A 55,869-nucleotide genomic window follows, 5' to 3' on the forward strand; every position below is an offset into this window, starting at 1 on the left:
TCCGACTCGAAGGCTGCGATGTGGGGCCAGCCAAAGCCGGCCGCCAATCCAGCGACGAACTGGAAGGCAAGCGTCAGCACCACGGCAAGCGGGGCCGGGGCGCTTGTTGGCGCGCAGTTTCCGGAGGGCGACGGGATCCACTGTGCTCATGGGGTCATTAAACAGGTCTTGTGGAAAACAGCCAGAGCGCTCGCCGGAATACGGCGGGCGAATGTTGCCCGGAGGACGCCGATCGGGGAACGCTGAAGATTATTGCAAAACCTCGCGTCACGTTTCCGCAGGCCAAAGCACATATCCAGTGCCCAAGTCGTTGTACCGCGTAATGTGCCGTTGCCCTTTTCGGCGCATGTCCGCGGACAACGCTGAGTTGGCAGTGATGGATGTGGTGGGTTCTGGGGCCCACCCGGGGCGCCGTCACTGCGATACCGGGCTAGTGCGGTCGGTCGTCTGAGTCGCGACCGGCCGCATGTCCGGGGGAGGATTCCTTTGCGCCGTTTGTGTCTTAGATCGTTCTATAGACTGGCTGCGGGCGAAGGAGGGCCACGATGGGAAAGCGTCCCACACTGATGGACGTCGCTGAAGCGGCAGGGGTTTCCCGTGCGCTCGTTTCCATCGTGATGCGGGACGCTCCTGGAGCCTCTGAAGCCACGCGGCTTAAAGTCCAGCAAGCGGCCAAGGAACTCGGCTACCGTCCCGATAGCCGTGCGCGTCTTCTCCGCAGCAGCAGGACGAGGCTGCTCGGTGTCAGCTTTTCCACGTCGCACCCGTTCCACGCCGAAATCGTCGATGCCGCTTACGCCGGAGCAACTGAGCGCGGCTACGATATCGCGCTAAGCGCAGTGGCCAACGGCCGGCCGGAATCGCGTGCCGTCGAGTCTCTCCTGGACCTGGGTTGTGAAGCCCTGATCATGATTTCTCCAGCGCTGGGGGAGGACGAGCTGGCCGGTTATGCCGCAAGGCTCCCTGTGGTCAGCCTGCTCCGCGACGACGTCGGCGAATCCCTGGACTCGGTCAGCAGCGATGACGACGCCGGTATCCGCATCGCAGTGGAATATCTCACCTCGCTGGGGCATCAGAGAATTGCCCACGTAGACGGTGGGGACGCTGTTTCGAGTCCGCAACGCCGCGACGCATTCCGGGCAGAGATGGCTGGCCGGGGGCTGGAATCCCGGGTGATTCCCGGTGGCGCCACCGAAGAAGACGGCCTCCGGGCTGGTCGGGAGCTTCTGGAGGACCTGCCCACCGCCGTCCTTGCCTTCAACGATCGCTGCGCTCTGGGCATCTGGGAAAGCTTCCGGGCAGCTGGCCTCAGGGTTCCTGAGGATGTGTCCGTCCTCGGTTACGACGACAGCCAGTTCGCCCGCCTTAGCTACGTCCAGTTGTCCTCCGTGAGCCAGGACGCCCCGCTCCTTGCGCGGGCCGCCGTCGACCGTGCCATCGATCGGCTGGAAGGCTCGACGCCGCCTGCCCACCTTGTGCGGACACCGCACCTCGTTATCCGCAACACCACCGGGCCCGCCCCAAAATAGCCCGCGGCCGGCTCGGTGGGTTCATGACTAGCGCACGCCAAGGGCTGGCCGCCCCTGAAGGCGACCAGCGGTAAGTGCGGGAGGAGCCGGAGTTATGAAGCGCCCGCCGGCGGGGCGTCGTCGTCGAAATCGGGCCCCTCGGCAGCATCCTGGCTGTGGATGCCGGTATCGTGCGAAACCCAGCCTTCCGTCTCTCCCTCTGCAGGAGCATCGGTGTGGTGCCGGATGATGTGCTGTGTCTTGTCGTTTGCGTTCATTACGGATACTCCCTGTCCGTGCTTGGACTGCTTCCGTGAGTGCACTCAAGTCTACGCCGGCCCGGCTCTCTTGAGAGGTCCGCTCTGCGCTGAATCCTCGCCCGGAAACGCGCAGAACAGGCCTCTCAACGGGCCATACGAAGCTACGGGTGGCATAGGCTGAACGCAGTAGTTCTCCGCGAAACGACTAACTGCCATGCAGAGGTGAAGATGCCCAAGCGCCCCAACCCGGCGGTGAAAATCGCCCAAGAGACAGCCCATAACGCAGTATTCGACGCCCAAGGCAACACCAAGCCGGGTGTGCACAATGTCTTGCTGCGCGCCGTCGAAATCCAGCGGCCACTAGTCCTGGCTAACCTGCGCAGGATGCAGCGCAGGCATCCAAAGGCGTCGCCCGCGCAGCTTGCCGCGAAACTGGAGCGCGACTACTTGGCCGCGATCACCGGCGGGGGAGCTGCCGTGGGGGCCACCGCCGTCGTTCCCGGTATCGGAACCGCAGCTTCGCTGGGACTCTCTGCCCTTGCCACCGTCGGGTTTCTGGAGACGACGGCGCTCTATGCATCAACACTGGCGGAGCTCCACGGCATCCGGCTGACGGACCCCGAACGGGCAAGAACGATGGTCATGGCCATCATGCTCGGCGAGGAAGGCACGTCTCTGCTGGGTGCCCTCAGCGGCCAGTCCCTTGGACGAGGCAAGGGCGTGACCAATGCCTGGGGCACGACACTCACCAAGAAGATTCCCGGCAGTGGCTTCGGCGTCATTCGCGATGCCATCCAGCGCGCGTTCCTGAAGAACCTCCTGAAGCGGCAAGGCTCCGCGTTCCTGGGACGAGCCCTGCCGTTTGGCGTTGGTGCCGTGGTGGGTGGTGCCGGAAACCTGATGATGGGCCGGGCCGTCGTCGCAACTGCCAAGGAAGCCTTTGGTCCGCTGCCCGATACGATCCCCGGCGAACTGCTGGCAGGCGCACCCACCAACGAGACCAACAACAATCTGACGCTGGAAGGCGGTAACAGTGGACCTCAACGCTGATCTGGGGGAGTCGTTCGGCTCCTGGACCATGGGCGACGACGCCTCGATGTTCCGCATCGTGAGCAGCGCCAACGTGGCCTGCGGCTTCCACGCAGGGGACCCCCTGACCATGCTGGATAGCTGCCGTGCTGCCTTCGAACTGGACGTTCGCGTTGGAGCCCACGTCGGCTACCGTGACCTGGCCGGCTTCGGCCGGCGCTCATTGGACATGACGTTCGACGAACTGTTCGGCGATGTCCTGTACCAACTCGGCGCCCTCGACGGCATGGCCCACGCGGTGGGGGCTTCCGTGGATTACGTCAAACCGCACGGCGCGCTGTACAACAGGATCGTCCACGATCCCGACCAAGCTGAGGCCGTGGTGGCCGCAGTCCACGCCTACGATCCCGGGCTGCCGGTGCTGGGATTGCCCGGCTCGGCCTGGCTGAAGCTGGCCGAGGAATCCGGACACCCGGTCTTCCGGGAAGCATTCGTGGACAGGGCGTACCTTCCTGACGGCACACTGGTCCCGCGATCCGAGGAAGGCGCAGTGCTGCACGACCCCGCCGCGGTGGTCGCCCAGGCCGTTCGGCTGGCAACGCGTAAAGAAGTGGTGGCCGTGGACGGAACCATTGTCCCGGTCAGCGCCGATTCCCTCTGCATCCATGGCGATACTCCTGGAGCTGTGAACATGGCCGCGGCAGTTCGGGCAGGCTTGGAGGAAGCCGGCGTGGAAATTGATGCGTTCGCCTAGTTTGTCCTGGAACTCACCTTGAAGACGAGGTACTTGAGGAGGTTTTGATGGGTGCCGTTGCTGTTGATCCGGGCCCCTTGACCTTGGCACTTGCACCTGACCAGGCCCTGGACCGCGCCTCCCTGCACCTTGCCAACGCAATGCTGGGCAACCCTGACTCTGCGGGCGGGCTGGAGATACTTTTGGGTGGTCTCCGGCTCCGGTTCGTCACGGCCTCGGCCTTGGCCATCACGGGCGCGGAAGGCGTGGTCAAGCTCAACGGCTCCGAGCTGCCGTTCAACAAGGCTGTCCGCGTCAGCCCGGGGGCGGTATTGGAGTTTGGGCCGGCGCTGTTCGGGATCCGGTACTACCTGGCCGTTCAGGGTGGCATCGAACCCCAGGCGGAACCCCTTCGCGCCGGCGGCACGCTGACTTTCGGACGCGCCCACGGCCACAATATTTCGACGGAACACCACGCCCCGCGTCGGGCCCTGGATCCCGAACGTCCGGTGGTGGCCCGAGTGGAGCGGGGTCCACAAGCCGAAAATTACGACGCCGGTACCTGGCTTCGGTTGACCAGCGAACCATGGATCCTCTCGCCGGAATCGGACCGGGTAGGTGCCCGGTTGGTGGGGCGCCCACTCGAGCCCGCCGGTGCGACGGCGGTGGCGGGCGCCACTGGGCCGGCCACGACTCCAGTACCCCAGTCACAACCGTTGCTTTCAGGCTCGGTCCTGTTGCCGCCGTCGGGCTTTCCCGTCATTGCGCTTGCCGGCCACCCGCCGACGAGCAAGTCCCCCGTGATCGCAGTTGTTCGCGACGAAGACCTGGATCTGCTGGGCCAAGCACGGCCGGGACAGATGGTTCATTTGCTGGGGTGACGTGAGAAGGTCGCCGATCGTTTTTCTCAGTGGCGTTCGATTGTGAGAATCAGATGGCTCGATTTTCTCATAAACAGCGAATCGTGAGAAAATGGGCTGGTCGATCTTCTCAAGGAGAGCCATGCGCAGTGAACGCGACGAAGAGTTTGGCGGCCTTGCTTGGCCGTCAATCAGCCACGAAGAGCATCCCTGGGCAGCGGACGCTGAGCCGGGAACGTCCAGGCGTCAACGGCTCTTGGCACGCGGCCCCTACGAAGCTGCCATCCCGGCAGAAATTGCCAGCCTCGACCCTCAGGTTGATTCCCGCACCCAGTCGCTTGTTGAGGCAGCCACTGTGGAAATGGTCCGGTTCGACGCCGAGCTGGGACAGGAATCTGCGCCGTTCGCAGCGTTGCTGCTCCGAAGTGAGTCCGCATCGAGTTCCCAGATCGAGAACCTTACGGCTGGTGCGCGGAAGATCCTGCTGGCGCAATTAGGCGACCGCTCGAGTCCTAACGCTGCACTGATTGCGTCCAATGTGGATGCCATGGAGGCTGCAATTGCCTTGTCTGAAGACCTCAGCGTCCAGAATATCGGAGCCATGCATCACACCCTGCTGGCTTCATCCGACCAAGTCATAGCTGGGGAATACCGGGCCAGCCAAGTCTGGATCCGGGGCAACTCACCCCACTCAGCGGAGTTCGTGCCGCCCCATCACGGTCGTGTTATGGCAGCCATGGAGGACCTGGTCGAGTTCATGCGCCGAGACGACATCCCCGCTCTGACTCAAGCTGCCTTGGCACACGCACAGTTCGAAACCATCCACCCTTTTGCGGACGGCAACGGCCGCACGGGCAGAGCGATCGTCAGCGCCTTGCTCCGCGCCAAAGGGGTAACGGAAAAGGTAACCATCCCCGTTTCTTCAGGGCTGCTGACCAATACCCGGCTCTACTTCGACTCCTTGGGTGACTACCGTCAGGGAAACATCCTGCCCATCATTGTGCGTTTTGCCGAGTCTTCCATGCTCGCCGTGGAAAATGGCCGGTTGCTGGCGGAGGACATCCGGACTGCACAGAAGGAGTTCGTCGCAAAGATCGGATCTGCTCAGAAATCCGTGCTTAAAGTCCTTGAGCTGTTGCCTCGCGAGCCCGCAATCACCGCTGAGATGGCAGCCGATTACGCCAAGGTCTCGCAGGCAACGGCGTACAGGGCAGTGCAACGGCTGGAAGCGGCTGGGGTGCTGACTCCCGCCGGGAAAGTGCGTGGGGTCAGCGTATGGCTGGCACGTGACATCATCGCAGCGCTGGACGACTTCGCTGCACGGTCCGGCCGCCGCATCCGCCACTGACGGCCTTAGCCGAACAGCAGGTGCGCCACCGTGAAGATCGCGAGGCCGGCCAAGGCACCCACAACGGTTCCGTTGATCCGGATGTACTGGAGGTCCTTGCCAACTTGCAGCTCAATCTTCTGGGACGTTTCCTCGGCATCCCATCGGGCAACGGTGTCCGAGATGACGCCTGCGATGTCCGATCGGTAGGTGTTCACGAGGTAGCCCGCAGCGTCGCCAATCCAGGCGTTGATCTTGCCGGCGAGCTCGGCGTCGTTGACCAGCCGCGAACCGAAGTCCCGGACGGCGCTCTTGAACCGCTGGCTGAGTTCGCTGTCGGGATCGTCGACGGCGGTGAGCAGCGCATTCTTGACTGTTCCCCAGGTGCGCGAGGCCAATTCCCGGACTTCAGGATCGCCAAGGATCTGGGCCTTGATGGTCTCGGCGCGCTCGATCATGGCAGGATCATGCTGCAGGTCCTGCGCCAGGTCCGTCAGGTATGCGTCGATCGATTTGCGCACTTGATGGTTCTGGTCATTTTGCACCGCGCGTACGAACTTCAGGAGTTCGACGTATACCTTGTCGCTCACCAGCCCATCCACGAACGTCGGCACCCACACCGGCGAGCGGTCCGAAACCAGCCTGTTGACCGTTGCATGGTTGGCATCCATCCAATCGGCGGCACGATCAACCAGCAGGTCCACCAGCTTGTGGTGATGCCCGTCAGCGAAGATCCGTTCCGCCATCCGGCCCACGGGCGGTCCCCACGGCGGGGTGAGCAGGTGCTTGCGGACCATGCCCTCAATAACTGCTTGCACGTCGTCGTCGTTCAGCACGGTGAACGCGCCGCGGATCATCGCGCCGCCTTCCTTGGCCACACGTTCGGCGCCTCCCGGTCCGGATAGCCAACGGCCCGCCTTGCGGGCAATGTCAATGCTCGCCAACTTGTCCTGCACAACTTCCTGTGACAGGAAGTTGCTCTCCACGAACTCACTCAGCGATTCGCCGATCTGGTCTTTTCGGCGGGGAATGATGGCTGTATGCGGGATCTTCAAGCCCATGGGGTACTTGAACAGCGCCGTGACCGCGAACCAGTCAGCCAAAGCACCGACCATGCCCCCCTCGGCCGCAGCCCTGACATACTCGAGCCACAGGTACTGCTTCTGGAAAGCGAACGCCAGCATGAACACAATGGCCATGCCTATCAACAGCGCCAGGGCCAGCCGTTTCATGCGGCGCAGAGCCGCTGCCTTTTCCTCGTCTCCCGCGGAGCGGCCGACGACGGCGGACCCCCGTTGAGTGGCTCCGGAAGCTGTCGCTTGGGCTGGCTGGGCTTGGTTGGTGAGGTCTTCGGCCGGGATTTGTTCAGAGTTCACCTGCATTAGCCCAGCGTAGCCCCGTGCGTGCAGCCGCGTGGGCTACCGTGGCTGCATGACTAGCGACGATTTGGCCCCTCGCCGGCCCAAGGTCTACGCACACCGCGGCGCCAGTGCTGCGTTCGCGGAACACACCCGTGCGGCCTACCTCAAGGCGATTGCTGACGGAGCTGATGGCGTTGAGTGCGATGTCCACTTGACCCGGGACCAGCACGTCGTCCTTCTGCATGATGCCAACCTGGACCGTACTTCCACCGGCACCGGCCCGGTCTCGGAGAAGACCCTTGAGGAACTCCGGGCCTTGGACTTCTCCTCCTGGAAGGGCGCCCGGATACCGGATGCCTACGGCGGGATCGCTGATCAATTCCTTACCTTGCCGGAACTGCTGGACATTCTGCGTGGCGCGGGGCGCGAGATCGGTTTGGCGATCGAGCTCAAGCACCCCAGCCCCTACCAGCTCAACCTTGAGGACAGGGTTCTGGACGTGCTGCTCAGTGAGGGATGGATACCCGGGGAGTCGCGGCTTGAGAACATCCAGGTCTCTTTCATGAGCTTCGATTCCGATTCGATCCAACACCTGCTGAAGAAGGTTCCAGCCCAGTACATTTGCCAGTTGGTGGACAACTTTTCGGTGCAGGAGCTTCGGCAAGAGCTGGGCCTGGGTCCGATCACGGCAGGTGCGGTGGCCAACGTCATGAAGGCAACCCAGTTGGAGGCTGAACGCATTCTTGATCACGGCGAGGTAGGAATTGCCGGACCAGGCATCGACTACGTGCGGGAACACGCCCGCAACGTCCAACGCTGGCTGGAATCCGGCAGGGTATTCAGGGTCTGGACCGTGGACTCGGAGAAGGACGTAGCTCTGTGCCAGGGGCTGGGCATCCATGAGATCACCACGAACAAACCCGCGCAGGTCCTGGCCCAGCTTCAGGTCCCAAGCAGATAACACCGAACTTTGGGCCCCACCGCGCTTGTGATTGAGTGGTCTCATGTCATTCCGCTGGTCAGCCCGTGCCACCCAAACCACTTCCGCAATCGGTCTGAGCGCACTTCTCCTGGCCAGTGCCATGAAGCATTTCCGCACCCCTGGGTTCTACTACCCGGTTGTGCCTGATTACCTGTGCCGCAGCGACGAGCCGGGGAGCCAGCCAAATGGTCCACTGGCTCTTATGTCCCGTGAGGAATGGGTCGCTTCCAGCGGCCTGCTCGAGGCGACTGCCGCCGTCGGGCTCCTCATCCCAGCCACCCGCAAAGTGGCTGCGGACGCCACGACAGCCATGTTTACCGTATTCCTTGCAGGGCATATTGATGCCCTCCGCCGTGCATATGGTCCCAACGGCACGCCCAGCCAGCGACGCATCCACACGCTGAGATTGCCGCTTCAGGTTCCGCTCATCCTGTGGTCCTGGAGCCTGCGGAAGTGAGTGGAGGTCCAGCAGTTCCCTTGAAACTCAGGGATTCGCCAGCTTTCAAGATTGCCCTGTCGCTGAGCATTGCCACGGGCCTTTATGGGGTGTCCTTCGGCGCCCTTTCTGTGGCGTCAGGCTTCGATTTCTGGCAAACCATGATGCTGAGTCTTTTGCTGTTCAGTGGAGGTTCGCAGTTCGCGTTCATCGGCGTAGTGGCGGGTGGGGGATCCGGGGCAGCAGCGATGACGGCCAGCGCTTTGCTGGGGCTGCGCAACGGAATATATGGCATGCAGATCAATGCCATGCTGCGTCCACATGGATGGCGGCGATACATCTCAGCCCACCTGACGATTGACGAGTCAACAGCGACGGCGTCCGGCCAGTCGGATCTCGACGAGCAACGCCGCGGTTTTTGGACAGCCGGCATCGGAATATTCATTCTCTGGAATATCTTTACTGCCATTGGTGCGCTGGCCGGCGACGCCATGGGCGATCCCAAACAGTGGGGCTTGGACGGTGCTGCGGTTGCTGCGTTCCTGGCATTGCTGTGGCCGCGGCTTAAGGGACGCGAACCGTGGGCCATCGCTGCGGCGTGTGCACTTGCGACGATTCTCGCCGTGCCGTTTGTTCCCTCGGGAGTTCCCATTTTGGTGGCTGCGCTGGTGGCCGGCGTGATCGGTTGGTTCAGCCACGCGCGGATGGACGAGGGCCTTGAGCCGGACGTAGATCCATACGCGCGCAAGCAGGGACACGGAGATAACCACACTGCCGGCAGGGGGAACGAATGAACCTCTGGCTCTGGATCCTCATCGCCTGTGCGCTTGCGTACCTGACCAAGCTGGTGGGCTATTTTGTCCCGGCCAAGCTGCTGCAGAGCCCGAGGATTATGCATATCGCAGGCACCATGACCATTGGGCTGCTGGCGTCCCTGACAGTGGTCAACGCCCTCGCTTCAGGACAGGGGCTCGTTTTGGACGCACGCATTGGCGCATTGGCGGCAGCCGCCGTCGCTCTTTGGCTTCGCGCGCCGTTCCTGGAGGTGGTTATCTCGGGTGCTGCCGCAGCAGCACTCCTGAGGTTGCTCGGTTGGGGCTAGCTGCTAGACGTCGTCCGTGAGCGTGACGCCCGGGATGGGTGATTGTTCCGGGAGCGGGCGGGACGGACGTTCTGTCCGGATAGCGTCTTCAATGAGCGCCACGGGACGCTTCCAGGCTTCGGACCCGGGTTCCATGGTGTCTACGGCACCGATCAGCATGGCAAGGAGCCGGACCATGTCCTCGATGGTGATATCGCGGCGCAGCGAACCCTGACCCTGACCGCGCTCCAGGAGCGTGGCCATGGAGCCGATAAGGCCGCCGGTAATGCCCATGAGGAGTCCGCGCCGGCCCGCGACGGCGTCGAGCAGGTTGGCGTCTTCGCTCGCCACTCCCATGACGGCATCGATGACGTTGATGAGACCCTCGGCGGCGTCCATGCCTTCGAGGGACGCGTCCGCGACGGGATCTACATGCTGGCGAAGTTGGCGGGACAGGGCCGCAAGTACCAATTGTTCTTTATCGGAGAAGTTGCGGAACAGCGTAGCCGGACCAACTCCTGCCGTGGCCGCGATGGTCTGCAGGGGAACTTCGGGGCCGTGTTCCCGGAAGCACTGCCGCGCTGCGGTGATGATTTTGTCCACATTTCGTGCAGCGTCGGCCCTGAGGGGCTTGCGTTCAGAGGGCTGTTCCATGCTTGTCAGGGTAGCAACGGACAGGGGTTGAGCCTTTGTTACGCGGGAGTAGGCCGTTATGTGACAAACCAGTACGTGAAACACTGGATTTCATGTTGCTTGCATTCTCAGTCGCCCCTTCAGGCCAGCCCGCTTCCGCCACCAACGGCGGACCCACCCCCGACGCCTCCGTGCACGATGCCGTGGCCGCCGCGGTCAAGATCGTCCGGGAGTCCGGATTGCCGAACCAGACGGACTCCATGTTCACCACCATCGAAGGCGAATGGGATGAGGTCTTTGACGTCGTTAAGCGGGCGACGGAGGCCGTCGGCCGCTTTGGCAGTCGCGTCTCCTTGGTGATCAAAGCGGACATCCGGCCCGGTTATAGCGGTGAACTGACCGGCAAGGTAGAGCGTCTGGAAGAGGCTATTTCCACCACGGATTAGCTCTTTCCCCGGTCAGTGACCAGTGCAAGACTGGGGGCCATGATTGAACACGTGGCTGAACCCGGTTGGATTGACGTCGAGCATTACCTGACTGACGTCGTCGTGCGTCCTGATCCTGCCCACAAGCGCGCCCTGGCATCTGCAGTCGAGGCGGGCATGCCACAGATAGAAGTGGCGCCGAATGCCGGCAAGCTGCTCAAGATGCTCGTGCAGTTGTCCGGAGCCAGGCACGTCCTGGAGATTGGTACGTTGGCCGGTTTCAGCAGTATCTGGATGGCCCAGGGACTTCCCGACGACGGCCGGCTGGTGACGTGCGAGTACCTCCAAAAGCATGCTGACGTTGCACGGGCGAACGTGGACGCGGCCGGGGTGGGGCACAAGGTGGACATCAGGGTAGGTGCCGCGTTGGACACGCTGCCCACATTGGTGGGCGAGGAATCGTTCGATTTTGTGTTCATCGACGCGGACAAGGAGAACGACCCCAATTATCTTGACTGGGCAATCCGTCTTGGCCATACCGGCACGGTAATCGTGATCGACAACGTCATCTGGGACGGCTCCATCCTGGAGCCCGCGCGGGACGAGGTGAACGCGCCGGGAATCGTCAAGGCCTTGGAAATGCTTGGCCAGGACCCACGTCTTGACTCCACGGCAATCCAGACTGTGGGCAGCAAGGGCTGGGACGGTTTCGCTATCGCCAGAGTGAGGTAGCCGATGGATTTCACGCTGCGCCCGGCAACTGTTGAGGACGCCGAAGCCATGACCATCATGCATGTCCAGTCTTGGCGGGAGAGCTATGGGCATTTGCTGCCGCCGGAATTCTTCGCGAAGCAGGAAGCTGCCCTGCCAGAGAGGATCGAGCGGTACAGGGCCTTGATCGCGGCAGGCCATCCGCGAATGCTGGCCCATGATCCCGATGGTGAATTGGTAGGAATCGCGGCTTCAGGACCGGGCAGGGATGAGGATAGCCCCTGTGACGTGGAGCTGTTCATGCTGTACACACTGCAGCGGGTCCATGGCCGCGGCGTAGGCCAGGCGCTGGTGGACGAGCTCTTGGGTGATGGTCCGGCCTATCTGTGGGTCCTCGATGATAATCCGCGGGCCCAGGCCTTCTACCGTCGCAACGGCTTCGCGCCCGATGGCAAGCGGCAGCTGTGCGATCCCTCGTGGTACTTACTGCCGGAACATCGGATGGTACGTCCCGCCGTCGGGCTTTAAGGTTGGGACTCCTTGCCTTCAGGCGTGTTCATGATGGCGCGGCCTGGGGCGCCTGGCTGCCCGCGGCCTGGGCAGGAGATGCCGTAGCCGTCCTTGGCGTGCGCCGGGTGCGGGTTGCGCGGTGCCGGGGTGGTCGTCCTCGGGCGGTTCCTCCAGGAGGCTGGGCGGTTTGGGCACCCGCGCAATCAGTAGGCAGACCACGGTCAGCCAGGCGAACGCGACCGTAAACACCTCCACCCAAACCGATCCCAAAGCTTCCATGAAGAGATCTTATGGCCCAATGACGCTAAGTGGTAAGCATCCTTATTAAATGCTTCGATGGAACGCGATGATGCGCGACTCCACTAGGCTGGAGCCATGACTCAGGCAGGGCGGTTTTAGTGGCGAAATCCGGTAAATCCAGCAAGGCAAGCAAGTCCGGCCGGGCGGGAAGGTCGACGGCGGGAGTCATTGAGCTGCCTGGCGGCACCCGTCCTGACGGTCCGGTAGCAGGCGTCTATTACATTGACACCGGCGACTGCGAACTGCTTCCCGATCCTGACAACAACAACGGCTGGCTCCTGAAGATCAACGGCGTGCTGAGCTCTCACATTGACCTCGCCGATCCATTGTTCCTTGACTTCGAATACATGCGCTGGATTGCTGCGCTGGTGGAATCGAGATGGCCGCGGGAGGCAAAGCCAAAGCTGCGGGCCCTGCACCTGGGTGGGGGAGCCTGTTCCATGGCGCGATACTTCAACGCCGCATACCCGGATGCGCGGCAGGTGGTGGTGGAGCTCGATCGAAAGCTCGCCGACTACGTCCGTGGCTGGTTCGAACTCCCCAAGGCGCCCTTGCTCCGGATCCGCGTCGGTGAAGCGCGTGCAGTGACCGAGTCCCTGACCCCTGGTACGCGGGACCTCATCATCAGGGACGTCTTCGCCGGAGCTTTCACGCCACGCGCCCTCACCACCCGCGAATTCAACGCCCACGCCGACGCCGTCCTGGCCCCCGATGGCTTGTACGTGGTCAATTCGGGCGACGCCCCGGATCTGAAGAATGCACGCGCTGATGCTGCCACCATCGCCGACACTTTTGAGCACACCATGATCATCGCCGACCCCGCCATGCTCAAGGGCCGCCGCTACGGGAACATGATCATGGCCGGCAGCCACGTGCCATTCGGCGACGACCCAACCCTTGCCCGCAAGCTCTTGGGCGGGGCCGTCCCTGCACACATCTGGAACGACGCCCAAGTGCGGGCCTTCGCCGCCGGGACGCCGGTTCGCCACGATCCGCCGGCAGCTTCACCCGAGTAGCTCCTCCCGGCGGCGCTCCGTCTCCTCGCGCAGGGCCTGGACGACGGCGGCCACTGCGGGGCGGCGCATGGAGTCCGGGCGGAGGACCATCCAGTAGGGGAGCAGCTCCGCGAAGTCAGACGGCAGGAGCCGCACCAAATCTGCGTGACGATCGGCCATGAAGCAAGGCAGGAAGCCCACGCCCGCGCCGGCTCTCGTCGCCTCCACATGCACGAACACGTTGGTGGAGCTCAGTCCATCGCGCATGGACGGGACCAGCCTCCTTGGTGCGTCCAGATCGTCCACTTGGAGCATGGAGTCCACAAAGTAGACCAACTGATGCTGTGTCAGTTCCTCGATGCTCCGGGGCGTGCCGTTATCGGCCAAGTATGTGCGGGAGGCGTACATCCCCAGCCGGTACTCGCCGAGCCTTATTGCTTCTGCCCGGTGGACCTGCGGCGTCCCCACCACCACCTCGATGTCCAGGCCGGAGCGTTGCTGAAGCGCCCTGCGGGTGACGGTGACAATCTCAACGCTGAGCCCTGGGTGGTCGCGCCGAAGGCGGGCTACTGCCGGGGCGGCTATGTAGGCGCTGAAACCATCGGTTGCGGTCATGCGTACGACGCCGGCAATGGGGTCGGGTGCGCCGTCGCTGGGTCCCAGCGCGCCCACCGCAGTTTCAATGCGTTCGGCGACCAGTACCGCCTCTGCCCCCAACTCCGTCACTTCCCAGCCACCAGCGGCGCGGGCGAGGACGCGGCCGCCCAGTGCCTTCTCGAGGGCCGCTATCCTGCGCGAAACGGTGGTGTGGTTCAAGCCCAGGGCCTGTGCCGCCGTCGTGAATTTTCCTGAGCGTGATACGGCGAGGAGGATGAGGAGATCATCCGGATTGGGGTTCATATCTGCAATTCTGCACACACTTGGTGCCGGTTTGGTCATTGAGGCCTGATGAATCTGCAGTAATACTCAGTGGAGCATTTCGTGTTGTGGATCACAGCATGCATCAGGGCACTGTCAAAAGGGTCAACGAGGACACTGAGGAGATGGATATGAGCGTAGAGCAGCGCTCCACATCAAAGGCCGGGAACGAATCCGGCAAGGGCTCCGGCCTTAAGAAGATCGTCGCTGCGTCCATGGTGGGCACAGTGGTGGAGTGGTACGAGTTCTTTCTCTACGCCACCGCCGCGACACTGGTTTTCGGCAAGTACTTCTTCCCGAGCACCGGCAACGAACTGGACGGCATCATCCAGGCGTTTCTGACCTACGCGGTTGGCTTCGTGGCCCGCCCGCTGGGCGGAATCGTCTTCGGCCAGATCGGTGACAAGCTCGGCCGCAAGCCCACGCTCCAGCTGACCATTGTGATCGTGGGCGTCTCGACGTTCCTCATGGGCTGCCTCCCCGGCTTCGCCGAGCTGGGCTACTGGGCACCGGCCATGCTGGTGGCGCTCCGCTTCATTCAGGGCTTCGCGCTCGGTGGCGAGTGGGGAGGTGCCGTGCTCCTGGTAGCTGAACACAGCCCCAACAAGTCGCGCGGCTTCTGGTCATCCTGGCCGCAGGCAGCAGTTCCCGTGGGCAACCTCCTGGCTACGCTGGTCCTGTTCATCATGTCCACCACCCTCAGCAGCGAGGCATTCCTCGGTTGGGGCTGGCGGGTCGCATTCTGGCTGTCCGCAGTGATCGTCTTCGTCGGCTACTACATCCGCACCCACGTCACCGAAGCACCCATCTTCCTCGAGGCCAAGGCACAGGTGGAGGAATCGAAGGCCATCAGCTACGGCGTCGGCGAGGTCATCCGCAAATACCCCAAGGGCATCCTGCAGGCCATGGGACTTCGCTTCGCAGAGAACATCATGTATTACCTCGTGGTCAGCTTCGCGATCGTGTACCTCAAGAGCGTCCACAAGTACGACACCTCATCGCTCCTGCTGGCATTGCTCATTGCGCACGTGATCCACTTCCTGGTCATCCCGCAGGTCGGGCGGCTCGTGGACGCCTGGGGTCGCAAGCCCGTGTACCTGGCGGGAGCGATCGCCGGCGCAACATGGCCGTTCTTCGCGTTCCCCATGTTCGATACCAAAAACGCCGTCGTCATCGTGTTGGCCGTGACCATCGGCCTGTGCCTGCACGCCTTCATGTACGCAGGGCAGCCCGCCATCATGTCCGAGCTCTTCCCCACCCGCATGCGCTACTCCGGTGTGTCCCTCGGCTCGCAGGTTACATCGATCTTCGCTGGCTCGCTCGCCCCGCTCCTGGCTACTCAGTGGCTCAAGGACACCGGCTCCTGGCTCCCCACCGCGATCTACCTCGTCGTCGCCTGCGCTATCACCGTCGTCGCAGTCGTGTCGCTGAAGGAAACCAAGGGCATCGCGCTCCAGGACGTGGACGAAGCCGACGCCGTCCGGCACGGACTGGCTACTTCAGCTGCCGGCACCGCAGCGAAAGGCTGATTCCATGGACAACTCCTTGAACGGACGCAAAGCACTGGTCACCGGCGGTGCCAGCGGAATCGGGGCGGCCTGCGCCCGGGCGCTCGCCGCACGCGGCGCGAAAGTCGTAGTGGCCGACGTCGATGCCTCCGGAGCTGCGGCCCTCGCCGACGAGCTGGGCGGTACGGCGTGGACCGTGGACCTGCTGGACGTCGACGCCCTGGCTGCCCTCAGCCTCGACTGCGACATCCTGGTCAACAACGCCGGAATCCAGAAAGTAGCACCGATCGAGGAGTTCGAACCTGCTGAATTCAGGCGGATACTCGCGCTGATGCTGGAGGCCCCGTTCCTCCTCATCCGTGCCGCGCTCCCGCATATGTACGCCAACGGGTTCGGCCGGATCATCAACATCTCCTCGGTTCACGGGCTCCGGGCTTCGGCCTACAAGAGCGCCTACGTCTCCGCAAAGCATGGGCTGGAGGGCCTCAGCAAGGTCACTGCTTTGGAGGGCGGCGAGCACGGAGTGACGTCCAACTGCATCAACCCCGGATACGTCCGCACGCCCTTGGTGGAACGCCAGATCGCCGATCAAGCCCGGCTCCACGGCATCCCAGAGGCCGAGGTCTTGGCCAAAGTGATGCTGACGGAGTCGGCGGTAAAGCGGCTGGTGGAGGTTGAGGAAGTGGCGTCGTTGGCAGCCTGGATGGCATCCGACGACGCCGGCATGGTCACCGGCGCGAGCTACACCATGGACGGTGGTTGGTCGGCGAGGTAGTTGGTCCGCGAGGTGACAGTTAATGCCAATGTTCTGCGCGAACATTGGCATTAACTGTCACTTGGGCGTGGGGTTCCTAGACGGTTTCGTCCACGAGCTCCGCACGTCGCAGGCCGCCACCGCGGACCCATAGCTTGTAAGCGACGAACAGCAGCACAAGCCATGTGCCCCCAACATAGAGTGCAACCCGGGTGTCCTCGAAGACCCCGAGGATCACGATCACCATGGCCATGAACGCCATGGTCAGGATGGACGCGGCCGGCCACAGGGGCGAACCGAATTCCGACGCCGGAAGCCCCTTGCGCTTGATCTCCCGCTTCATGGCAACGTGCGAAGCAAGGATCATCACCCAAACCCACACCGTGGCAAACGTGGCTATCGAGGCGATCAGCACGAACACGTCTTCCGGGATCACAGCGTTCAACACGACGCCCACAAGGAGGATGCCGCCCATCATCACCACGGTCATCCAGGGGACGCCGTGCCGGGAGATCTTGCCGAAGCTCTTCGGAGCATGACCTTGCTGGGCAAGGCCGAACAGGATGCGCCCGGCTCCGAAGATGTCGCTGTTGATCGCGGACAACGCGGCAGTGATGACCACTGCATTGAGGATGTGCGGAGCAGCAGGGATGCCCAGGCCGTCGAAGATCTGCACGAACGGGCTACCGCTGCTGCCGATTTCGTTCCACGGGAAGATGCTCATCAACACGCCCAGGGTCAGGACGTAGAACAACAGGACGCGGACCGGCACAGTGTTGACTGCCTGCGGAATGACCTTCTTGGGGTCGGCTGCTTCGCCAGCGGTAATGCCGATTGTCTCGATCCCACCGAAGGCGAACATCACGACGGCGAACGCGGCCAGGAGCCCTTCGAAACCGTTCGGGAACAAACCGCCGTGATGAACCAGGTTCCCCAACCCCGGTGCCACACCGTCGCCGTCGCCCGTCTGGAAGCCGAAGACGACGATTGCCGCGCCTCCGACGATCATGGCGATGATGGCCACCACCTTGATCAGCGAGAACCAGAACTCCAGTTCACCGAAGACCTTCACGCTCAACAGGTTCATGGCACCCAGGAAGAGAATGATCGCGAGAACCCAGATCCAGCGGTCCACCTGCGGGAACCAGAAGCCCATGTAGATGCTGAAGGCAGTGACATCGGCGATTGCGACAATGGCCATCTCGAACACATACGTCCAGCCGGTCACGAAGCCGGCGAACGGTCCAAGGTACTTGCTCGCGTATTGGCCGAACGAGCCGGACACGGGGTGCCGGACGGCCATTTCGCCGAGCGCACGCATCACCATGAAGACAGCTGCGCCGCCAATGATGTAGGCCAGAAGGACGGCCGGGCCGGCTTTCTGTATGGCGGACGCGGAACCGTAAAACAGTCCTGTGCCGATTGCGGATCCGAGTGCCATGAAGCGGATGTGGCGGACGTTGAGGCCACGGCTCAGTGCCGTACCGGCGGCTTGGAGGACTGTGTCCTTCGAAGCCAGCGTGGTTTGTTGCATGGTAAAACCTTCTCGTCTTTGGGAGGGGATCGCTAACCAGCACATCACTTTTGGCAGCCTTGTGATTGGCCTCACGGGGGTTTGGTGTCTTTGATCGCAGACAGTGCGACAGGAGTCACAGCCGCGCTCCGGGCCGGACCAGCTCCCTTCCTTCACAGGGACGCTGATCCTGCGTAACGTCGGCTCCATGGACCCTGTCATCCAGACCGTCGATCTCCATAAGAACTTCGGCCGGGTCAAGGCATTGGACGGCCTCGACCTCGAAGTCCCTGCGGGGCAAGTCCATGGCTTCCTCGGCCCCAACGGTGCAGGGAAGTCCACCACGCTGCGTATCCTGCTGGGCCTGGCCCGGGCCTCGTCCGGCAGTGCAAGCGTCCTCGGAATGCACCCATGGGCAGACGCCGTCGAACTGCATCGGCGTGTTGCCAGCGTCCCGGGCGACGTCAGCATCTGGCCGAATCTCTCTGGGGGAGAGACCATCGATTTCCTTTCCCGGCTTCGTGACGGCGGGACGGATCGGGCGGAGTATCGACGCCGAAAGGAGCGTTTGTGCCAGCTCTTCGACTTTGACCCCACCAAGAAGGGCCGTGCCTACTCCAAGGGAAACCGCCAGAAAGTTGCGCTCATCGCAGCCCTGGTTGCCGACGCCGAGGTCTACCTTCTGGACGAGCCGACAAGCGGTCTGGATCCCCTGATGGAGGCCGTCTTTACCCGCGAGATTCGCCGGCTCGTCGGTGAGAAAGGAGCTACTGTCCTCCTCTCCAGCCACATCCTCTCCGAGGTGGAACAGCTGGCCGACAGTGTGAGCATCATCCGTGCAGGCCGAATAGTGGACGGCGGGACGCTTGACTCCCTGCGTCACCTGACGCGTACCGGGATCTCTTTCGCGCAGGACCAGGTGGATCTCGGGGCCTTCCAAAGCCTTTCCCAGGTCCACGACCTCACGGTGGCCGCAGGGCGGGTCAAGTTCAGCGCCGATTCGGATCGTGTCCACGAGGTCCTGCCGATTCTTGGCCGTCTGGGTGTGCAGGGCCTCCTGGTCGCTCCACCGTCGCTTGAAGAGTTGTTCCTCCGGCACTATGGCGTTGCCCTTCCATCCCAAACAGAAGAAGTGAAGGCCGACGGCGGCACTCACCATCGGCGGCGTCGGCCGCCCGCCAAGACGGGCCTCTAAGATGAACCGCTTCGTGGATCTGTATTGGCAACGACTCCGCCGCGATCGTTGGCAGCTCCTGAGCTGGGTTGCTTCCATCGGTGCACTCGCCTACTTCGCCACAACAGCGGTGGCCTTGGCATATGGTGACGATGCTTCCCGCGCCGAGATCCTGCATATTGCCACGGCCACCCCGGCTATCTTGATACTCCGCGGCTTGGTCCGCGGTCCTGCCCTGGACGCGTTTACGTTTTTCCAGATCTTCGCCTTCCTGGGTGTCCTTGCCGGTTTGATGAATACCTTCCTGGCGGTGCGGCATACGCGCGCCGAAGAGGAAGCGGGCCGGGCCGAGCTCGTCGCCTCCACGGCTGCGGGACGTTGGATGCCGCTTGCGGCGACCATGACTCATGGGCTCGCTGCAAACGTACTGGTGGCCGCGGCGGTCTCGTTCGGCTTTGTGGCCGGCGGGCTCGATGCTGCGGGCTCGCTGGTTGCCGGATTTGCGGCCGGAGCCATTGGATTGGCGTTTCTCACGGTCGGATTGCTCGCGTCCGAGTTCATGAGCACCTCGCGTGGGGCAAACGGAGCGGCGGCGGGGCTGGTGGTGGCTGCCTATCTTTTGCGTGGTTTCGGGGACGCGACCGGCGAGGTCAGCCAGGACGGCCTCACTGTCACGGCAGCTTGGCCGAGCTGGGTTTCGCCCATCGGTTGGGGACAACAGACTTTTGCCTACACCGGAAACCGATTGTGGCCCCTGCTGTTGCCGCTGGGCCTCGGCGTCGTATGCGCCTCGCTTACCGCCGTCGTCATGTCCAGGCGCGATGTTGGCGCAAGCGTGCTGGCTGGACGACGTGGCCGGACGGACGCCCGCCGCTCACTCCGCGGACCCTTCGCCCTGGCACTGCGACTCCAGCAGGGCGCTATCGTCAGCTGGTGCATTGGCGGGTTCATCGCAGGCCTGCTCACCGGCGCCCTCGGCGCTGCCATCCAGCAGGTCAGCATCACGAATTCCTCCGTCACAGCGATCCTTAGGGCCATGATCGAGGCGCAAGGCACATCCATGACGCAGCTGGTCATCGCTGTCCTTTTTGAAATTGGTGGCATCCTGGCGGCGGCCTGCGGACTCCAGGCCGTTCTGCGATTGCGGCAGGAAGAAGTGGCGGGCACAGCCGGGTTGGTGCTTTCGGAACCGCTGGGGCGCATTCGTTGGTTTGGCAGCTTCCTCGGCCTCGGTGCGGCCTCGGTGGTGCTCGTTATGGTGTTCGCGGCGTTCGGTGCCTGGTATTCCTTGCTGGTCTCCGGTGAATCAGTTGTTGAAGTGGGCAACGTATGGGAAACCGCCGGGGCTCAAATCCCGGCTGCCCTGCTCTACCTGGCGTTGCCCGCGGCGGTTTTTGTTACCTTTCCCCGGGCTACTGTTCCGGTGGGCTGGGCGTTGCTGGCGTTGGGCGTGGTGCTGGGGATCTACGGCGGAATGCTTGGCTTCGACAAGTCGCTCAGGGACCTGTCTCCGTTCACGCACTCGCCTGTGGTTACCACCAGCGGAACCGATTGGAGCGGCGGCTTTTGGATGCTCGGGATTGGCGCGGCGCTTGTGGTGTTCGCGTTCGTTGCCGTGCGGCGTCGAGAGGTTGGCACTGCCTGAACCGCCCCCAAACTGAGGACCATAGTTAAGTCTGGTATTTCAGACACCGTAGTGGAAGTGCGGGCTGGCGCAGCGCCGATTAAGAGGGCACGCTTGAGTACGGGATACCGGACACGTCGGGCCGGGAGAGGCTGGACTGTGTCCCCTTCAGCAGTCTTGAGCAGTGAGGAACCATGACAACCACGCCACTGGCACCAGGCAAGGCCACGTCCAAGGTCCCTGCCGCCGAAAATACGCTGCGCATCCTGAAACTTCTGGCCTCACGCCGGGGGCCGATGGCGGCGTCGAATATTGCGACGGCGCTCGGCCTGCCCCGCTCCAGCGTCTACCACCTGCTCGTTGTCATGGAGGCCAACGGCTTCGTCCTGCATCTGCACGAAGAGCAGCGCTATGGACTCGGCATCAGCGCCTTCGAGCTCAGCTCGGCCTATTCGCGGCAGGAGCCCTTGTCGCGTCTCGGCCGGCCCATGCTGGCCTCGCTCGTGGACGCGATCGGCGAAAGCGCGCACCTCGCCGTGCTTCACGGCCGCGACGTCCTTTACATCGTGGAGGAACGTGCCAAGAACCGCCCAAGCCTGGTGACCGACGTCGGAGTCCGCCTGCCCAGCCACCTCACTGCCTCGGGCCGCGCGATCCTGGCCGCACTGCCAAAGTCACAGGTTCGCGCCCTGTACCCGAACGCCGCCGCGTTCACATCGCGCCACGAGGTCGAATTCCCGATCATGAAGTACTCCGCCTTGTCCTCCCATCTGGACCAGGTGCGGCAGCGTGGCTACGCCACGGAAAACGGCGAGATCACGCCTGGATTCGGCTCTATCGCCGCCGCTGTGACTGACCATGTGGGATGGCCGACGGCGGCAGTCGCCGTTACGTTCCTGGAGGACAAAGTGCCGGCTGAGCAATGGCCGGTACTGGCTGCGCGCATCCGCAAGGCTGCCGACGAACTGTCGGTACGCATTCACGGACGACCGGCTGGCTAGGCCCTTCGCATAGTTGATCCGCCCTAGTCGCCACGCGGCTTCGGTTCGCCGGGCTTCGGTTCGCCGGGCTTCAGCGTGCCCGGTTCCGTGGCCTCGCGCTCGACGAGTCTGCGGAAGGTCTCCAGCTCACCGCGGAAGCTGCCCCGGTAGGATCCCATGGCGAAAATCCGCCCGAAGATCGCCGCGATGAATCCCCGGGTTACGAACTCCTGGTGGATGCGCGTGCCGCCTGCCTCGGGAGCAAACCTCACATCCGACTCGCCCTTGAGGATCGCGTTGCCGAACCGTGTCCGGATGTGCCAGGGCCGTTCGACGGCGAGGATCTCCGTGGGGCTGGCCATCCGCCCGAACCACACCGTGTAGCGGCTGCCGACCTGGTCGATCGAGCCGGTGCGATCGGTCACGCGGGTGACTCCGCCGATCCATTCCTGGAACCGGTCCGGATCCGTCCAGGTCGCGAAAACCCGCTCGGGCGGAGCCGCAACCAAGGTAGTCACTCGGAACGTTGCCATGGGTCCAGCATGCGCTCCTTCTCGCGCGAATGCGAGGGCTGGCCGTACTTCACCAGGACGCTTGGGCGGAGGAAGGGCGAAGGGCGGCATGCGTCTGTAATCCCGGACAGCACCAGTTGAAAAGCCATTCCTGGGGCCTCGTAAAGGAGCTTTAGTAGAAGCAGAAGAACTTTCCACTACACACTTCCCAAAGACGAAGGAGTCATCATGGCACCCGCCGATTTCACTACTGGTGCCCGTCCGGTTAAGGCCGCGCGGGGTACTGAGCTTACTGCCAAGTCGTGGCAGACCGAGGCACCGTTGCGCATGTTGATGAACAACCTTGATCCGGAGGTTGCTGAGCGTCCGGATGACTTGGTGGTGTACGGGGGTACGGGCCGTGCGGTGCGTTCCTGGGCTGCGTTTGATGCGATTACCCGCACCCTGGAAACGATGGAGAAGGACGAAACCCTCCTGGTGCAGTCGGGCAAGCCGGTGGGTGTGTTCCGCACTCATGAGTGGGCTCCCCGTGTCCTGCTCGCGAACTCGAACCTGGTGGGGGACTGGGCAACGTGGCCGGAGTTCCGCCGGCTCGAGGCCGAGGGCCTGATGATGTACGGGCAGATGACTGCCGGGTCCTGGATTTACATCGGCACGCAGGGCATCCTGCAGGGCACGTATGAGACGTTCGCCGCGGTGGGGAACAAGCTCGCCGCGGAGGGACGCCACCCGGCCCCCGCCCCGGAAGGCTCGTCCGAGGGTCCCCTGGCGGGGACGCTGACCCTGACCGGTGGGTGTGGTGGCATGGGTGGTGCGCAGCCGCTGGCGGTGACGTTGAATGATGGTGCGTGCTTGATCGTGGATGTGGACGAGACCCGTTTGCGTCGCCGGGCGGGCAAGCGGTACCTGGACGAGGTTGAAACGGATCTGGACGCGGCGATCGCGAAGGTCCAGGCCGCGAAGGCCGAGCGTCGTGGCTGGTCGGTGGGGTATGTGGGCAACGCCGCTGAGGTGTTCCCGGAACTGCTTCGCCGCCACAAGGCCGGGGACGTGACCTTCGATGTGGTCACCGACCAGACATCCGCGCATGACCCGTTGTCGTACCTGCCGGAGGGCATCACCGTGGCGGAGTGGCCCACGGAGGCTGAGGCGGATCCGGAAGGGTTCACGAAGAAGGCCCAGGCCTCGATGGCCCGGCAGGTGCAGGCGATGGTGGAGTTCCAGGACGCCGGGGCCGAGGTGTTTGATTACGGCAACTCGATCCGGGACGAGGCACGCAAGGGCGGCTACGAGCGGGCGTTCGAGTTCCCCGGGTTCGTCCCGGCCTACATCCGTCCGTTGTTCTGCGAGGGCCTGGGCCCGTTCCGCTGGGTTGCCCTGTCCGGGGACCCGGAAGACATTAGGGTCACGGACGAGGCGATCAAGGAGTTGTTCCCGGAGAACAAGCACCTGCACAAGTGGATCGACGCGGCCCAGGAGCGGGTGGAGTTCGAGGGCTTGCCGGCGCGTATTTGCTGGCTCGGGTACGGCGAACGGGCCAAGGCCGGGCTGCTGTTCAACCAGCTCGTCGCCGAGGGCAAGGTCAAGGCCCCGATCGTGATCGGCCGTGACCACCTGGACTCCGGCTCGGTGGCGTCCCCGTACCGGGAGACCGAGTCCATGGCCGACGGGTCCGACGCGATCGCTGACTGGCCGTTGCTGAACGCCCTGATCAACACCTCCTCGGGTGCTACCTGGGTCTCGATCCACCACGGCGGCGGGGTGGGTATCGGCCGGTCCCTGCACGCCGGGCAGGTTTCCGTCGCTGACGGCACCGACCTGGCCGCGGAGAAGCTCGAACGGCTCCTGACCAACGACCCCGGCATGGGCGTCATCCGCCACGTCGACGCCGGCTACGACCGCGCCGTCGAAGTCGCCAACGAACGCGGCGTCCGCATCCCCATGAACGAGAAGTAAGAACATGACCATCACATCGAACGAACAGCTCACCGTTACCCTCGGTTCCAGTGGCGTGACCCCGGAAGACGTCGTCGCCGTCGCACGCCACGACGCCAAGGTGACCATTTCCCAGGAGGCCCTGGATAACGTTGCCAAGGTCCGGGCACACATCGACAGCCTCGCCACCAGCGATGTCCCCGCTTATGGGATCTCCACGGGCTTCGGTGCGCTGGCCAACCGCCACATCCCCAACGACCTCCGCACGCAGCTGCAGAAGTCGCTGATCCGCAGCCACGCAGCGGGCATGGGCCCGGCAGTGGAACGCGAAGTGGTCCGCGGCATCATGTTCCTCCGCGCCAAGACCCTGGCATCCGGCCGCACCGGTGTCCGTCCCGTGGTCCTGCAGACCATGGTGGACGTCCTCAATGCAGGCATTACCCCGCTGGTCCGCGAGTTCGGTTCGCTCGGTTGCTCCGGCGACCTCGCACCGCTGTCCCACTGCGCGCTGGTCCTGATGGGCGAAGGCGAAGCAACCGGTCCCGACGGCGAACTCTATGGTGTGCCCGGTAAGCAGACGGTCGCTGAGCTGCTCGCACAGCACGGCATCGAACCGGTCACGCTGGCGGAAAAGGAAGGCCTGGCCCTCGTCAACGGAACCGAAGGCATGCTCGGCATGCTCCTGATGGCCATCGCCGACATCCGTTTGTTGCTCGCGACGGCGGACGTCACCGCCGCGCTCAGCGTTGAGGCGCTGCTGGGCACCGACCAGGTGTTCCTGCCGGAGCTCCACGCTGCCCTGCGTCCGCACCCCGGCCAGGCTGCCAGCGCGGACAACATGCTGCGCGTGCTGTCCAACTCGCCCATCGTCGCATCCCACCGGATCAACGACACCAAGGTCCAGGACGCCTACTCGCTGCGTTGTGCCCCTCAGGTTGCCGGTGCTGTCCGTGACACCGTGGACCACGCCGCACTGGTGGCTTCCCGTGAACTTGCCGCTGCGATCGACAACCCGGTTGTCCTGCCGGACGGCCGCGTCACGTCCAACGGCAACTTCCACGGTGCGCCCGTGGCCTATGTCCTGGACTTCCTGGCGATCGCCGTCGCGGACCTCAGCTCCATCGCAGAGCGCCGCACGGACCGCATGCTGGACCCGGCCCGCTCGCACGGACTCCCGGCGTTCCTCGCCGGCGACCCTGGCGTCGATTCCGGCCTCATGATCGCCCAGTACACGCAGGCCGGGCTCGTTTCGGACAACAAGCGCCTGGCCGTGCCGGCATCGGTGGACTCCATCCCGAGCTCCGCCATGCAGGAAGACCACGTGTCCATGGGCTGGCATGCTGCCCGGAAGCTTCGCAAGGCCGTGGAGAATCTCCGCCGCGTCCTGGCCGTGGAGCTGGTCACCAGCGCCCGCGCTATCGACATGCGCACGCAGATGTCCGACGGCGAACTGACCCCGGGCCCGGCCGGCACAGCTGTGCTTGAGGTACTTCGTGAAGTGGTCCAGGGACCGGGAACCGATAGGTTCCTGTCGCCCGAACTCGAAGCGGCTGACCGCCTGGTTGGCTCCGGTGCGGTCCGTGCGGCCGCCGAATCCGCCGTCGGGGTTTTGGCCTGACGTCGAATAAAACGCTCATTTGATGGGCAAATTTGTCACGTCCCGGAAATTGTTCGCAACGCAATCTCCGGGGCGTGACAAATGTAGTAGAACTTATGGTGTACGTCACGTCCACGTCAACGACGCCGTGGGCTTGACGGTCAACCGTCCATAACTCAATACACAACAGCGAACATCCACAAAGGGGTAGAAGTTCAATGAAGGCACGTGGAGCAGTCCTCTCCAGACGAAACGCACACTCGGTTACGGTTTCGGACTGGAGGCAACTCAAGGTTGGCGAGCGCGTGGAGGTAGTCAAGTACGCGCACGTGATCGCGGCAGGGCTGATCGAGGAAGTCTCCGGCAGCGGGAATGTGGTGTGGCTTGAGCACTCAGGGCCGGGTGTCACCGAGGAAGGCAAGGAACTGTTCATGAAGTCCGACGGCGTGACTCTCCGCCGGGCGTAATGAAGCAAAAAGCCGGGGCTTGGGCCCCGGCTTTTTGCTTTTCTACTACAACTGCAATTACTACTATTACGCAGCGAGCACTTCGTGGGTCTGGCCGAAGGGAACGGATTCGTCCAGGGCCACTGTGTAGGTGCCGGGCTCGTGCCGGGTCACCAGAATGCCGCAGTTGGCATCTGCTGCTGCGTTCTTGATCAAAGCATCCACGGCGCGTTCAAGGCCGTCGTGGATCTCGTCTGCCTTGGAAAAGGACAGGCGAATTTCGCGTTCTGCAGTCATTGCAGCGGTCATTTGGGTGCCTCCTATTACTTGCCGCATGCGAGGGCGACCCGTCAATCATAGGACGTTTGACGCTAAATTTGTAAGATGACCGGCAGTATTGGTGACCGACGCCTCATCTCCGGACCATGGCGCGAAGCAGCTTTACCGCGACGGAGAGCGCTGCAATGTCCACGGGACCGGGCTTGATGGCCTCCCTGATGGTCTCCTGGACGCGTGCCAGTTGTTCGATGTTTCCACGTTCCCAGTCCATGATTCGCTCCACTGGGTCTGACGTCGTGGGAGTCGCCGCACCAGAAATCCGGGGCGTGTGCCGCACTACCGCTTTGGTCATGTCCGCGAGCACCAGGTACATGTCATCCCGCAAAGCCGCACGTGCCAGCGATTCCCAGTGCGTGTCCCTCGGGAGCATGGTGATGTGTTCCAGCAGGGGGATGGCCGAGATCCGTTCGAAGACTGCGAAGTACACCTCAGCCACTGCCTCCACTGGCTCCTGCAGTTCTTCTGCGATAGCGGAAATGTCCAGCAAGCCGTAGCTGACCAGGATCTCGGAGGCCCTGACACCCAGATCATGGGGCAGGCCCACCGAGTCCGTATGGGCCATCCGTTTCTGCGCGTGGGCAAGGTTGATCCCATGAAGGAAGCTCGTGAAGTTCGCCCGCATCAAGGACATGGGCTGCTCGAGCCGGGCGAAGGCATCGGCAATGGGCTTGTCGCGGAAATCGTGGGTCACGTACCAGCGGACGGACCGGTCCAGCAACCGCCGCATGTCCAGGGCAACGGCTGCTCCATGCTCGCGGGGAGTGCTCGGCGGCAATTGGGCGATGGCGCCTGTGACGGCGTCAAAGTCCCAGATTTGCCGCATCACTACGAACGCGCGGGCCACCGCGGAGGCAGAAACCGTGGTTTCCTCCATCGCGCGGAAGGCGAACGCTATGCCGCCCATGTTGATCATGTCGTTGGCCACTACCGTGGCAACGATTTCCCGGCGCAGGGGATGCGTGGAGAGGTGTTCGCCGAACCGCTCTGAGACTTGCTTGGGGAAATAGCCGCGAAGGGTTTGAGAAAACCAAGGATCATCGGACAAACCGCCCTCTGTGAGTTCGCGGGCGAGTTCGATCTTGGCGTAGGCGGCCAAAACGGCGAGTTCCGGAGTGGTTAGTCCCTTGCCCGTGAGGACCCGTGCCTGAAGTTCGGCGTTGCTGGGAAGGTATTCGAGTTCCCTGTCCAGATCTGTGACTGACTCGAGCCAATCCATGGTCCGTTCAAAGCTGGGGCTCCATTCCAGCGCCAATTGCTTGTCATTGAGGAGCAGGACGTTCTGGTCATCGTTGGTTTTCAGGACGAGCCGTCCAACCTCGTCTTGGAGCGAGTGCAGGAATCCGGTTCTCTCTGCCACAGACATCCTGCCCGCGGAGATCATCCGGTCAAGGAAGATCTTGATATTCACTTCATGGTCCGAACAATCCACGCCAGCTGAATTATCGATGGCATCGGTATTGACCAGGACGCCTGCCAAAGCTGCTTCGATCCGGCCGCGCTGGGTTACTCCAAGATTGCCGCCCTCGGCAATGATGTGCGCGCGCAGATCCCCGGCATTGACCCGGATGGCGTCGTTTGATTTATCTCCCACATCGGCATTGGACTCGGTGGATGCCTTGATATAGGTACCGATTCCGCCGTTGTACAGGAGGTCCACAGGGGCAGTGAGGACTGCGCGGAGAAGCTCAGGCGGGCTCATCGCCAGCTGGCCATTCGCATCCGTGCCTTCAGCCAACCCCAGGGCGAGCCGGACTTGTTCTGTGATCAGGATGGATTTTTCCGTCCGGGCAAAGATTCCGCCGCCTTCGCTCAGCTTGGTGCGGTCATAATCGGCCCAGGAGGAGCGTGGCAGTTTGAAGAGCCGTTCCCGCTCGGCGTAGGAGACCTCGGGGTCCGGCGTAGGGTCAAGGAAAATGTGCCGGTGATCAAAGGCGGCTACGAGCTTGATGTGGTGGGAAAGGAGCATGCCGTTGCCAAAGACGTCTCCGCTCATGTCTCCGATGCCAACCACCGTGAAATCCTCGGCACGACAATCCACCAGGAGTTCACTGAAATGGTGCCGCACGGATTCCCAGGCGCCCCGGGCCGTGATCCCCATCTGCTTGTGGTCATAACCCACTGAGCCTCCGGAAGCGAAGGCGTCACCCAACCAGAAGCCGTACTCCCCGGCAACGGCGTTGGCAATGTCGGAGAAGGTTGCTGTTCCCTTGTCAGCGGCCACAACGAGGTAGTAGTCGTCGCCATCGTGCCGCACCACCCGCGGTGGCGCGAGTACGCGGCCGCTGCTTCCGCCGTCGGGATCCGGCACCAGGTTGTCGGTGATATCCAGCAACCCGCGGATGAATGTCCGGTAGCTTTCCTGACCTTCCGCGAACCAGGCAGCACGGTCCTCTGCCGGGTCCGGGAGCCGTTTGGGGAAGAACCCGCCTTTGGCTCCGGTGGGAACAATCACGGCATTCTTGACCGTCTGGGCTTTGACGAGCCCCAGGATTTCCGTCCTGAAGTCTTCCCTCCTGTCCGACCACCGAAGGCCACCGCGGGCTATCGGACCGAAACGCAGATGGACGCCTTCAACGCGCGGCGAATAGACCCAGATCTCGAATTTCGGGCGGGGTGCAGGGGCAGCCGGGATACTGGCGGGGTTGAGCTTGAAGCTGATGAAGGGCTTGTTGAGATAGAAGTTCGTGCGGAGCGTGGCATCCACCAGGCTCGCCAGGGAACGCAGCAACCTGTCGGCGTCCAGGACAGGGACGGCGTCGATGGCCTCCATCAGGTTCGTCCGGGCTCTATGAACGGCCTGGGTCCTGTGGCTGAGTTCGCTGCTTCCCTCTTCGAACAGATCGCCCCTGGCCGGCTTTGGCTCGCCATGACCGGAATTGAGGAGTTCCGGTTCAAACAAGTCCGGAGCGAAGCGGTCAGGATTGAATTTTGCCTCGAACAATTCAAGCAGGGCATGCGTGGCCAAGGCGTTCCCGCGGAGTGTGTCAGCGATGAAGCCATAGGAGTTGGTGCTCCCGAGTTGGCGGAGGTACTTGGCATACGCGCGCAGGATGGCAACCCGCCGCCAGTCGATACCCTCCTTGATGACCAACGCGTCCAAAGCGTCTGACTCGGCGTCACCGCGCATCGCGGCACAGAACGCACCGGCCAGCAGATCGCCCGTGCCTACAGGGTCAAGCCCGCGCGGATACTTCAGGCCGAGGTCGTAAAGGAAGAACTGCCGCCCGTCGGCACGATGAACGTCGAAAGGCCTCTGGTCCAGGACCTTCAAGCCCAGGTTATGGAAGAAGGGAAGGATCTCGGTCAGGCTCTGCGGGCGCGTTAAGTAGAGCCGGATCCGGGCATCCTCACTGAGGACTGCCGTACCGGGACGTTGGTAAACGGTGAGGAGGGGATCTGCTTCGTCCACAGAACCCGGCTCTGCCGGAAAACTTTCGAACCTGGCAATGTCCTCAAGTGCGTCCTCCACCTCATAATCGGCCTTGTAGCTGGCCGGAAACGCGGCTGCCCACTGCCTGGACAACCTGGCCGCCTCTTCCCGCGGATACCTCGTTTGGAGGGCCTCGTCCAGGCCTTGCGCCCAGGACCTCGTAGCGGCGATGATCCGCTGCTCGAGGGCTGCCGCGTCCACCACCGCCGGAGCACCTTCGTGCCGTGAGGGGTCCTGTGGCAAAAGGATCCGGAAGAACACGCGAGCCATGGCGGATTCGCCCAACCGAAGCTCGAACTCTATGGCATCCGAGCCAAATGCCTCGCGCAACTCGCGCTCGATGTTGAGCCTGACGGCCGTGCTGTACCTGTACCTGGGGAGGAAAACCAGTGCTGTCATGAACCGGCCGAAGGAGTCAGGACGAAGAAAGAGCCGGGTGCTATGGCGTTCCTGGAGCCGGAGGATCTCGCGCGCACGGATGGCCAGCTGCCCGGCATCAACATGGAACAGTTCGTCCCGCGGATACGCCTCCAACACCGCAAGGAGCTCCTTGGCGTGATGTGACGACGCCGGGTAGCCGAAGGCCCGCAGCACTTCCTGCACTGTGTCCCGGATGACCGGGATCTGCTGGGGCCGGGCGGGCTGTTGAACTAGGGGAGAAGAGGCCAACAAAAGTGCACGCGCTGGTGTTGGTGCCGTTCCCGTCCGCTGTGGCAATGCTGATCTCGTCGAGGTAGGCACGGCGAAGAACCGTTGAGCGAAGCGTGGATTTGGTGAGTGTAAGCACCTGGCCGGAAACCTCGCCCGGCGCCGCAGGACCGGCCGCATCACGGAGGAGTCCGAGCCCGCGGCGCCCGCGGAATCCCAGGAACACAAAGTTCCCGTCGTCCAGCCACCGCAACAGTTCCTGCGCTTCACCCGCCGTCCGGTCTTTTGCCGCAGACCCCTCCAGTGCACCGATTTCGTGCAGCAGTTCCTCGTGGATGGCATCGGCGTCCTCGGCTGCGGCCCGGACATCACCCAGGACCTTGTTCAACCTGCCCACCAGCAGCTCCGCGCTCGCGTTGTCCGGAATCCGGGGGATCTCGATCGCTATCCACGCCTCCGTGAGCCGTCCGCCGTCGTTCCCGTCCGTCGAAGGTGCCGGCGTCGCCCGCGCATGATCTTCGGAACGTTCGACGCCGGTGGGCAGCCCCGCGCGATGGGGTCCCCTGCGGATATCGATCAGGCGGTGGGTGGCGGGGTCCCGCGTGACGCTGAAAGTCGGGTGGACCAGAAGCCGGATGGAAGCGGTGTCACGAGAGATCTCGGCCGTGACGGAGGGAAGGAGATAGGGCATGTCGTCCGTGACGATTGCCACCAGGCTGGTATCTGTTTCGTTCAGGACCCCGATGACTGCTTGTCCAGGCTCACGGCGTTCTGCCAACGAGCGGTGATATCGGGCCCGTTCCAACAACGTTTCAGGTGTGTAGCTGCGGACGTCGTCGTCCGTGACGTGCTCGTAGTAGTCGGTCAGGAATCCGTCCGCCGGCTCCGTAATTGGTGCCATGTCGCTGCGCCTCCGCTGCGCAAAGGAGCGGCCGTGCTGCTGCGGTCGGCAAAGTCCATGCGCCTCATTTCATGATCGCTTAAATCCCGCGAGATGACAGTTGATGACAGTGTTTGGGCAAGACATTGGCATTAACTGCCATCTCGCGGAGGCCCGGCTACGGAAAAGCTACGGAACGTTGCCCTTGGTCTCGCCAGCCACGAAACGCCCGCGGCCACCACGAGGGTGAGAATGGCGGCAGCTGCGTGGGTGTAGAGCATCAGGTCAGCAGCATGCAGTTCCCCTGAAGCCGGCTGACCGTCCACAGGAACCGCCACGGGTTGCTGGGGCTGCCCGTGCAGATGGTCAAGGAACCCGACCCCGGAAAATGAACCCCCCAAAGCTTCGAAACCGAAGAACAGCAATTGCTGTGCCACTCCGGACAGCAGCAGCAACAGGACGGGCCCATGGATCCATCGGGCAACCAGCTGCGCGGCCAAGGCAGAGAGGGCAACGAAGCCCAGAAGAACGGGCATCGCCGGGGCGCCCCCACCGGAAACGACGTGTGCGGCAAGGCCCAAAGCGACCGCAACGGGTCCTGCCACCCAGGCCCACTTGTCCTGCACAGGAGTTGCGCCCATCGCCGTCCTTCCCTTCCCCTCAGGCTAAACGCAGGACAGGGACCGGGAACAGGCCTCTATGCCAACAGCGTGTTTACCAGCCTTGCTGCCACTTTCGCGGTTCGTCCATCAATATCGAACTCCGGGTTCAATTCGGCAACGTCCAGGTGCAACAGCGTCCCGCTTGCCGCTACCTGACGGCAAACGGCACTGATCACGGACAGCGGCACCCCAAACGCGGCGGGGGCACTGACGCCGGGCGCCACCGAAGCAGGCAGGACGTCCAGGTCGATCGTCAAGTACAGCACATCGATTCCAGCCACGAAATCGGCTACGAACGTCTCGACGCGCTCCGCGGAACAGTCCTCGTCCAGCAAGTACTTCACGCCCAGGCGGTCAGCGGTGTCAAAGAGCGTGCGCGTGTTGTTGGGCTCCGAGATTCCGACGACGGCGTACCTCAGTTCGCGTCCAGCGGCGGTTTCTTCCTGCGCCATCTGCAGGAATGGAGTCCCGGAGCTCGGGGTCGGCTCGTCGCGCAGGTCAAAGTGGGCATCCAGGTTCAAGACACCCAAGCGCTTTCCACTGCGCACGGCATTGGATCCGGCAACGCCCAGGTAGCTGGCAAATGCCGTCTCGTGGCCGCCGCCCAGCATCACGGTGAGGTTTCCGGCGTCGAGCAGTTCCGAGACGGCGCGTCCGGCGCGCTGCTGGCCTTCTTCCAGTGAGTCGTCCTCCACAACTACGTCGCCGGCGTCGAACACGTCACGGTCCAGGTGGAAAGCCAGGGGAGCCAGCGCCGAGCGGATGGCGGCCGGAGCCGCGGAGGCACCCGCACGGCCCTTGTTGCGCCGCACTCCGGCGTCGCTGCAGAAACCCAGCACGACGGCGGGACGCGAGGCGCCGGGAATGGCCGGGGAAGTAAGGGGTTGGATGGCCTGCCACCAGCGGCGATGTTCGTCGCCGTCGCCGTCAAAGCGGCCGGTCCATGGTGTGGGAAGGACGTCTACGGAAGGGTTGGTGCTGGTGTTTGGAGCCATGCTTTAAGCACACCCCACCAGCGGGCCAAAAAACAGCTGCAGCGCGCTGCAGTGTCCGGGATGCCGGACATCGCTACTTGACGCCCAACAACTCCTCCACAGTTCCGATGCCAAAGAACAGCAGGAACGCAGCCGCCACTGCCCACATCAGGGGGTGGACTTCACGGGCACGGCCCTGGAAAGTGCGGATCAGGACGTAGGAGATGAAGCCTGCGCCCAGGCCGTTGGCAATGGAGTACGTGAATGGCATCAGGGCGATAGTCAGGAAGGCGGGAATGCCAACGCCCCAGTCCTGCCAGTCGATCTTGCCAACCTGGGACACCATCATGAAGCCCACCACCACAAGCGCAGGAGCCACGGCTTCGAACGGGACCAGGTTGATGAGCGGCGTGAAGAACATTGCCACCAGGAAGAGCAGGCCCGTGACAATGGAGGCGAGACCGGTCCGGGCGCCCTCGCCAATGCCCGCGCCCGATTCAACGAAGATCTGGTTGGACGAAACGGAGGCACCGCCACCGACGATTGCGCCCAGGGCATCGACCTGCAGGACGCGGTCCACATTGGGAATGTTTCCGTGTTCGTCCACGGTCCCTGCCTCGTTGGCCAGGCCCACCATAGTGCCCATGGCGTCGAAGAAGATGCTGAGGAGGATCACGAACGCCAACAGCGCAGCAGCCACGAAACCGAGGTGTTCAAAAGCTCCGAAGGGGTTGGCTTTGCCGATCAGGGAGAGGTCAGGGGCGCCCCATTCGGAAAGCGTCGGCGCCACCAGTGACCAGCCGCGGGGATTGACGTTCTTACCGTCGAAGCTGGGACCAATGTGAAGCGTGAATTCGAGTATGGCGGCCAGGGCGGTGGACACCACGATGCCGATCAGGATTGCCCCGCGGACCTTTCGCACCACCAACGCAATGGTCAGGACCAGGCCGACAGCGAACACCAACGTCGGCCAGCCCATCAGCTTGCCATCCACGCCAAGGCCCAGCGGGACCGTGGTGCCGGCGGCATCCGGAATGCGTCGGACAAAACCAGCGTTGACCAGCCCGATCAAGGCGATGAACAGGCCAATGCCCACCACGATTGCCGTCTTGAGCGCTTCCGGGACGGCCCTGAAAACGGCCGTGCGGAATCCGGTGAGTACCAGGATGAGCATGGTGACACCCGAAAGCACCACCAGCCCCATCATGTCCGGCCAGGTCAGTTCAGGGTGGGAGGCAACCGTTACGGCGACGAATGCGTTCACTCCCAGGCCCGTTGCCACGGCGAAGGGGTGCTTGGCCCAAGCGCCCATGAGGATCGTGAGGATGCCCGCAACGAAAGCAGTGGTTGCCGCTACGGCCGTGAAGCCGAGCGATGCTCCGCTCGAGTCTGCCCCGGAGAGGATCAGCGGGTTCAGCACCACGATGTAGCTCATGGCGAAGAAGGTCGCGAAGCCGCCGCGGATTTCGCGCGAGTATGTGGACCCGCGCTCGGAGATCTTGAAGTAGCGGTCGATTGCAGAACCTTGTTTAAGCATGAAGGTCTCCGGTGATCGGGGGAGTTTGCTCTCAAATCCTATGCCCGCCAATGTGGGGTGCTGGAACGATTCGCCTAGTCTGTAAGGAAGCCAACACTAGGAGAAACCGCCCCATGCGTACCATCCGCCCGCTTCTGGCCGCCGTCGTAGCCGCTCTTGCTTTCGCTTCCGCGTTGCTGCTTGGAGCTGCTCCGGCCTCCGCGCACGACGTCGCCGAATCAACAACCCCGGCCAACGGTGCCAGGGTGGCTGAAGTGCCGGCGTCGGTATCCATCACGTTCAACAACCAGCCACTGGCCATCGGTTCCGGCGTGACCGTCACCGCCGGGGGCGAAAACTGGGCAGATGGCGCAGTGGAAATCATCGACAACAGGGCTGTCCAGAAGCTGCGTCAGGGCGCTCCAGCCGGCGAATACACCGTGGTGTGGCGTGTGGTCAGTTCAGACTCCCACCCGATCGAGGGAACCTTCAAGTTCACAGTTTCCGGGACAAGCACGACGACGGCGAGCGGCTCGGCAGGTGCCTCCTCCCCGGCTCCGGCGGCTGTTCCGACGGCGGGCACAGCGGCCCCCGGTACGGAAAATACTGAGCCGGCTCCGGCAGCTTCCCAGCCCTTCCCCTGGAGCATCGTTGGCCTCGCTGTGGTGGCGATCGGTCTGGTGATCTTCCTCGCTGTTACAGCCCGGAAGAAGCTAGCGGCCCCCAACGACCCGGGTGGCGAAAATTCCCCGGAATAGCGGGGTTTTCTACATACTTGCGAAGATCTCGAAACGGTTACTGCGACACGCCAAAAACGAACTGCTCGTTACGTAAATGTGACTTTGGGGTGATCTTCCCGTACGGTTGTACCTGTGCCTGTTCCACGTAACAGGCATTCCGGTCTGATTGCCTAGCTCTGCCGCAGTCCGGAATCCGTTCGCAGACAAACCTACGGCAGAGACGGGGAACCCATTTTGGCCCGCTTTCAGAGCGCGCCTTGGGGTGAAGTCACGAAGCTTCCGCTGCACAGCGGGGGATAGTGGCCGGGTGACTCCCATCCGAATCCGACAGCTAACCTCGCAGGCATCGGGAGAGGCTCTTTCATGTCTTCACGCATTCTTCGCGGCCGTCGTAAGGCGGACAGCGTACGTCCTAATCCGTTCATCTCCATCTCCAAGGCTGTTGCCAGCAACGCATCCGGCGCAGGTCGCCAAGCCGCTGTCATCGCAGCAGCTTCAGGCCTGGTCCTCACGGGCTCCATCGCTGCCCACGCAGCAGAGACCCCTGTTCAGCGCGACTCCAGCCCCGCTACTGTCGCCGAGACCGTTACCGAGGGTCCCACCAAGGTTGTTACGGCCGCATCGACGGCCACCATCAACTTCGAGCGCCCCGCGGTTGCTTCCGTAGCGGCTCCCGTCATTGAAAAGCCGGCTCCTGTTGCTCCGGCTCCGGCGGCCAAGAAGGCGCCCGCAGCGGCTACCGTCCAGGCCGCTGCAACTACTACGGCTACCGCCCCAGTGGCATCCGCGCCTGCTGCAGCTCCGGCTGTTGGTGGCATCAACGCTGCCATGGTCGCCTCGGCTTACGCCCAGATCGGCATCATGCAGGATTGCACCGCGATGGTGGAACGGGCCCTCGGCTCTGCCGGCATCCCGGTTGGCGACCTCGCACCCATGCAGTTCCTGAACTACGGCAAGGTTGTCAGCGACCCCCAGCCCGGTGACATGATCGTCCAGTCCGGCCACGTAGCCATCTACATCGGCAACGGCCAGGCCATCAGCGGTGGCATCAACGGCAACCAGACGGGCATCCACCCGATCAGCTGGCTCACCGCAACCGGCCCCATCACGTACGTACGCGCTGGCGCCTAAGCTTCACGCTCCAACTCAAAGGCCGGTGCTTTCGAGGACAAATGTCTTCGGAGGCGCCGGCCTTTTGGGTTAATTTTTGTTCTTTTTAGGAACATGCTTTGGTTGGCTCGATCGTTTCAAGGCCAGGGTTCTCCGCCAGGTTTCTACGCGCAGGGTTCCAGGTAAAGGCTCCAGGCCAGGTTCTAGGCGAGGGCGATGCCCGGCCCGGCGGGGAGGGCCACCTTGGATGAGATCGCTTGCCCCACTGCCTTGGCTTGCCGTAGTACTTCCTTGGGCGTGGGTGTAATAAGTTCCCCAACGCCCACCAAGTGCATCCCGACTGCACGCATGGCTGCCACGAAGTTCTGGCCTATGGCGATTCCCAGATCGGCAAGCATTCGGCGCAGCTGGCTCTGGGCGCAGCGCGTCACCACGATGTGGTCTGCCAGGAGAACCCCGCTGGCTGTATGCACGGCCCATTGACGTGGGGTGGATTCGAGGGGGCCATAGACGCTCATCCCAGCCCTCAGGCTGCCCGTGGTCAGGCTTGCGACGGGTCCGTATCCAAGCTGCAACGACGAGTCGCCACCCAGGAAGTCCAGCCGGACAGCGCGTGTGGTGGTGCGGACATCCAAGTGATGGCTGGCGGCGTAGTTGCGCAAATGGCGCAGGATCTCGTTGCGCTCCTGCATTGCCGCGGGGTCTGCTGCGTCGCAGCGCTGGAGCATTCCCGTGTGGACCGCTGGTCCGGTGGTCGATAAAGAACCAAAGCCATCCAGCACGATGGAACCGACGCCGTAGCGGCTGAGCTCGCTGGCAACAGCCAGGCCGGAGAGGCCGGTGCCGATCACCACGGTGGTAGTCCGTTCCGTGACGGAATCAGGAGTGAGTGACACTGCTTGGGTTCCTCCTTGACGTGTGTGCCTTCGGCAGCGCGCTGGATCGCGTCCGAGTTCCCCAAGCGGCCGCAAATAAATGGCCGGGTTGTGTCCTGGGACACCTTTGCCGGCCATTCGGTGACTCGAACACTACCGAACTTTTTCTGCCATGGATAGCCTCGGCGACAGCGTGTTTTGGATGTTCATCCGCAGCGCAACCCGGCGCGTGGTGAGCGTGCCGGAAACCGAGCCCGGACCGTTATCCACATAGCCCAAAGTCGCCTTGATTCGGCATTGCCAACCGAGAATAGTGGGCATTGGAAGGAGAACCCCGAGGGTTTCTTCGGCCCCGGCTATTGGTTGCGCGCCAGCAAGGGATCACCGGTAGGGAGAACCTCTGGCAGAATGGCCGGAACATCAAGCAGTAGGTGGAGAGGCGGGCCCCATGGACCAGCACGGCAGACACATTGAAGAACCACGGGACGGCGGGGACCAGGCTGTGGCGCCTGGTGGAATCGTCGTCGGAGTGGACGGTTCCGAGCATGGTCAATGCGCCCTTGTATGGGCTGCGCGTGAGGCGGAACGGCGCCAACTTCCCCTGCATATAGTCACGGCTTATTCGGTGCCCATCTTCGCAGCGTCCGGCCTCGACGGCGGATACGCCACCGTGGACGATTCCGTGATCCGCGAGGGCGCGGAAGCAATCGTCAAGCAAGCCATGGATAAGGTCTCAAGCTACAACATTGACGTCGATGCGTCAGTGGAGAATGGGGATGCCGCGGGAGTCCTCCTTGACCTCTCTGCGAACGCTGCACTCCTGGTGTTCGGCAGCCGTGGCCGTGGTGGCTTTGTCGGGCGTCTCCTGGGCTCGGTCAGCAGCGCCTTGCCGGCCCACGCAAAATGCCCCACCGTAACGGTCCCGCTGTATTGCGCCGATCGTTTGGGCGAGAACACCGAGGACAAGCACATCAAGGCTGAGCACGCCAAGGCCGGGCCGCGAACGGTGGAAAACGTCGTCGCCGTGGGTGTGGACGGTTCGGAGCAGGCCCGCGTCGCCGTTCTCGAGGCAGCCGAACAAGCCCAGCGGATGGGGGCCAAACTCCGCGTCATCTGCGCAGTCCCGCAGTACAGCGGCTCCTTGGCCTGGGTGCCGGCACCGTTGGATCGCGATGCCCTGTTCGCGGATATTAAGGTCCAATTGGATGCAGGCGTCGCCTGGCTCCGCAGCCACTTCCCGCAGCTGCCCGTGGAAACGGACCTTAGGGACGGCTCACCAGTGGACGTGTTGGTCGAGGCTAGCCGGGGCGTGGAGCTGGTTGTCCTGGGTACGCGGGGCCGGGGTGGTTTCGCGGGCATGCTCCTTGGTTCCACATCTGATGGCGTGCTTCATCACGCCAAGGGGCCGGTCCTCGTTGTTCCGGACCGCGAGGATCCGCGGCTGGCAGACCGGCCCAAATTCGGACCCATGCTCGGCGCGGCTTAGGGCCATGGCGCGAACCGTCCATGGATAACCAGCAGCCCGGGAAGCATAGGCAGGAAGACAGCGCGGGCCCGGATGTAAACGGGCAAGTCTTCATTCGGGATATTGCGGACATCCGGGCGGACATGCTCCCCGAGGTAGGCGGCAAGGCCGCCAATCTCGGCGAGCTGAATGCCGCCCGCCTTCCAGTGCCGCCGGGCTTTTGCCTTACAACGTCCGCCTACCGGTACGCCCTTTCAGCGATTGGAATGGAGGAGATCTTTGCACTTCTACAGGACGCCGGAGCTTCTGACCTTGACGAACTGAATAGGCTAGCCGCCCGGGCAAGATCCTTGGTGCTCGACGCCGGAGTTCCCACCGACGTCGCTGAGTCGGTACGGACGGCGTATCGGAGGTTGGGAGACGCAGCCCCCGTCGCAGTGAGGTCCTCAGCCACGGCCGAGGACTTGCCCTTCGCGAGTTTCGCCGGGCAGCAGGACACTTTCCTGAACGTAGTGGGAGCAGACGCAGTTCTGGACGCCGTAAGCCGCTGTTGGGCATCGCTCTGGACGGACCGGGCAGTGAGCTACCGGACAACCAACGGTATTGACCATGCCACGGTGACGCTGGCCGTCGTTGTCCAGGAGATGGTGGATTCCGCGACGGCCGGTGTGATGTTCACGGCCAACCCGGTGACGGGTCGGCGCCGTGAAGCTGTGATCGATGCCAGCCCTGGTCTGGGAGAAGCCGTAGTGTCAGGCGCCGTTAATCCCGATCAGTACGTAGTTGATATGCAGACCAACTCCATCCTGAAGCGGTCGCTGGGTGACCGGCAGGTAGAGATCAGATCGCTTGCCGGCGGTGGCACCGAACGAATTGAGCGGGCCGGTCAGGCCGCGGCAACCAAGAATCACGCCGTGCAGCCGTGCCTCAGCGATGACCAGATCCACGCGCTGGCCGAGTTGGGAAGGCGCGTCGAGGCCCACTATGGAGCCCCGCAGGATACAGAATGGGCGATCGATTCGTCCGGGAAACTCTGGCTCACGCAGGCAAGGCCCATTACTACCCTCTATCCGCTGACCTCGCGGGTGCCGGCGACTCCCGGTGAGCACGCGTTCCTGAACTTCAGCCTCGCCCAAGGACTCACCAGGCCTCTGACGCCCATGGGCCTGGCGGGTATCCGCCTGATAGCTTCCAGCGTTGCCCGCAGGGCGGCTTTCGATGTCCCCGATCCACGCTCGGGACCATCGCCCTACTATGAGGCCGGGCAGAGGATCTTCTTCGACTTCACATCCGTGCTGCGCAGCAAGGTGGGCCGGGCCATTGTGCCGCGCATCTTTGACATCATGGAGGCCCGTTCCGCGGCGGTGATTCGCGGCCTCTTCGATGACCCGCGGTTCGCCGTCACCATCAAAACTCCGATAAGACTCATCAGGCACGTTGCGCCTGTTGCTGCTAAATACCGTGTCCCTGAGTCGGTAGTCCGGGCTCTTTTCCGTCCCGACGCCGCAATGAAGCGCCAAGAGCAGCTTGAGGCAGAGCTCCATCAGGCCCTCCGGGTGCCGGAGGGCGTCACCGCCCACCAGCGAATTGCCCACGTGCAGCGAATCCTGGGGGAGGAAGTATTCGCAACGGTTCCCCAAGTGCTGCCCCTTCCCGTTCTGGGCTTTGCGATGCTTGGACTCGTCCGGAAGGTGTTGGGCGGGCAAGCCTCCTGGGACCAGCTCCAAACAGTCATCCGCGGGCTACCCAACAATGTCACCACCGAGATGGACCTTGCGCTGTGGCAGCTTGCCAAGGAGATCAGGGAAGATCCGGAGGCCTTGGCCTTCCTGAGTTACCCCACACTCGACGAACTCGTTCAGCAGTACAAGGACAGAGCACTACCAGCAGTTGCGCAATCCGGGCTTGAAGCTTTCCTCCGCACCTACGGGCACAGGGCTGTGGCTGAGATCGACCTCGGCATGCCCCGATGGTCGGACGACCCAACCCACATACTCGGCGTCGTGGTCAACTATCTGCGGCTCGAGCACACGGCGGACGCACCCGACCAGCAGTTCGGGAAAGCTGCCCGGGAGGCAGATGAACAGGTTGCCAGATTGGTTGCGCGGGCAAGGGCCAAGAGTCCTCTCCATGCCAAGCTGGTCCGTGCGGCGTTGGACCGTACGCGCAGGTTTGCCGGGATGAGGGAGCTGCCCAAATACAACCTCGTCCTCGGCTTGGCTTCGGCAAGGGAACAACTCTCGCTGGTCGGAGCAGAACTGGCGGAGGCAGGGCGGATTGAAAGCGCGGAGGATATCTTCTTCCTGGACCTCAACGAAGTAGAGACTGCCCTGGCTGGCAACAAGCTCCATCAACTCGTGGCAGATCGCCGCGCAGAATACGCACAGGAACTGAGGCGTCGGCATATTCCACGGGTACTGCTCTCAGACGGGACAGAACCTGAAGCCACTGCCGCAGCTGGCAGAACCCCGGCTTCTCCCGGAGCGCTCTCCGGCAGTCCGGCGTCGGCGGGCGTCATCACAGCCCCGGCGAGGGTCATCCTGGACCCCGTTGGCGCTCATCTGGAACCTGGGGAAATCCTCGTGGCGCCCTCCACCGACCCCGGCTGGACACCCTTGTTCCTCACCGCCGGCGGCCTAGTTATGGAAATGGGCGGTCCCAACTCCCACGGCGCCGTGGTGGCCCGCGAATACGGCATACCTGCGGTGGTGGGCGTGCCCGACGCGACCCTGCGGATCAGCTCAGGCCAGATCATCACGGTGGATGGAGCAGCAGGAACGGTAACTGCGACGCCAAGTGACGCGCCCGGCTAGGCGTGCTGGTGTGACTCGTGCTCGGAGTGGCTGACAGGTTCCAGCTGGAAGGTACAGTGCTCGGTGTCGAAATGGCGCCCCAAGCAGGATCCAAGCTGGTCCAGGATGCTGTCTGCCCCGCTGGCGTTAAGGACCTCGTCTTCCACAACAACATGGGCGGAGAACACGGGCACCCCGGATGTGATGGTCCAGATGTGGATGTCGTGGGCCTCCACTACGCCGTCCACGGCAAGGATGTGCTCGCGGATCATGTTCACGTCCACGCCCTTGGGGGTAGCTTCCAGAAGTACGTCCACAACATCGCGGAGCAGGTGCCAGGCGCGGGGGATGATCATGAGGGCGATCAGGACAGAAGCAATAGGGTCAGCGGCAGTGAAGCCCGTGGTCATGATGACGATGGCCGCCGCAATAACGGCAATCGATCCGAGAAGATCGCCAAGGACCTCAAGATAGGCCCCCCGGACGTTGAGGCTTTCCTTTTGGGCCCCCTGCAGGATCATCAGGGAAATGAGGTTGGCCAGGGCGCCCAGGATCGCCGCCCACAGCATGACGTCCGTATGGATTTCCGGCGACTCCCCAAAGCGGCGGATGGCCTCGATCATGATGACGACTGCGATGACGATGAGTACAAGGGCGTTGGCCAAAGCCGCCAGCACCTCGGCCCTTTGATATCCGTAAGTCCGTTGATCGCTCGCCGGGCGGGTAGCAATCCACGCCGCCATCAATGCGATGAACACGCCTGCGGCGTCGGACAGCATGTGGCCTGCATCGGCCAGCAGCGCCAGCGAGCCAGAGATGAGCGCGCCAACCACCTGGATGCCCACCACACCCAAGGTGATGGCCAGGACTGCAATAAGCCGTTTGCGATGCTTGCCGGTTGCGGTTACTCCGTGGGAGTGGTTGTGATCGTGCCCCATGCTTACAAGGCTAGCCCCAGCCGAGCTCATGCAGGCGGTCGTCGTCGATTCCGAAGTGGTGGGCGATCTCGTGGATCACCGTCACGGCCACTTCGTCGATGACTTCCTCGCGGGTGGAGCAGATGTCCAGGATGGGCTGGCGAAAAATAGTGATCCGATCCGGCAGGGAGCCCGCTTCCCACCAGGAGTCGCGTTCGGTCAACGGCACGCCCTCGTACAAACCAAGTAGTACGGTGTCCGGATCTTCATCCGGGCGTGGTGTGTAGTCGTCCTCGATGAAGATTGCCACGTTGTCCATGGCGCTTGCAGCTTTGGGTGGGATCAGCTGCAAGGCGTCGCTCACAGCTTCTTCGAACTCCTCCGGCGACATTTCGAACGGCCCGGCAGGGAAATCCGCGTCAACTCCGGCTAATCCAGCGCCCTCGGTGGGGGCATGCTCGATCGGGCTATGCGCTGCTTTCCGCTCCGGAAGCGGCGAGGAGGGGAGATCGCCGTCGGGAACGATGGGCAGGCCGGGAGGGAGATTCGCGGACATGATCCGACTCTAGTCCCAACAAGGAACATTGACGCCCTGGAGCTGGTACGCGCTGGTGCACCGTCCCCAGGTCATGCTGAACTGTTCGAATGCGAGCTCGTCGAACGGCAATCCGTAGGCCAGCCCCGCATCTCACCAACGAACGAACAGGAACCGCATGACCGCCACGCCTACCTCCGCACCTGAGCCCCTCGACGTCGTCGTGGTAGGTGAGGCGCTCATCGACATCGTGGAGTCGCCCGATGGGCAGATCGAATATCCCGGAGGCTCGCCGGCCAACGTTGCTTATGGGCTCGGCCGCCTGGATGTAAAGGCCGGCCTGCTGACCGCCATCGGACGGGACCAGCGGGGCGACGCCATTGCCTCGCACCTTCAGGGCGCGGGCGTGGTACTGCTGCCCGGATCAAAGTCCTTGGGCAAGACGGCGACGGCGACCGCCCGGATCGATGCCGACGGTTCGGCTGAGTACACGTTCGAGATCGATTGGGCACTTGCTCCGCTCGCGCTGCCGTATGCACCAAGAATCCTGCACACGGGTTCGATCGCCACGTTCCTTGAACCTGGGGCCAGCGTTGTCAGGAGCCTGCTGGAGCAGGCGCAGGGCGGCTGCATGATTACCTACGATCCCAACATCCGTGCTGACCTCCTTGGCAGCCACCACGAGGCACTTTCCTTGTTCGAAGAGTTGGTGCCATTGACGGACGTCGTGAAAATGAGCGCGCACGACGCCCGTTGGCTGTACCCGGGCAAGGATTTGGAGGACACCGCGAGTCACCTCCTGGACCTTGGCACTGTACTTGCGGTAGTGACCCGGGGCTCCAGCGGTTCGCTCATGGCCACCCGGCACATGCAACTCACAGTTCCCGCCATTCCATCGAACGTGGCCGACACCATCGGCGCCGGGGATTCATATATGTCGGCGCTCATTATGGGCCTGCTCCTGCGTGGCAGCGACGGTCTGGCGCCTACGGTCCTGGAGCGGATCGGAACCACGGCATCCATGGCAGCATCCATTACCGTTGGCCGTCCGGGCGCCAATCCACCCACGCACCGGGAGCTCCTTGCGGGTATGGCCCGCTAGTCACTTTGCCGTTCGCCGGGCAGCCATTGCCGTTCGCCGGGTCAGGCCCACGCCGATCAAGCACACCACGCCACCGATCAGTCCCCAGATGGTTGGGACTTCCTGAAGCACAGCCCAAGAGATGAGGATGGTGGTGCCGGGGACCAGGTACGTCGTGGCGGCGAGTTTTCCGGCCGAGATCAAGGACAGTGCGTACGCCCATGTGGTGAAGGCGATGGCCGTAGGGAAGATGCCCAGGTAGACCAAGCCGAGTGTGGCCGGCAGCGGCGCCGACTGGACCTCGCTGATCAGTTGGCCCGTCCACGGCAGGCAGCACACGGTGCCTACCATGATGCCGAACCAGGTCGCCTGGCCGGCTGTGAATTTCCGGAGCACCGGCTTCTGCAGGATCGCGCTGACGGAGGCGAGTACGGCGGCAAGCAAGCACAACAACACCCCGGCGACATCCGCCGTCGAACGCTGTCCCGAACCGAGGGCGATCATCGCCACGCCACCGAACGCAACGGCGCTGCCGATCAGAAGCCACCGTGGGAAGCCTTCCTTGAGGACTACTCCGGCGAGGACTGCAATGAGGATCGGCGAGACGTTGATCAGCATGGCGCTGGTACCGGCGTCGAGCATGTGCTCCGCAGCGTTCAGCGCCACGTTGTAACCGCCGAACCACATCACCCCGTACGCCACGATGGGCAGCCATTCCTTGCCCCGTGGCCAGACTTTCAGGGTGGGCAGCACCACGATTCCAAGTACGACGGCGGCAACCGCCAACCGTCCGAGCGTCAAGGAACCGGGGGAGAAGCTCGGGCCCACAGCGCGGATGCCGACGAACGCTGAAGCCCAAAGGACTACGGTGACGACGACGGCGGCGATGCCAAGTTTGCTGATGGGAGCTGCAGGCGCGGGGGTGTTGCGCGGTTGCATGCCCGGGGACGGCTGGCCAGGTTCGGCCGGGGTGGTGGTTGTCATAGAGCCAATCTAGTGCCGGGGAGGTTGGCGGGGCTGGCGGTTTTCGGACGCGTCACGGCAAGAAACTGCCAATGTTTGACGCCGCGTGGGTTGCGGGGTTAGTTTATCGATGTTCGATATTAACGAATTTCGATAACCACTGGGGGGAAACTGTGGGTCCAAAAAGAAGGATCGTGGATTCGCTGGCGCGCGTGAGTGTGCTGTCAAGAGTGGATTCGGTCGTCCTCATTGTCGTCTCGGTGGCGGTCGCCATTGCCGCTTCGCTTTCAACAGTCTCGACGATCATCAGTAATGGCGACGGAGAGGTGGTCCTGCGGCTGCCCCTTGACCCTTCCACCCGGGAGTCGGAAGCGCTGGATCTCGGTGCCGTAGCCCGCGTCTCGGAAGTGCAGGCAACCGTCCCCGTCCTCCCTGTATATGAGGCTTCACTCCTGGGTTGGTCGGCAGTCATGAGTCTGGTGGCCGTCCTCTGCGTCGTTTCGCTCCTGGTCCTGCTGGCCTATCGGCTTACGAGCAGGGTGCTGTTCGGCCCGCGCACTGCCGTCATCGTTGGGTCCGTCGGCATGCTCCTGGCAATCTCGGGAAGCGCCGCCCAGCTGCTGGATTCCACCGCTAAGAATCGGCTGGCCGAACAGCTTGGAGCCATGCCGGCGAGGGCCGGGGAAACGTTGGTCTACATTTCCGGGTTCGACCCGGCACCTTTGGTGGCTGGCGGGGTGCTCGTGTTGCTGGGGGGCGTGTTCCAATTCGGGCGACGCCTACAGAGCGATACCGAAGGCCTTGTCTGATGCCAGCCGAAGAGACGATCGCTATCCACTGCAGGCTGGATGAGTTGCTGGAGCTCCGCGGCATGACGCTGACGGAGCTCAGCCGTCGAGTTGGGGTGAGCCTCGTCAACCTGTCCGTCCTCAAAAATGACCGGGCGAAGGCCATCCGATTCTCCACGCTGACAGCCATCTGCGAGGCGCTTGATTGCCAGGTCGGTGACCTCCTTGAGCACGTCCCGTAGTCGCTATTGCATAGTCGCGCAGACCTCGATTTGGGAATATCGCCATCTATGCTCTAAAGTTTTAGAGTCCAGTTCGGACGGGTGAGAACCGAAAAGAACGCATAAAGTGTTGTTTTTCCTCGCATAATCCGAATTGAGTTCAGGCCCCCATCGTCTAGCGGCCTAGGACACCGCCCTTTCACGGCGGCGGCACGGGTTCGAATCCCGTTGGGGGTACGCAAGGCAAGTGGTAAATCGGATGAAAAAAGTCTGGTAAGCTAGAAGCCTTGAAAAAAACGCGGTAGAGATACTGCAAACGCAAGGCCCTGTAGCGCAGTTGGTTAGCGCGCCGCCCTGTCACGGCGGAGGTCGCGGGTTCAAGTCCCGTCAGGGTCGCTCTGAGCGCCGGAAGTAATTTCGGTTCTCAAGGTGACTTGTCACCTAGGCTCTGTAGCTCAGTTGGTAGAGCGTTCGACTGAAAATCGAAAGGTCACCGGATCGACGCCGGTCGGAGCCACCAGCGAAAACCCCGCAGTTCTCAGTATTATCGAGGATCTGGCGGGGTTTTTCTTTGCCCTGCCCACCGTGAAAATTAGGGCTGGATCGGGTCCAATCGGGAAAAATCTGAACCGGAGCCCTGGTATTTCCTTGGTAGACGGGTCGGTGCTGGGTGCATGGCTTGCAGCTTGCTCGCTCGGAACGATCTCTGAAGCGGCGGCCCCGGGCCCCCAAATCCCTGTTCGAGTGTGACCGCTCCCGCGACCTGGGGACTTACCGAGGGTTGTGACCTCTCCCAAGAATCGGGCTTTTCGTGATGCGGTTACGCCGCATCCCGCAGGGGCCAGCCCGGCCCTGAGTATGTTCAACGCCGCGTTGACGTCGGCGTCATCTCGATGCCCGCACGAAACGCATAGGAAGACCTTGCCGTTTCGATTAGCTTGCTCTCGGTGCCCGCATGCACTGCAGGTTTGAGAGGTATAGGCGGGGTTGACCTGAATGAAGTCACGCCCGGCGCTTTCAGCCTTGGCGCAAATCAGATCCAGGAACTGACCCCAGCCTGCATCGCGTATCGACCGGTTGAGACCAGTCTTTGCAGTTCCCCCGTTAGGAAGGTAGCCTCCGCTACCATCGGGGCGGGGCGCTGATCGACGAGTCATATCGCCCGTTCTTAGCGCTTCCACCACAATTAGATCAAACGCAACGACAAGCTGCCGTGAAGTCTTATGCAGATAGTCGTGCCGCTGATTGCGAGCCTTGCGGTAGAGACTGGCGACCTTATCCCATGCCTTAAGGCGCCGCTTGGAGCCTTGTTGGCACCTAAACACTTGCCGTTGGGCGGCGGCGATTTTCTCAGAAGCCGCTGCTCCGTAACGCGGATTGTCGATCCTTTCCCCAAGCGAGGTGTATGCCAATCCGTTCTGGCCCGTGGCGAGGTCGAGCCCAATCTGGGCCCCGGTCTTGGGAAGAGGAGGAGGTAGTTCCTGTTCGACAACGAGGTGGACATACCAATGTTTGCCTTCACGCTGGGCAGACAGTCTTTTCACACTGCCGATGACAGGACGATGTTGTTTGACTTTGACGTGACCCACACCCTGGAACTTGACTCGCGTCTGGGTGGGATGTGGAACTGAAGCCCACTTGGCGCCGTCCCCGTTGCGGTGCTCTACGGAGGTGAATTGCCGCGGCCCCTTGAATCTGGGATAGCCGACTTTCTTCTCCCCGGACTTGATGCGGCGGAAGAACGCTTTGAATGCCTTGTCCAGTCGGCGCAGTGTCTGCTCCTGGGACGAGTAAGACCACCGCGCTTGGTCGGGATCGGTCGAGCGTATGGCAGTCAACTGGGCATCCTGGTCCTTGAACCACACCTGTTTCCCGCGTCTCCAAGCTTCTTTGCGTTCCTGCAATGCGGCGTTGTAAAGGTCTCGGTGGTCGGCAAGCATGGCCCGGAGCAGTGCCTCCTGCTTCGACGTCGGGTACATGCGGAACTTGTATGCCCGGATCATATCGGTTACTGACAGGTCTCCATGTGGCGAAAGCCACCTCCTTTACAGACCCCGAAATCCACCATGTGTTACTAGTGCGGCAGACAAACCCAGTCTACTTGGGCTGGCATGGATTTGTGCCTATACGTCCGCAGCAGTCCTCCGAAGAGCAGACGCTCCGATGGGCTGAACGGCGGGCGCTAGTTGGAGGCCGTATCCGGGAGATTCGCCTGGAACAGGGCTTATCGCAAGAGGCCTTGGCCTTGGAATCAGGCCTTAGCCGCACGATGATCATCGGGATCGAGTGGGGCCGGAAGAGCGTTGCTTACGAGCGGTTGTGGGACATTGCCGCAGTCCTCGAGTGTGACATAACTGAGTTGTTCGTCCCTGCCCGCAGCCGACCATCGGTCAGTCCATATCGAGGTGGCAGTAGGGCCATGAACAGACCAGAAGGGAATAGAGCCCTCACCTGATCTTTAACTTGGGCAGGTGGCGCGGTCGGGCGTAGGCCCGAGACCCTTGCGCAGGACCTGTGTGGTACGCCAGGCGTGGTTTGGCACCACGGTTACCTTCGCCGGAACAATTCCTTGATGGACGGATTGTTTGCTGGGCCGGTCATGTGCTCGAAGGGCTGACCGTCCAGTCCGTAAGCGAACGGTCCTCCACCAGGGGTTGCCCTGCTAATGGGCAGTCCCTGAAGCATCGCCCAGAGCATCGTATCTTCTCTCATTTGCTTGATTTTGAAGAGATCCTGAATGACATCTTCGGGGGTGTCGGATGCGCGATGGTGTTCCAGTTCGCTGTTGCGCCGCGAAGTCATCGGGACCATGTGGTCGGGGCGCACGCACAGGGAGTTGCGGCAGACATGGTCCAGTGTCAGACGGTTTCCGTGTCCGCCTATGAAGAGTCCGTAGGAGTAGCGATGGGCAAGCCATTCGTGGTTATCGATGCTGATGACGCCGTATCCTGGCCGTACTTCACCGGTCAGACTGACAACAACCTTGTTGATTCTCCCTGTCCAGGGCCAGCATCCAAACAGGCCGTCAAGGCCGTCAAGGGTCGGCGTAATTTGGCTCAGAAACTTGTCCAGGGTCCGGGCCATGGCTTCTTCCGTGCGAACGGGTTGCTTCAACAGCAGAGGTTCGTGCATCCGGCAGTAGCCCTCGCGTGAGCGTCCGGGCTCCAGCCGAGCTGTGCAACCGGCGGTCCTGCACTTGGGCTTCTTCCGCTGTGCTTGCCGGTAGTGCTTTTCACAAAGCCCTTTGGCGTAATGCGGGTTGGGCGGAATGTAGCGGGGATTGGTGGTGAGACAGACGAGGCAGCTGCGCTGAAACTGATCTTTGGGTCTGGCCACGCTGTCGTTTCCCCCCACCACGATGTGTCCTATATAACTCTGATGGAGGATCATACTGCACTGCATCAAGGCCTGCAATACCAGGGATTTCGAACGTGAATAGCCCGATTCTGCATGGGGAGAGTTAGGGCAGATACGGGGCTGTTCTCTCCTCCTGCGGTCCTTGGATCCACCGGCTGACTGCCGGCTCGAAGCCGCACCGGGCGTCTTGCCCCTGAGGGCGCACGCCCGGATCTGCCAGATGAGGACCAGTCCCCAATCCGGTTACTTCGCCTTCTTTCGGCGTTGGATGTCCGCTCCGCGCGGGCGCCAAGGCACCCTTACCGATTAGACCAGGGGAGGTCGTCGTCCCTGGTGACCCCAAGGTCTGCTGTCACCTGCGTCTCTTCGTGCAAGCAGACGCCGGGAAGGGGTATTGCTGGGTATCAAAGTAGGCGCAAATTCACCTGCGTCTCTCACTGGGAATCGACGAGAGCGCACCTGCGTCTCTCACGGAAGGCGTTTGTGTCCCGGCGTCTTGAGGCACCCGCATCTTCTGCTGCCGAAGATGGCTTCAGGGCTGGAACGTGTGAGCCCCAAAAACCCATGCGCCGTCCGTCCAGGCGTACCCAAACCGGGGTCCAACGAAGCGTCGTCAGAATTTCGGCGTACAGGGCTTTCTACGGGGACGCTAAACGCACAGCCATGGTCGTAAGCGGCTGGTTTCCCGGGGGGCCGGACGGATCTGGGCGGATCTGGTGGTTTGGCTGTTCCGACGTTGACCACCACGAAATCTGACGGGTAACCCTGTCGGAGGTGGTGGGCTCAGCTGCCGGGCTGGGTCTATTCGGCGTGCGGTTGGTGTGCCCGCTCCTGCCGAATTTCCTCTCGGTCTCTAAGTACCCACTCGGTGATCGACATGGCCATCACCACCGCAATGTAGACCCAAGCCCACGTGCCACTCAGGAGGCCGGTCGCCAGCAGCAGTAAGCCGAGGGCAACGAGTGTCCACGACGTGACCTTGAGTCCGCGCATAACGCTTGCGACTGGCATGCAATTCATCATCCCTGTCCTCATGACTGCCGTAAAGACCATGCCGACGGTAAAGCATGGAGCTGTCACGACTGCGCTACCCCTTTCACACAGCAGCATGGCTGGTTCCCAGATGCACCGTTAGGCCACATTCATCGGTCAAGACGGGTCCCACCACGTACTGCCATGCTTCGAGCCGATAAACCAGTCGATATGGGTGACAATCACCATGGTCAGGCTTCGATCGCAGCTACCAGCAACGGGGTGGGGGGAGACCCTTTCGCGATCCGGGCCCCTGCCCGCCGGTGATAGCCCCTGGGGTACCGTACGAGTTTGATAGTTACGAAGGGAGGATGCACAAGGGGTGTATACGCCGCTTGTAATATACAACTGCCTTCCTGACAGCAGCAGACAAGAGCACAAGTTTTCCTTCAGCCATAGGTCATGCTTTCGCAGAGAGGCGATGCGGCTTGTGCTGTCGGAAGGACCGTGCTGGCGGAGGCGCGCTACTTGGGATGGTCAAACAGCGAATGGTCCTCCGGCTGAGTACGCACCTCCTTTTAGGAGGGCAGAGCCCGTCTGACATTGGCTCTTCAAGGCATCCGCCTCTACGAGCACCAGTCAAAACGGGATGACGACCCTATACCTGCGGGTGATCAATACATGAACGCGCAAAGGCTTCCAAAAGACGAAACATCAATGTGGCTCATGAGGGCGTGGCATCGGTCTCGTGGTGGAAGAAACCAATCGTGTGGCTGGCAAGGATCGGTTGAACCGTCTGGGGGAAGAGTCCGCAGACTATTTCGGTATCCATAGCCAGAGAGCGCTTGAGACGGATAGCAAACATGGAAGACCAGAGCGGGGCTTTTGACGATGGTGTTGAAAGAATCAACAATCGACGCCTCTACGGATACGCTCCATGGAATGCCGTTTACGAACGCATTACCGGGCGGTGTCTTATAACGGAACAGTATCCTGGGTGGGTTTTTGCCGCGGCGTTCACCCCAAATCGGAGGAACATCCGTCGGAGGAGCTGCTAATAATTTCACGAGCTCTCTGGTTCTCACCGAAGATGCCGCCAGCGCCCGGCACGTTCCTGCCCTGGACCCGAAGATCTTGCAAACAGTCCGCTAGTGCGGAAGAACTTGGCCGGGTTCCTGCAATACTTGTCAGGTCCCTCACGCGGGGATTGCACTATAAAGGTGTGAACGAGAACGGAGTGCAATGATGGAGCTCGCGTCAGACGCCGTCGCTAGTCCCGAAGACAGCGGCGAGGTGCATGAAGACCCAGTGTGTGAGCAACGGAACGAGTCACACGCGCAAGAGGCACCAACATCGACGACGCTCGTAGAGGTGACGCCGGGTGTAGCTGTCGTCTTCGGTGACGTGCCCGGGGGCCTCGAACTTATTGACTTCGGACGGATCCCATTTTTCGACAGAGCCCAACTCTCACAGGCTCTTGGTTCAATTGCCAGTGTTGGGACTATCGTAGGTAACGTCGCGGAGGCAGTCTCAAACGCACGGGGCTTGTACCGGGTCAATGACGCCACTCTCTCGTTGCTAAAGAGCGGCGGGGAACTCGCTGCGAAGGATGGAGCGAAACTTGGCGCCATCTTCAAGAACGGTGAGATGGTCGCACAAGCACGCTTCATCCCGGTTTCCATGACAGCTGCAACCGCGATTGCCGCGATCGGACCTGCGGTCGCCATGCTTGCACTTCAAATGCAGCTCGGCGAAATTTCTGACCTTATGCGAACCAACATCGCGTTGACAACACAGACCTTGAAGGCAATTCGCAATGACCAGTGGTCTGAACTAGAGGCGTTGGCAGAGGCCATTGACGAAGCAACGAACGAGGCGCGTGGCCTCCCTTCGATTATTGATTCCGTATGGGAGCCGGTAGCAGCCAGCGGAACGCCGATACGCAGGCAAATGAAGCTGTACCGGAAGAATGTCAGTGAACATATCCAAGAAATCGCCAAACTAGATGGACGCCCGCGTCGCCAATATCTTGAGTTGAACGCTGAGGCCATCATTTTCGATACTCACGCGTTGCTCACTTCCCTTAAGGCCTTTGCAGAGTACCAAGCCCTTCGGGCTGCAGTGGCAAGAACTCGAAGCGCTGATGACAAGAATGAAGCGCTGCTCTTCGAGCGAATCACTCGTAATACTCCACCCAAGGTCGCACAGTCCATCCGAGAGATCGGCCACCTGACCGACTCTCTTGTGCGTGAATTGCGTATCATCGCGGAACTCCCCGGTCAGGGTACCCTGCCGCTGACAAAGAAGCGCAGGGATGCAAAGGCCTCAAGACTGACATGTGCACAACTCCTCGGAAGCATCGAACCTCTCGCCGATATGCTCAATCCGGCTGCCGCGATGCCAAAGGTACCGGACACGGTCTGCGCTCCGGAGGATCTTGATCTCGACCCCTATCTTCACGTGCTTCGGTGGTTCATGAAAGACGGCGAAGAGCTGCGGGCGATTGCCTTTCCCTACACGGCTGGTTCCCATAACCTCGCGGGTGTAATACCCCCGGTTCTAGCCAAGCGAGTTGATGCTACCTGGGACGCGCTTGCGCTTGGAAGGACAGGTACTCTCGTCGAGAGGCTTGTCTCCAGTACTTTCGTGGCAGTGACTGATCACCGGATAATCACCGCAACGCCTAGGGGTCTCCTCCGCCGTGGTGAACTCGGCGGTGCTTTCCCGCTGGATGAGGTGAGGTATGTGCGACCCAGACACCACCAGGGTGATAGCGTGCGTCCGACCATCAGCGTCATCACAGAACAGAGCGATCTCCGGTGGATGTTCCCGGCTGACGCCGATCATGGTCAAATCGACAAGCTTGCGGCCCTTGTTGACGAGGGCGCCGTCGGCGTGAAGACGAGTTCGGGCGCGGTCGAAGAGCCAACGATCACGGCCAATGGGAATGAGTCTCTCACACGGGGACAGCCGCACTAATCCAAGCTTCTGCTGTTATGAGCTCGGCGCCCGCAGACGTGTGCCTTTATCTGAGTGCCTGACTATAAGGAAGTTTGACGATGATTGATTGCGGGAGAGATTCGCTTTACTACAGGCATATCAATGCTTTGGCTTGGCGTGTGGCTAGCGAGCTCAGCCGGAGGGATAATACGGTGTACATAGGGCTGACAGGCGAGGGGGGCTCGGCAGCACACACCGATGCTCTCATGCTGACCAGTCCCACCGGGCCTGAGTATCAGGCGCGGCGGATGGGACTCGGGTTCACCGCGGGCAGCGAGGGTGCCTTCACGATTGCGTGGGATCAAGCATTAAGGATGCGTAGTGCCAGAGCGATCGCAATCGCTTTGGAAGAGTCACTTCACATCCACCTTCCTGAGAAGTCGCCTGTCACCAGTCCTCGCGCACTGGGCTACAGGGTCATGGCCTCGATACTGGAGATGACCGTGGGCGACGGGAGACAGTGGTTGACTCACGAGCGGACCGGGGGGCCAATGAGCCACGTTTCGGAGTCGACCAAGGAGCGACTTCTCCCGTACGAGGACACACTCTGGGCACTGACCAGAGATGGCGAGGAAGTTGCCGTTCTTGACAATTACGGCTGGCTCAAGATTGACCACCGGCAAATCGATCTTCATGCCAGGTACCGGGAACTGAACGGCAGCCTCTACCTGCTGGTCGCCGGGGTTTTCGGCGGCCTTTTGCCATAGCTAAGACCCATTGACAACGGGAATGCGGAGGCTAAGAGGGGGTCTGGGCGGTAACGTCTACCGTTCAAGTCAAGTACCTAGGGGGACTGAGCCGGGCGGCGAGGGGCCGGTGCAAAGCCCGGCAGGGGCCGAAGACCTCGAGTCAACAAAAGCCGGGGCAGTCCCGGATGGCATCGGCACGGACCTGGACAGCGAGGTCGGGGGGGGTGGCGCAGACCATGGTCGCCATCATGTCTGCGTTTGCTCAGAACGTGACCAGTTGTCTGAGCGTAATAGGGTCGGCATGGCTGTAGCAGCAGTCAATGGACGCAAGACAGGCAGGACGCAGGGGGCTGCGGACCCAGAGAAGGTAAGACGGGCGCATGAACTGAACGGGCGCGGTCTCTAGCCCAGGTGCCATCCGAAAGATCATTGGAGTCAGCCGCCACTACTGCCTACCGCTACCTTGGCTTGGAGTCCTGAGCTTGGGCCCTTCCTTTTAGCTAGAAGAGCCCTACTGGCCCGCTAGGCTTTCCAGCGGATCGATCGCACCCATTAACGCGAGCGACTGGACAGTTAGTGCAAGGTCGTCAAATTCGCGTGGGAGCTTATCTCCTAAGGACTTGGCGGCGTGGTCAATCCGCTCACGCGTGAGGACCGCCCCACGCATTGTTTTCAACCAAGACTTGAAATCGACGCTGGTTAATCGCTTAGCTCGGGCGAACTCATAAGCCGCTTCTAGTTCCTCCCAGGTTGCCGCAGTAGGTATGAATTCAGAGACTGGAAGATAACATACGATGTCTCGTTTGGATAGCCCGAACGGCTTGATGCGATGAATGACGTTGGCATCGATGGCACGCTCTCCAAGTTCCTGCAACCAAAGTAGTTCGCCACCAGGGCCGAGACCAGATAGTCGACCGAGGGCGGCCTTCGCGGACTTCCGCTCACCGTTCTGAAGAAGTTCCGTTGCCGCATCCCAGATCCTGAGCGCTGGACCGGAAGTCACATTGTCGAGAACAAGGATGATGGAGGCGTCGGTCGCGTCCAGGAGAATGCGCGCATCAGCGATGGATCGCGCATGCCGTGCACCGTTGATGGGGATGATTCTTCCCCCAACCCTGGCCACCTCGTCCCCGATGGCGACTTTGAGAATGTTCTCATCGTGGAAACCTTCGACGAGAACAAAGACCGTTGTGAGCTGAAGGAGCTCAGCGGAGCTCAAACCAAGGACCTCAGCGGGTTGGGACGTGAAAAGGCTAGTGCCCAAGTCAATGTACCGAAGGCTGGTGGCTTGGCCTCGCAATCGACTGACATGGTGGAGATCTGCGCCGGTGCGGACGTCCAAAAAGGAGGGTGCGTGCGAAGCAGTGAGTACCATCATCTGCTTGGAACGACCGCAAACATTGCTCAGCATCCTCGGGAGCTCATGCTCCCGCCTCCGATGAAGTCCCCGTTCAGGTTCATCCATTAGGAACATCTGCGGGCGGCTGGGGTCCAGCCCGGAGATCGCCCACTGCAGTGCCGTTAGTGCCCAACGCTGTTCCGCGCCAGAAAGCCGGCCCAAGCCGATGGTTTCGCCCTCAATCTCAGCTGTCCACTCAGGAACTTCCCCGACAAACCATTCAGCAGGGGACTTGAGCTCGAGCGTTAGGCGGAAGAAGTGTGGCCCTGTGACGTCAAGGAAAGAATTTGCTTCGTCAATGAGCGTCGATACCCGTGCTGAAAACGCGGGGTGGAACCGCGTTTCCGAGTCATCGGCTATATCAAGTAGGTCGCCCTGCGACTCCACTAGCGCTACCAAGAGGT

The 55,869-nt window shown here is 62.3% G+C and carries 52 protein-coding genes, 3 tRNA genes, 1 pseudogene and 1 riboswitch (2 of these 57 running past the window's edge); of the genes and pseudogenes, 34 read left to right on the forward strand and 22 right to left on the reverse strand.

The annotated features are described in order from the left end of the window. Positions 1-80: the start of a hypothetical protein gene (locus LDP01_RS20150; protein ID WP_224094880.1), read on the reverse strand. It extends 568 nt beyond the left edge of the window; only the first 80 of its 648 coding nucleotides appear in the window; its start codon is at positions 78-80; its stop codon lies off the left edge, out of view. A gap of 465 nt (positions 81-545) precedes the next feature. Here LDP01_RS20150 and LDP01_RS20155 point away from each other — a divergent pair, with 465 nt between their 5' ends. Then, positions 546-1,529, forward strand: coding sequence for a LacI family DNA-binding transcriptional regulator (locus tag LDP01_RS20155; RefSeq protein WP_224094882.1), 984 nt, complete (start codon positions 546-548; stop codon positions 1,527-1,529). Between the two features lie 92 nt (positions 1,530-1,621). Here LDP01_RS20155 and LDP01_RS20160 read toward each other — a convergent pair whose 3' ends face one another. Beyond that, complete coding sequence (locus tag LDP01_RS20160) at positions 1,622-1,786, reverse strand: hypothetical protein (protein WP_224094884.1); 165 nt, start codon at positions 1,784-1,786, stop codon at positions 1,622-1,624. A gap of 210 nt (positions 1,787-1,996) precedes the next feature. Between LDP01_RS20160 and LDP01_RS20165 the strand changes: the two genes are divergently transcribed. The 4 genes from LDP01_RS20165 (at position 1,997) to LDP01_RS20180 (ending at position 5,738) form a co-directional block, all read left to right on the forward strand. Next, complete coding sequence (locus LDP01_RS20165) at positions 1,997-2,818, forward strand: hypothetical protein (protein ID WP_224094886.1); 822 nt, start codon at positions 1,997-1,999, stop codon at positions 2,816-2,818. Next, a complete protein-coding gene (locus LDP01_RS20170) occupies positions 2,802-3,551 on the forward strand; it encodes a LamB/YcsF family protein (protein ID WP_224094888.1) in 750 nt (249 codons plus the stop codon). The genes LDP01_RS20165 and LDP01_RS20170 overlap by 17 nt, the downstream gene beginning before the upstream one ends. A 47-nt stretch (positions 3,552-3,598) precedes the next feature. After that, a complete protein-coding gene (locus LDP01_RS20175) occupies positions 3,599-4,411 on the forward strand; it encodes a 5-oxoprolinase subunit C family protein (RefSeq protein ID WP_224094890.1) in 813 nt (270 codons plus the stop codon). Positions 4,412-4,532: 121 nt separating this feature from the next. Beyond that, positions 4,533-5,738: a Fic family protein gene (locus tag LDP01_RS20180; RefSeq protein WP_224094892.1), complete on the forward strand. Its 1,206-nt coding sequence runs from the start codon at positions 4,533-4,535 to the stop codon at positions 5,736-5,738. A gap of 5 nt (positions 5,739-5,743) precedes the next feature. On the opposite strand, the gene LDP01_RS20185 is transcribed toward LDP01_RS20180, so the two are convergent. Beyond that, positions 5,744-7,099, reverse strand: coding sequence for a DUF445 domain-containing protein (locus LDP01_RS20185; RefSeq protein ID WP_224094895.1), 1,356 nt, complete (start codon positions 7,097-7,099; stop codon positions 5,744-5,746). A 49-nt stretch (positions 7,100-7,148) separates the two neighbouring features. Here LDP01_RS20185 and LDP01_RS20190 point away from each other — a divergent pair, with 49 nt between their 5' ends. Genes LDP01_RS20190 through LDP01_RS20205 form a run of 4 tightly spaced genes read left to right on the forward strand, consistent with a single transcriptional unit; the run spans position 7,149 to position 9,598 of the window. Further along, the gene (locus LDP01_RS20190; RefSeq protein ID WP_224094897.1) at positions 7,149-8,039 is read left to right on the forward strand and encodes a glycerophosphodiester phosphodiesterase; all 891 of its coding nucleotides are present in this window, start codon (positions 7,149-7,151) and stop codon (positions 8,037-8,039) included. Positions 8,040-8,082: 43 nt separating this feature from the next. Next, positions 8,083-8,517 carry a DoxX family protein gene (locus LDP01_RS20195; protein ID WP_224094899.1) on the forward strand — a complete coding sequence of 145 codons (435 nt, stop codon included), beginning with the start codon at positions 8,083-8,085 and terminating at the stop codon, positions 8,515-8,517. Next, a complete protein-coding gene (locus tag LDP01_RS20200; protein ID WP_224094900.1) occupies positions 8,514-9,290 on the forward strand; it encodes an AzlC family ABC transporter permease in 777 nt (258 codons plus the stop codon). The genes LDP01_RS20195 and LDP01_RS20200 overlap by 4 nt, the downstream gene beginning before the upstream one ends. After that, the gene (locus LDP01_RS20205) at positions 9,287-9,598 is read left to right on the forward strand and encodes an AzlD domain-containing protein (protein WP_224094901.1); all 312 of its coding nucleotides are present in this window, start codon (positions 9,287-9,289) and stop codon (positions 9,596-9,598) included. Before LDP01_RS20200 ends, LDP01_RS20205 begins: the two co-directional genes overlap by 4 nt. A 3-nt stretch (positions 9,599-9,601) precedes the next feature. Here LDP01_RS20205 and LDP01_RS20210 read toward each other — a convergent pair whose 3' ends face one another. Further along, positions 9,602-10,231, reverse strand: a complete 630-nt coding sequence (locus LDP01_RS20210) for a TetR/AcrR family transcriptional regulator (protein ID WP_224094902.1) — start codon at positions 10,229-10,231, stop codon at positions 9,602-9,604. Between the two features lie 92 nt (positions 10,232-10,323). Here LDP01_RS20210 and LDP01_RS20215 point away from each other — a divergent pair, with 92 nt between their 5' ends. The 3 genes from LDP01_RS20215 to LDP01_RS20225 are packed head-to-tail and all read left to right on the forward strand — an operon-like array spanning position 10,324 to position 11,874. Next, the gene (locus LDP01_RS20215; protein ID WP_224094903.1) at positions 10,324-10,656 is read left to right on the forward strand and encodes a thiamine-binding protein; all 333 of its coding nucleotides are present in this window, start codon (positions 10,324-10,326) and stop codon (positions 10,654-10,656) included. A gap of 39 nt (positions 10,657-10,695) precedes the next feature. Further along, complete coding sequence (locus tag LDP01_RS20220; protein ID WP_224094904.1) at positions 10,696-11,367, forward strand: O-methyltransferase; 672 nt, start codon at positions 10,696-10,698, stop codon at positions 11,365-11,367. 3 nt (positions 11,368-11,370) lie between these two features. Then, positions 11,371-11,874 carry a GNAT family N-acetyltransferase gene (locus LDP01_RS20225; RefSeq protein ID WP_224094905.1) on the forward strand — a complete coding sequence of 168 codons (504 nt, stop codon included), beginning with the start codon at positions 11,371-11,373 and terminating at the stop codon, positions 11,872-11,874. Positions 11,875-11,892: 18 nt separating this feature from the next. Here LDP01_RS20225 and LDP01_RS20230 read toward each other — a convergent pair whose 3' ends face one another. Beyond that, positions 11,893-12,135, reverse strand: coding sequence for a hypothetical protein (locus LDP01_RS20230; protein WP_224094907.1), 243 nt, complete (start codon positions 12,133-12,135; stop codon positions 11,893-11,895). 119 nt (positions 12,136-12,254) lie between these two features. On the opposite strand from LDP01_RS20230, the gene LDP01_RS20235 reads away from it, so the two are divergent. Next, complete coding sequence (locus LDP01_RS20235; protein ID WP_224094909.1) at positions 12,255-13,172, forward strand: spermidine synthase; 918 nt, start codon at positions 12,255-12,257, stop codon at positions 13,170-13,172. Here LDP01_RS20235 and LDP01_RS20240 read toward each other — a convergent pair. Next, positions 13,161-14,051, reverse strand: coding sequence for a LysR family transcriptional regulator (locus tag LDP01_RS20240; protein WP_224094911.1), 891 nt, complete (start codon positions 14,049-14,051; stop codon positions 13,161-13,163). The genes LDP01_RS20235 and LDP01_RS20240 overlap by 12 nt on opposite strands. 149 nt (positions 14,052-14,200) lie before the next feature. On the opposite strand from LDP01_RS20240, the gene LDP01_RS20245 reads away from it, so the two are divergent. Together LDP01_RS20245 and LDP01_RS20250 are read left to right on the forward strand one after the other, a co-directional pair. Next, positions 14,201-15,598: an MFS transporter gene (locus LDP01_RS20245; protein WP_224094913.1), complete on the forward strand. Its 1,398-nt coding sequence runs from the start codon at positions 14,201-14,203 to the stop codon at positions 15,596-15,598. A 4-nt stretch (positions 15,599-15,602) separates the two neighbouring features. Then, complete coding sequence (locus LDP01_RS20250; RefSeq protein ID WP_224094915.1) at positions 15,603-16,352, forward strand: 3-hydroxybutyrate dehydrogenase; 750 nt, start codon at positions 15,603-15,605, stop codon at positions 16,350-16,352. 76 nt (positions 16,353-16,428) lie between these two features. Here the strand turns inward: LDP01_RS20250 and LDP01_RS20255 are convergent, their stop codons facing one another. Further along, entirely contained in the window at positions 16,429-17,865 is a 1,437-nt protein-coding gene (locus LDP01_RS20255) for an amino acid permease (protein WP_224094917.1), read from the reverse strand. Between the two features lie 187 nt (positions 17,866-18,052). Here LDP01_RS20255 and LDP01_RS20260 point away from each other — a divergent pair, with 187 nt between their 5' ends. From LDP01_RS20260 to LDP01_RS20270, 3 genes are all read left to right on the forward strand, one after another. Beyond that, positions 18,053-19,039 carry an ABC transporter ATP-binding protein gene (locus LDP01_RS20260; RefSeq protein WP_224094919.1) on the forward strand — a complete coding sequence of 329 codons (987 nt, stop codon included), beginning with the start codon at positions 18,053-18,055 and terminating at the stop codon, positions 19,037-19,039. A gap of 13 nt (positions 19,040-19,052) precedes the next feature. Continuing rightward, positions 19,053-20,663 (forward strand): ABC transporter permease, encoded by a 1,611-nt coding sequence (locus LDP01_RS20265; protein ID WP_224094921.1) that lies wholly within the window; start codon positions 19,053-19,055, stop codon positions 20,661-20,663. Positions 20,664-20,836: 173 nt separating this feature from the next. Next, positions 20,837-21,643: an IclR family transcriptional regulator gene (locus LDP01_RS20270; protein ID WP_224094922.1), complete on the forward strand. Its 807-nt coding sequence runs from the start codon at positions 20,837-20,839 to the stop codon at positions 21,641-21,643. Between the two features lie 23 nt (positions 21,644-21,666). Here LDP01_RS20270 and LDP01_RS20275 read toward each other — a convergent pair whose 3' ends face one another. Next, positions 21,667-22,155: an SRPBCC family protein gene (locus LDP01_RS20275; RefSeq protein WP_224094923.1), complete on the reverse strand. Its 489-nt coding sequence runs from the start codon at positions 22,153-22,155 to the stop codon at positions 21,667-21,669. A 207-nt stretch (positions 22,156-22,362) separates the two neighbouring features. On the opposite strand from LDP01_RS20275, the gene hutU reads away from it, so the two are divergent. From hutU to LDP01_RS20290, 3 genes are all read left to right on the forward strand, one after another. Next, the gene (hutU, locus tag LDP01_RS20280; RefSeq protein WP_224094924.1) at positions 22,363-24,090 is read left to right on the forward strand and encodes a urocanate hydratase; all 1,728 of its coding nucleotides are present in this window, start codon (positions 22,363-22,365) and stop codon (positions 24,088-24,090) included. A gap of 4 nt (positions 24,091-24,094) precedes the next feature. Beyond that, on the forward strand, positions 24,095-25,687 hold the full coding sequence (hutH, locus tag LDP01_RS20285) for a histidine ammonia-lyase (protein WP_224094925.1): 1,593 nt from the start codon (positions 24,095-24,097) through the stop codon (positions 25,685-25,687). Positions 25,688-25,884: 197 nt separating this feature from the next. After that, positions 25,885-26,133 (forward strand): hypothetical protein, encoded by a 249-nt coding sequence (locus tag LDP01_RS20290; protein WP_216922354.1) that lies wholly within the window; start codon positions 25,885-25,887, stop codon positions 26,131-26,133. Positions 26,134-26,199: 66 nt separating this feature from the next. Here the strand turns inward: LDP01_RS20290 and LDP01_RS20295 are convergent, their stop codons facing one another. The 6 genes from LDP01_RS20295 to LDP01_RS20315 form a co-directional block, all read right to left on the reverse strand. Continuing rightward, entirely contained in the window at positions 26,200-26,421 is a 222-nt protein-coding gene (locus LDP01_RS20295; RefSeq protein WP_216922352.1) for a hypothetical protein, read from the reverse strand. A 103-nt stretch (positions 26,422-26,524) separates the two neighbouring features. Next, entirely contained in the window at positions 26,525-30,475 is a 3,951-nt protein-coding gene (locus tag LDP01_RS20300; RefSeq protein WP_527249107.1) for an NAD-glutamate dehydrogenase, read from the reverse strand. Then, positions 30,378-31,430, reverse strand: a complete 1,053-nt coding sequence (locus LDP01_RS24020) for a hypothetical protein (protein ID WP_527249108.1) — start codon at positions 31,428-31,430, stop codon at positions 30,378-30,380. Before LDP01_RS24020 ends, LDP01_RS20300 begins: the two co-directional genes overlap by 98 nt. Before the next feature lie 131 nt (positions 31,431-31,561). Continuing rightward, on the reverse strand, positions 31,562-32,050 hold the full coding sequence (locus LDP01_RS20305; protein WP_224094926.1) for a hypothetical protein: 489 nt from the start codon (positions 32,048-32,050) through the stop codon (positions 31,562-31,564). A 56-nt stretch (positions 32,051-32,106) separates the two neighbouring features. Further along, positions 32,107-33,066 (reverse strand): formimidoylglutamase, encoded by a 960-nt coding sequence (gene hutG / locus LDP01_RS20310; protein ID WP_224094927.1) that lies wholly within the window; start codon positions 33,064-33,066, stop codon positions 32,107-32,109. Positions 33,067-33,139: 73 nt separating this feature from the next. Then, positions 33,140-34,582, reverse strand: a complete 1,443-nt coding sequence (locus LDP01_RS20315) for an NCS2 family permease (RefSeq protein WP_224094928.1) — start codon at positions 34,580-34,582, stop codon at positions 33,140-33,142. Positions 34,583-34,695: 113 nt separating this feature from the next. Between LDP01_RS20315 and LDP01_RS20320 the strand changes: the two genes are divergently transcribed. Further along, complete coding sequence (locus LDP01_RS20320; protein WP_224094929.1) at positions 34,696-35,319, forward strand: copper resistance CopC family protein; 624 nt, start codon at positions 34,696-34,698, stop codon at positions 35,317-35,319. Between the two features lie 173 nt (positions 35,320-35,492). Beyond that, positions 35,493-35,661: riboswitch (cyclic di-AMP (ydaO/yuaA leader) on the forward strand. Between the two features lie 3 nt (positions 35,662-35,664). Then, entirely contained in the window at positions 35,665-36,432 is a 768-nt protein-coding gene (locus LDP01_RS20325) for an NlpC/P60 family protein (protein ID WP_224094931.1), read from the forward strand. A 182-nt stretch (positions 36,433-36,614) separates the two neighbouring features. Here LDP01_RS20325 and LDP01_RS20330 read toward each other — a convergent pair whose 3' ends face one another. Next, a complete protein-coding gene (locus LDP01_RS20330) occupies positions 36,615-37,307 on the reverse strand; it encodes an NAD(P)/FAD-dependent oxidoreductase (RefSeq protein WP_224094933.1) in 693 nt (230 codons plus the stop codon). A gap of 427 nt (positions 37,308-37,734) precedes the next feature. Between LDP01_RS20330 and LDP01_RS20335 the strand changes: the two genes are divergently transcribed. Together LDP01_RS20335 and LDP01_RS20340 are read left to right on the forward strand one after the other, a co-directional pair. Further along, positions 37,735-38,772: a universal stress protein gene (locus LDP01_RS20335; protein WP_224094934.1), complete on the forward strand. Its 1,038-nt coding sequence runs from the start codon at positions 37,735-37,737 to the stop codon at positions 38,770-38,772. Positions 38,773-38,792: 20 nt separating this feature from the next. Then, positions 38,793-41,564, forward strand: coding sequence for a PEP/pyruvate-binding domain-containing protein (locus LDP01_RS20340; protein ID WP_224094935.1), 2,772 nt, complete (start codon positions 38,793-38,795; stop codon positions 41,562-41,564). Here the strand turns inward: LDP01_RS20340 and LDP01_RS20345 are convergent. Further along, complete coding sequence (locus LDP01_RS20345) at positions 41,561-42,481, reverse strand: cation diffusion facilitator family transporter (protein WP_224094936.1); 921 nt, start codon at positions 42,479-42,481, stop codon at positions 41,561-41,563. The genes LDP01_RS20340 and LDP01_RS20345 overlap by 4 nt on opposite strands. A gap of 10 nt (positions 42,482-42,491) precedes the next feature. Continuing rightward, on the reverse strand, positions 42,492-43,016 hold the full coding sequence (locus LDP01_RS20350) for a metallopeptidase family protein (RefSeq protein WP_224094937.1): 525 nt from the start codon (positions 43,014-43,016) through the stop codon (positions 42,492-42,494). 157 nt (positions 43,017-43,173) lie between these two features. On the opposite strand from LDP01_RS20350, the gene LDP01_RS20355 reads away from it, so the two are divergent. Next, the gene (locus LDP01_RS20355) at positions 43,174-44,097 is read left to right on the forward strand and encodes a carbohydrate kinase family protein (protein ID WP_224094938.1); all 924 of its coding nucleotides are present in this window, start codon (positions 43,174-43,176) and stop codon (positions 44,095-44,097) included. Here LDP01_RS20355 and LDP01_RS20360 read toward each other — a convergent pair whose 3' ends face one another. After that, the gene (locus LDP01_RS20360) at positions 44,098-45,060 is read right to left on the reverse strand and encodes a DMT family transporter (protein ID WP_224094939.1); all 963 of its coding nucleotides are present in this window, start codon (positions 45,058-45,060) and stop codon (positions 44,098-44,100) included. A 173-nt stretch (positions 45,061-45,233) separates the two neighbouring features. Between LDP01_RS20360 and LDP01_RS20365 the strand changes: the two genes are divergently transcribed. The 5 genes from LDP01_RS20365 (at position 45,234) to LDP01_RS20385 (ending at position 46,568) form a co-directional block, all read left to right on the forward strand. Further along, positions 45,234-45,848, forward strand: coding sequence for a hypothetical protein (locus LDP01_RS20365; protein ID WP_224094940.1), 615 nt, complete (start codon positions 45,234-45,236; stop codon positions 45,846-45,848). Beyond that, on the forward strand, positions 45,848-46,069 hold the full coding sequence (locus LDP01_RS20370) for a helix-turn-helix domain-containing protein (protein WP_224094941.1): 222 nt from the start codon (positions 45,848-45,850) through the stop codon (positions 46,067-46,069). The genes LDP01_RS20365 and LDP01_RS20370 overlap by 1 nt, the downstream gene beginning before the upstream one ends. Before the next feature lie 143 nt (positions 46,070-46,212). Beyond that, a tRNA-Glu gene (locus LDP01_RS20375) sits at positions 46,213-46,285 on the forward strand. A gap of 85 nt (positions 46,286-46,370) precedes the next feature. Beyond that, positions 46,371-46,444, forward strand: a tRNA-Asp gene (locus tag LDP01_RS20380). 48 nt (positions 46,445-46,492) lie between these two features. After that, a tRNA-Phe gene (locus LDP01_RS20385) sits at positions 46,493-46,568 on the forward strand. Positions 46,569-46,959: 391 nt separating this feature from the next. Here the strand turns inward: LDP01_RS20385 and LDP01_RS20390 are convergent. After that, positions 46,960-48,051: pseudogene (locus LDP01_RS20390) on the reverse strand (transposase); the annotation flags it as partial. On the opposite strand from LDP01_RS20390, the gene LDP01_RS20395 reads away from it, so the two are divergent. Further along, on the forward strand, positions 48,039-48,503 hold the full coding sequence (locus tag LDP01_RS20395; RefSeq protein ID WP_224094943.1) for a helix-turn-helix domain-containing protein: 465 nt from the start codon (positions 48,039-48,041) through the stop codon (positions 48,501-48,503). The pseudogene LDP01_RS20390 and the gene LDP01_RS20395 sit on opposite strands and share 13 nt — an antisense overlap. A gap of 92 nt (positions 48,504-48,595) precedes the next feature. Here the strand turns inward: LDP01_RS20395 and LDP01_RS20400 are convergent, their stop codons facing one another. Then, complete coding sequence (locus LDP01_RS20400) at positions 48,596-49,162, reverse strand: hypothetical protein (RefSeq protein WP_224094945.1); 567 nt, start codon at positions 49,160-49,162, stop codon at positions 48,596-48,598. A 1,044-nt stretch (positions 49,163-50,206) separates the two neighbouring features. Next, positions 50,207-50,416, reverse strand: coding sequence for a hypothetical protein (locus tag LDP01_RS20405; RefSeq protein WP_224094947.1), 210 nt, complete (start codon positions 50,414-50,416; stop codon positions 50,207-50,209). A 1,203-nt stretch (positions 50,417-51,619) separates the two neighbouring features. Here LDP01_RS20405 and LDP01_RS20410 point away from each other — a divergent pair. Together LDP01_RS20410 and LDP01_RS20415 are read left to right on the forward strand one after the other, a co-directional pair. Next, positions 51,620-53,356 carry a hypothetical protein gene (locus LDP01_RS20410; protein ID WP_224094949.1) on the forward strand — a complete coding sequence of 579 codons (1,737 nt, stop codon included), beginning with the start codon at positions 51,620-51,622 and terminating at the stop codon, positions 53,354-53,356. An 80-nt stretch (positions 53,357-53,436) separates the two neighbouring features. Beyond that, on the forward strand, positions 53,437-54,084 hold the full coding sequence (locus tag LDP01_RS20415) for a TY-Chap2 family putative peptide chaperone (protein ID WP_527249113.1): 648 nt from the start codon (positions 53,437-53,439) through the stop codon (positions 54,082-54,084). Between the two features lie 493 nt (positions 54,085-54,577). Here the strand turns inward: LDP01_RS20415 and LDP01_RS20420 are convergent, their stop codons facing one another. Beyond that, on the reverse strand, positions 54,578-55,869 hold the 3' portion of the coding sequence (locus LDP01_RS20420) for an OLD family protein (RefSeq protein WP_224094954.1). The gene runs 535 nt beyond the window's last position; 1,292 of the gene's 1,827 nt are visible here — the last part of the coding sequence; the start codon falls outside the window, past its right edge — the gene reads right to left on this strand; it ends in the stop codon at positions 54,578-54,580.

The sequence above is a fragment of the Arthrobacter sp. StoSoilB13 genome, assembly GCF_019977255.1.
In the GTDB taxonomy this organism is placed as follows: Bacteria; Actinomycetota; Actinomycetes; order Actinomycetales; family Micrococcaceae; genus Arthrobacter.

Coding starts and splice junctions, on each gene's coding strand:
- LDP01_RS20405 (WP_224094947.1), bottom strand. CDS start 50,416: ATGCCAGTCGCAAGCGTTATGCGCGGACTCAAGGTCACGTCGTGGACA.
- LDP01_RS20215 (WP_224094903.1), top strand. CDS start 10,324: ATGTTGCTTGCATTCTCAGTCGCCCCTTCAGGCCAGCCCGCTTCCGCC.
- LDP01_RS20350 (WP_224094937.1), bottom strand. CDS start 43,016: ATGTCCGCGAATCTCCCTCCCGGCCTGCCCATCGTTCCCGACGGCGAT.
- LDP01_RS24020 (WP_527249108.1), bottom strand. CDS start 31,430: ATGGCACCAATTACGGAGCCGGCGGACGGATTCCTGACCGACTACTAC.
- LDP01_RS20180 (WP_224094892.1), top strand. CDS start 4,533: ATGCGCAGTGAACGCGACGAAGAGTTTGGCGGCCTTGCTTGGCCGTCA.
- LDP01_RS20220 (WP_224094904.1), top strand. CDS start 10,696: ATGATTGAACACGTGGCTGAACCCGGTTGGATTGACGTCGAGCATTAC.
- LDP01_RS20185 (WP_224094895.1), bottom strand. CDS start 7,099: ATGCAGGTGAACTCTGAACAAATCCCGGCCGAAGACCTCACCAACCAA.
- LDP01_RS20165 (WP_224094886.1), top strand. CDS start 1,997: ATGCCCAAGCGCCCCAACCCGGCGGTGAAAATCGCCCAAGAGACAGCC.
- LDP01_RS20355 (WP_224094938.1), top strand. CDS start 43,174: ATGACCGCCACGCCTACCTCCGCACCTGAGCCCCTCGACGTCGTCGTG.
- LDP01_RS20320 (WP_224094929.1), top strand. CDS start 34,696: ATGCGTACCATCCGCCCGCTTCTGGCCGCCGTCGTAGCCGCTCTTGCT.
- LDP01_RS20335 (WP_224094934.1), top strand. CDS start 37,735: ATGGACCAGCACGGCAGACACATTGAAGAACCACGGGACGGCGGGGAC.
- LDP01_RS20340 (WP_224094935.1), top strand. CDS start 38,793: ATGGATAACCAGCAGCCCGGGAAGCATAGGCAGGAAGACAGCGCGGGC.
- LDP01_RS20240 (WP_224094911.1), bottom strand. CDS start 14,051: ATGAACCCCAATCCGGATGATCTCCTCATCCTCCTCGCCGTATCACGC.
- LDP01_RS20175 (WP_224094890.1), top strand. CDS start 3,599: ATGGGTGCCGTTGCTGTTGATCCGGGCCCCTTGACCTTGGCACTTGCA.
- LDP01_RS20325 (WP_224094931.1), top strand. CDS start 35,665: ATGTCTTCACGCATTCTTCGCGGCCGTCGTAAGGCGGACAGCGTACGT.
- LDP01_RS20190 (WP_224094897.1), top strand. CDS start 7,149: ATGACTAGCGACGATTTGGCCCCTCGCCGGCCCAAGGTCTACGCACAC.
- LDP01_RS20315 (WP_224094928.1), bottom strand. CDS start 34,582: ATGCTTAAACAAGGTTCTGCAATCGACCGCTACTTCAAGATCTCCGAG.
- LDP01_RS20305 (WP_224094926.1), bottom strand. CDS start 32,050: ATGGGCGCAACTCCTGTGCAGGACAAGTGGGCCTGGGTGGCAGGACCC.
- hutH (WP_224094925.1), top strand. CDS start 24,095: ATGACCATCACATCGAACGAACAGCTCACCGTTACCCTCGGTTCCAGT.
- hutU (WP_224094924.1), top strand. CDS start 22,363: ATGGCACCCGCCGATTTCACTACTGGTGCCCGTCCGGTTAAGGCCGCG.
- LDP01_RS20295 (WP_216922352.1), bottom strand. CDS start 26,421: ATGACCGCTGCAATGACTGCAGAACGCGAAATTCGCCTGTCCTTTTCC.
- LDP01_RS20155 (WP_224094882.1), top strand. CDS start 546: ATGGGAAAGCGTCCCACACTGATGGACGTCGCTGAAGCGGCAGGGGTT.
- LDP01_RS20255 (WP_224094917.1), bottom strand. CDS start 17,865: ATGCAACAAACCACGCTGGCTTCGAAGGACACAGTCCTCCAAGCCGCC.
- LDP01_RS20160 (WP_224094884.1), bottom strand. CDS start 1,786: ATGAACGCAAACGACAAGACACAGCACATCATCCGGCACCACACCGAT.
- LDP01_RS20415 (WP_527249113.1), top strand. CDS start 53,437: ATGATTGATTGCGGGAGAGATTCGCTTTACTACAGGCATATCAATGCT.
- LDP01_RS20245 (WP_224094913.1), top strand. CDS start 14,201: ATGAGCGTAGAGCAGCGCTCCACATCAAAGGCCGGGAACGAATCCGGC.
- LDP01_RS20275 (WP_224094923.1), bottom strand. CDS start 22,155: ATGGCAACGTTCCGAGTGACTACCTTGGTTGCGGCTCCGCCCGAGCGG.
- LDP01_RS20290 (WP_216922354.1), top strand. CDS start 25,885: ATGAAGGCACGTGGAGCAGTCCTCTCCAGACGAAACGCACACTCGGTT.
- LDP01_RS20360 (WP_224094939.1), bottom strand. CDS start 45,060: ATGACAACCACCACCCCGGCCGAACCTGGCCAGCCGTCCCCGGGCATG.
- LDP01_RS20270 (WP_224094922.1), top strand. CDS start 20,837: ATGACAACCACGCCACTGGCACCAGGCAAGGCCACGTCCAAGGTCCCT.
- LDP01_RS20395 (WP_224094943.1), top strand. CDS start 48,039: ATGCCCGGATCATATCGGTTACTGACAGGTCTCCATGTGGCGAAAGCC.
- hutG (WP_224094927.1), bottom strand. CDS start 33,066: ATGGCTCCAAACACCAGCACCAACCCTTCCGTAGACGTCCTTCCCACA.
- LDP01_RS20195 (WP_224094899.1), top strand. CDS start 8,083: ATGTCATTCCGCTGGTCAGCCCGTGCCACCCAAACCACTTCCGCAATC.
- LDP01_RS20250 (WP_224094915.1), top strand. CDS start 15,603: ATGGACAACTCCTTGAACGGACGCAAAGCACTGGTCACCGGCGGTGCC.
- LDP01_RS20260 (WP_224094919.1), top strand. CDS start 18,053: ATGGACCCTGTCATCCAGACCGTCGATCTCCATAAGAACTTCGGCCGG.
- LDP01_RS20210 (WP_224094902.1), bottom strand. CDS start 10,231: ATGGAACAGCCCTCTGAACGCAAGCCCCTCAGGGCCGACGCTGCACGA.
- LDP01_RS20230 (WP_224094907.1), bottom strand. CDS start 12,135: ATGGAAGCTTTGGGATCGGTTTGGGTGGAGGTGTTTACGGTCGCGTTC.
- LDP01_RS20345 (WP_224094936.1), bottom strand. CDS start 42,481: ATGGGGCACGATCACAACCACTCCCACGGAGTAACCGCAACCGGCAAG.
- LDP01_RS20225 (WP_224094905.1), top strand. CDS start 11,371: ATGGATTTCACGCTGCGCCCGGCAACTGTTGAGGACGCCGAAGCCATG.
- LDP01_RS20410 (WP_224094949.1), top strand. CDS start 51,620: ATGATGGAGCTCGCGTCAGACGCCGTCGCTAGTCCCGAAGACAGCGGC.
- LDP01_RS20205 (WP_224094901.1), top strand. CDS start 9,287: ATGAACCTCTGGCTCTGGATCCTCATCGCCTGTGCGCTTGCGTACCTG.
- LDP01_RS20370 (WP_224094941.1), top strand. CDS start 45,848: ATGCCAGCCGAAGAGACGATCGCTATCCACTGCAGGCTGGATGAGTTG.